General features: G+C 73.1%; 35 protein-coding genes and 3 pseudogenes. 13 read left to right on the plus strand and 25 right to left on the minus strand.

What is annotated here, in order from left to right; all coding sequences use genetic code 11:
* Positions 1-370: 370 nt before the first annotated feature.
* From QC282_RS27290 to QC282_RS27315, 6 genes and pseudogenes are all read right to left on the minus strand, one after another.
* Entirely contained in the window at positions 371-1,708 is a 1,338-nt protein-coding gene (locus tag QC282_RS27290; protein WP_279552233.1) for a 6-phospho-beta-glucosidase, read from the minus strand.
* A gap of 216 nt (positions 1,709-1,924) precedes the next feature.
* Positions 1,925-2,088 (minus strand): annotated as a pseudogene (locus tag QC282_RS27295) (maleylpyruvate isomerase); the annotation flags it as partial.
* Positions 2,089-2,182: 94 nt separating this feature from the next.
* Positions 2,183-3,127: a hypothetical protein gene (locus tag QC282_RS27300; protein ID WP_279552234.1), complete on the minus strand. Its 945-nt coding sequence runs from the start codon at positions 3,125-3,127 to the stop codon at positions 2,183-2,185.
* A complete protein-coding gene (locus QC282_RS27305; protein ID WP_279552235.1) occupies positions 3,124-21,195 on the minus strand; it encodes a non-ribosomal peptide synthase/polyketide synthase in 18,072 nt (6,023 codons plus the stop codon). Before QC282_RS27305 ends, QC282_RS27300 begins: the two co-directional genes overlap by 4 nt.
* A 70-nt stretch (positions 21,196-21,265) precedes the next feature.
* On the minus strand, positions 21,266-22,234 hold the full coding sequence (locus tag QC282_RS27310; RefSeq protein ID WP_279552236.1) for a beta-ketoacyl synthase N-terminal-like domain-containing protein: 969 nt from the start codon (positions 22,232-22,234) through the stop codon (positions 21,266-21,268).
* Positions 22,231-23,367: a beta-ketoacyl synthase gene (locus QC282_RS27315; protein WP_279552237.1), complete on the minus strand. Its 1,137-nt coding sequence runs from the start codon at positions 23,365-23,367 to the stop codon at positions 22,231-22,233. Before QC282_RS27315 ends, QC282_RS27310 begins: the two co-directional genes overlap by 4 nt.
* 255 nt (positions 23,368-23,622) lie before the next feature.
* Here QC282_RS27315 and QC282_RS27320 point away from each other — a divergent pair, with 255 nt between their 5' ends.
* The 3 genes from QC282_RS27320 (at position 23,623) to QC282_RS27330 (ending at position 25,796) form a co-directional block, all read left to right on the plus strand.
* Positions 23,623-24,177 (plus strand): hypothetical protein, encoded by a 555-nt coding sequence (locus QC282_RS27320; protein WP_279552238.1) that lies wholly within the window; start codon positions 23,623-23,625, stop codon positions 24,175-24,177.
* A 143-nt stretch (positions 24,178-24,320) separates the two neighbouring features.
* Positions 24,321-24,752 (plus strand): NfeD family protein, encoded by a 432-nt coding sequence (locus QC282_RS27325; RefSeq protein WP_279552239.1) that lies wholly within the window; start codon positions 24,321-24,323, stop codon positions 24,750-24,752.
* A 3-nt stretch (positions 24,753-24,755) separates the two neighbouring features.
* Positions 24,756-25,796: an SPFH/Band 7/PHB domain protein gene (locus QC282_RS27330; RefSeq protein ID WP_279552240.1), complete on the plus strand. Its 1,041-nt coding sequence runs from the start codon at positions 24,756-24,758 to the stop codon at positions 25,794-25,796.
* A 64-nt stretch (positions 25,797-25,860) separates the two neighbouring features.
* Here QC282_RS27330 and QC282_RS27335 read toward each other — a convergent pair whose 3' ends face one another.
* Both QC282_RS27335 and QC282_RS27340 read right to left on the minus strand, forming a co-directional pair.
* Positions 25,861-26,490 carry a rhomboid family intramembrane serine protease gene (locus QC282_RS27335; protein ID WP_279552241.1) on the minus strand — a complete coding sequence of 210 codons (630 nt, stop codon included), beginning with the start codon at positions 26,488-26,490 and terminating at the stop codon, positions 25,861-25,863.
* A gap of 32 nt (positions 26,491-26,522) precedes the next feature.
* Positions 26,523-27,351: pseudogene (locus tag QC282_RS27340) on the minus strand (helix-turn-helix transcriptional regulator).
* 54 nt (positions 27,352-27,405) lie between these two features.
* Here QC282_RS27340 and QC282_RS27345 point away from each other — a divergent pair.
* The gene (locus QC282_RS27345; RefSeq protein WP_279552242.1) at positions 27,406-28,551 is read left to right on the plus strand and encodes an MFS transporter; all 1,146 of its coding nucleotides are present in this window, start codon (positions 27,406-27,408) and stop codon (positions 28,549-28,551) included.
* Positions 28,552-28,773: 222 nt separating this feature from the next.
* Here QC282_RS27345 and QC282_RS27350 read toward each other — a convergent pair whose 3' ends face one another.
* The 6 genes from QC282_RS27350 to QC282_RS27375 all read right to left on the minus strand — a co-directional run bounded on the left by QC282_RS27350 (position 28,774) and on the right by QC282_RS27375 (position 36,222).
* On the minus strand, positions 28,774-30,762 hold the full coding sequence (locus tag QC282_RS27350; protein ID WP_279552243.1) for a DUF2264 domain-containing protein: 1,989 nt from the start codon (positions 30,760-30,762) through the stop codon (positions 28,774-28,776).
* The gene (locus QC282_RS27355; RefSeq protein ID WP_279552244.1) at positions 30,759-31,766 is read right to left on the minus strand and encodes a hydroxyacid dehydrogenase; all 1,008 of its coding nucleotides are present in this window, start codon (positions 31,764-31,766) and stop codon (positions 30,759-30,761) included. The genes QC282_RS27350 and QC282_RS27355 overlap by 4 nt, the downstream gene beginning before the upstream one ends.
* Positions 31,763-32,641: a carbohydrate ABC transporter permease gene (locus tag QC282_RS27360; RefSeq protein ID WP_279552245.1), complete on the minus strand. Its 879-nt coding sequence runs from the start codon at positions 32,639-32,641 to the stop codon at positions 31,763-31,765. The genes QC282_RS27355 and QC282_RS27360 overlap by 4 nt, the downstream gene beginning before the upstream one ends.
* Positions 32,638-33,579: a sugar ABC transporter permease gene (locus QC282_RS27365; RefSeq protein WP_279552246.1), complete on the minus strand. Its 942-nt coding sequence runs from the start codon at positions 33,577-33,579 to the stop codon at positions 32,638-32,640. The genes QC282_RS27360 and QC282_RS27365 overlap by 4 nt, the downstream gene beginning before the upstream one ends.
* Positions 33,576-34,949, minus strand: a complete 1,374-nt coding sequence (locus tag QC282_RS27370) for a sugar ABC transporter substrate-binding protein (protein WP_279552247.1) — start codon at positions 34,947-34,949, stop codon at positions 33,576-33,578. Before QC282_RS27370 ends, QC282_RS27365 begins: the two co-directional genes overlap by 4 nt.
* Before the next feature lie 154 nt (positions 34,950-35,103).
* Positions 35,104-36,222, minus strand: a complete 1,119-nt coding sequence (locus tag QC282_RS27375; RefSeq protein ID WP_279552248.1) for a substrate-binding domain-containing protein — start codon at positions 36,220-36,222, stop codon at positions 35,104-35,106.
* A gap of 287 nt (positions 36,223-36,509) precedes the next feature.
* On the opposite strand from QC282_RS27375, the gene QC282_RS27380 reads away from it, so the two are divergent.
* On the plus strand, positions 36,510-36,869 hold the full coding sequence (locus tag QC282_RS27380) for a VOC family protein (RefSeq protein ID WP_279552249.1): 360 nt from the start codon (positions 36,510-36,512) through the stop codon (positions 36,867-36,869).
* A gap of 213 nt (positions 36,870-37,082) precedes the next feature.
* Here QC282_RS27380 and QC282_RS27385 read toward each other — a convergent pair whose 3' ends face one another.
* Positions 37,083-37,424 (minus strand): plasmid stabilization protein, encoded by a 342-nt coding sequence (locus QC282_RS27385; RefSeq protein ID WP_279552250.1) that lies wholly within the window; start codon positions 37,422-37,424, stop codon positions 37,083-37,085.
* A 270-nt stretch (positions 37,425-37,694) separates the two neighbouring features.
* On the opposite strand from QC282_RS27385, the gene QC282_RS27390 reads away from it, so the two are divergent.
* Both QC282_RS27390 and QC282_RS27395 read left to right on the plus strand, forming a co-directional pair.
* On the plus strand, positions 37,695-38,117 hold the full coding sequence (locus QC282_RS27390) for an SRPBCC family protein (protein ID WP_279552251.1): 423 nt from the start codon (positions 37,695-37,697) through the stop codon (positions 38,115-38,117).
* 13 nt (positions 38,118-38,130) lie between these two features.
* A complete protein-coding gene (locus QC282_RS27395; protein WP_279552252.1) occupies positions 38,131-38,439 on the plus strand; it encodes a hypothetical protein in 309 nt (102 codons plus the stop codon).
* Between the two features lie 42 nt (positions 38,440-38,481).
* Here QC282_RS27395 and QC282_RS27400 read toward each other — a convergent pair whose 3' ends face one another.
* Together QC282_RS27400 and QC282_RS27405 are read right to left on the minus strand one after the other, a co-directional pair.
* Positions 38,482-40,614 carry a SpoIIE family protein phosphatase gene (locus QC282_RS27400; protein ID WP_279552253.1) on the minus strand — a complete coding sequence of 711 codons (2,133 nt, stop codon included), beginning with the start codon at positions 40,612-40,614 and terminating at the stop codon, positions 38,482-38,484.
* A gap of 233 nt (positions 40,615-40,847) precedes the next feature.
* Positions 40,848-41,042, minus strand: coding sequence for a hypothetical protein (locus QC282_RS27405; RefSeq protein ID WP_279552254.1), 195 nt, complete (start codon positions 41,040-41,042; stop codon positions 40,848-40,850).
* A gap of 575 nt (positions 41,043-41,617) precedes the next feature.
* Here QC282_RS27405 and QC282_RS27410 point away from each other — a divergent pair.
* Together QC282_RS27410 and QC282_RS27415 are read left to right on the plus strand one after the other, a co-directional pair.
* On the plus strand, positions 41,618-42,652 hold the full coding sequence (locus QC282_RS27410; RefSeq protein ID WP_279552255.1) for an NUDIX domain-containing protein: 1,035 nt from the start codon (positions 41,618-41,620) through the stop codon (positions 42,650-42,652).
* A 285-nt stretch (positions 42,653-42,937) separates the two neighbouring features.
* Entirely contained in the window at positions 42,938-43,624 is a 687-nt protein-coding gene (locus QC282_RS27415) for a hypothetical protein (protein ID WP_279552256.1), read from the plus strand.
* Positions 43,625-43,926: 302 nt separating this feature from the next.
* On the opposite strand, the gene QC282_RS27420 is transcribed toward QC282_RS27415, so the two are convergent.
* The 3 genes from QC282_RS27420 to QC282_RS27430 form a co-directional block, all read right to left on the minus strand.
* The gene (locus QC282_RS27420) at positions 43,927-45,003 is read right to left on the minus strand and encodes an NADH:flavin oxidoreductase/NADH oxidase (protein WP_279552257.1); all 1,077 of its coding nucleotides are present in this window, start codon (positions 45,001-45,003) and stop codon (positions 43,927-43,929) included.
* A 226-nt stretch (positions 45,004-45,229) separates the two neighbouring features.
* The gene (locus tag QC282_RS27425; protein ID WP_279552258.1) at positions 45,230-46,363 is read right to left on the minus strand and encodes an amidinotransferase; all 1,134 of its coding nucleotides are present in this window, start codon (positions 46,361-46,363) and stop codon (positions 45,230-45,232) included.
* Positions 46,364-46,478: 115 nt separating this feature from the next.
* Positions 46,479-47,285: an NAD(P)H-dependent oxidoreductase gene (locus QC282_RS27430; RefSeq protein ID WP_279552259.1), complete on the minus strand. Its 807-nt coding sequence runs from the start codon at positions 47,283-47,285 to the stop codon at positions 46,479-46,481.
* A gap of 99 nt (positions 47,286-47,384) precedes the next feature.
* On the opposite strand from QC282_RS27430, the gene QC282_RS27435 reads away from it, so the two are divergent.
* Complete coding sequence (locus QC282_RS27435) at positions 47,385-48,308, plus strand: helix-turn-helix transcriptional regulator (protein WP_279552260.1); 924 nt, start codon at positions 47,385-47,387, stop codon at positions 48,306-48,308.
* Between the two features lie 222 nt (positions 48,309-48,530).
* On the opposite strand, the gene QC282_RS27440 is transcribed toward QC282_RS27435, so the two are convergent.
* The 3 genes from QC282_RS27440 to QC282_RS27450 form a co-directional block, all read right to left on the minus strand.
* A complete protein-coding gene (locus QC282_RS27440) occupies positions 48,531-49,046 on the minus strand; it encodes a DinB family protein (protein ID WP_279552261.1) in 516 nt (171 codons plus the stop codon).
* Positions 49,047-49,377: 331 nt separating this feature from the next.
* Positions 49,378-50,022: a hypothetical protein gene (locus QC282_RS27445; RefSeq protein WP_279552262.1), complete on the minus strand. Its 645-nt coding sequence runs from the start codon at positions 50,020-50,022 to the stop codon at positions 49,378-49,380.
* Positions 50,023-50,382: 360 nt separating this feature from the next.
* The gene (locus QC282_RS27450) at positions 50,383-51,519 is read right to left on the minus strand and encodes an MFS transporter (RefSeq protein ID WP_279552263.1); all 1,137 of its coding nucleotides are present in this window, start codon (positions 51,517-51,519) and stop codon (positions 50,383-50,385) included.
* Between the two features lie 159 nt (positions 51,520-51,678).
* Here QC282_RS27450 and QC282_RS27455 point away from each other — a divergent pair, with 159 nt between their 5' ends.
* Together QC282_RS27455 and QC282_RS27460 are read left to right on the plus strand one after the other, a co-directional pair.
* Positions 51,679-52,284: a TetR/AcrR family transcriptional regulator gene (locus QC282_RS27455; RefSeq protein ID WP_279552264.1), complete on the plus strand. Its 606-nt coding sequence runs from the start codon at positions 51,679-51,681 to the stop codon at positions 52,282-52,284.
* A gap of 65 nt (positions 52,285-52,349) precedes the next feature.
* Positions 52,350-52,560: pseudogene (locus tag QC282_RS27460) on the plus strand (IS1182 family transposase); the annotation flags it as partial.
* A 141-nt stretch (positions 52,561-52,701) separates the two neighbouring features.
* Here QC282_RS27460 and QC282_RS27465 read toward each other — a convergent pair.
* Positions 52,702-53,364 carry a lysophospholipid acyltransferase family protein gene (locus QC282_RS27465; protein WP_279552265.1) on the minus strand — a complete coding sequence of 221 codons (663 nt, stop codon included), beginning with the start codon at positions 53,362-53,364 and terminating at the stop codon, positions 52,702-52,704.
* A gap of 208 nt (positions 53,365-53,572) precedes the next feature.
* Positions 53,573-54,109, minus strand: coding sequence for a DUF2269 domain-containing protein (locus QC282_RS27470; protein WP_279552266.1), 537 nt, complete (start codon positions 54,107-54,109; stop codon positions 53,573-53,575).
* Between the two features lie 342 nt (positions 54,110-54,451).
* Between QC282_RS27470 and QC282_RS27475 the strand changes: the two genes are divergently transcribed.
* Positions 54,452-55,141, plus strand: coding sequence for a glycoside hydrolase family 11 protein (locus tag QC282_RS27475; protein ID WP_279552267.1), 690 nt, complete (start codon positions 54,452-54,454; stop codon positions 55,139-55,141).
* Positions 55,142-55,168: the final 27 nt, after the last annotated feature.

Consider the following 55,168-nt stretch of genomic DNA (forward strand, 5'->3'; position numbering starts at 1 on the left):
GTGGGGTCTTCTGCTCGGACGACAGAAGACGGGTGTGCCGCGTGTCGATGTGTGCGGGCCGCCAGGGCGTCCGCCCCCAAGTTGTAGACCTTGTGACCCTCCCCCGCCACCCGTGACGCCCGGGCCCCGCCGGCCGCTGGAGGGAGTGACCCCATGGCCGGGGTCGGGGCGCCCGCTCTCCAGGAAAGGCGAGGCGCCGACGTTCAGGGGCAGGCCCGGTTCCCCCGTGCCGGGCCTGCCCCCGCGTCGTCTTCCCCACGCCTCCGCCACCGGTGCTGCCCGTCTCCGCCGAGCCCCCGTGGGGGCGCCTCGCCCGGCACGCTTGTGTCGCGGAGGCTCCCCGCACCCTCGGGGCCGGGCCCCGGCCCGGCTACCCGAGGTAGGCGAGGCCGGGGTGGACGGCCGTGTAGCCGTCCACCAGTCGCCGGGCCACCTGCACGGAGTCCACGAGCGGGTGCAGCGCGAACGCCTTCACCGCCGCCGCGCGGGAGCCCGACCCGGCGGCCGACAGCACCTCGCGCTCCACGGCCTTGACCGCGCACACCAGGCCGGTCGCGTGGCCGGGCAGCGGGTCCACGGCGACGGGATGCGCGCCGTTGGCGTCGACCAGGCACGGCACCTCGATGACGGCCTCGGCGTCGAGGACGGACAGGGTGCCGCGGTTGCGGACGTTGAGGATCAGCGTGGCGCGCTCGTCGCGGGCGACGGCCCGCATCAGGGCGAGGGCGACCTTCTCGTACCCGCCGGACAGGTCGTCCTCGTCGCGGTCGCCCGCGCCGGCGGTCTCCCGGTTCTCGGCCATGTAGGTGGCCTCGCGTTCGGCGCGGGTGCCGTCCCAGGTCTCCAGGGCGGGCGCCTCCGGGTCGGCCATCCGCGCGTAGAAGCGGGCCTGCTGGTCGTGCAGGAAGGCGCCGCGGGTCTGTTCCGCCCGCTGGTAGGCGCGGACGGTCTCGCGGTTGAAGTAGTAGTAGTGCAGGTACTCGTTGGGGATCGCGCCCAGCGACTGGAGCCAGTCGGCGCCGAACAGCTTCCCCTCCTCGAACGAGCCGAGCAGGCGCGCATCGGCGAGCAGGCGCGGCAGTTCGTCGCGGCCGTCGACGCGCAGGCCGCGGACCCAGCCGAGGTGGTTGAGGCCGACGTAGTCGATCCACGCCTCCGTCGGGTCCGCGCCGAGCACCCGGGCGATACGGCGGCCGAGGCCGACCGGCGAGTCGCAGATGCCGATGACGCGGTCGCCGAGGTGGCGGGACATGGCCTCGGTGACCAGGCCCGCCGGGTTGGTGAAGTTGATGACCCAGGCGTCCGGCGCGAGACGGGCCACGCGCCGGGCGATGTCCACGGCGACCGGGACCGTGCGCAGGCCGTAGGCGATGCCGCCGGCGCCGACCGTCTCCTGGCCGAGGACGCCCTCGGCGAGGGCGACGCGTTCGTCGTTGGCCCGGCCCTCCAGTCCGCCGACGCGGATCGCGGAGAAGACGAAGTCGGCGCCGCGCAGCGCCTCGTCGAGGTCCGTGGTGGCGGTCACCTCGGGCGCGTCGGGGACGTTCGCGGCCTGCTCGGCGAGCACCCGGGTCACCGCGGACAGCCGCCCCGCGTCCAGGTCGTGCAGCACGACGTGGGTGACCCGGCCCTCGGCCCGGTCGCCGAGGAGCGCCCCGTACACGAGCGGCACCCGGAATCCGCCGCCGCCCAGAATCGTCAGCCTCATGTCCGCGCCCTTCCCGCCACGACCAACTCGACGCCCGCCTCGTCCGGGAGGACCGCACGGCTGTGTGCACCGGCTCGCTGGACGAGCCGGCGGCGTCGTTGTGCCAGCACGGCACGAACACTACTCGTCGCCACCGACGACACCCGGAGCTACACCGACGCGGGCGGGGACCCGCCAGGCGGACCGCCCGGGCACACGCGTGCGTTCGTCCGGTCGGCCCAGCACGAGCGGGATGCTCACGGCCCACTCCTCCGGGGCCGCCCTCTCGGCGTCCCTCGGGGCGCGCCGTCCGGTCCCGACCAGCAGCGCGTCCTGTCCGAGAACGACGCGGGAACCGGCGCCCCGGCGATCCTCTCCCGTGGGGCCCGGGCAGCCGCGAGATCGTGTGCCGTGCCGCGTGTGCGGGGAACGGCCGATCTCGCCCTGCCCGGCGACCCGGCCGGGTGAGCGGCCACAGCCGCCCCGTGGGCCCGTTCACCTGCCGAGAACCGCGGTGCGTGAGCGAGTCACCGTGGCCATCATGCCGACGGTGAGAACACAGCGGTCGCCGTCCCAGGTCTGCCCGGAGACGAACACGTCGTCGGAGATCAGGCGGTCGATCCTCGCCTCGTGACGCAGCACGGCGCCGGGATACACCTGTCCGGCGAAGCGGCAGTCGCGCACCGACGCGGCCATGCGGACGCCGTCGGCGGTGGCGTCGGAGAGCCACAGCAGCGCCGCCGCCTGGCCGAAGGACTCCAGCATGAGCGAGTGGGGGTAGGTGTACCGCGAACCCGGCAGCCCGGAGTCCATGGACTGGTAGCAGGGTTCCGATCCGGTGACCGCCTTGCTGACGACGATCCGGTGGCCCGGTTCGATGGCGTCCACCCGGTCGACGAGCACGATGGGGTGCGCGACCGGGAGGATGTCCAGCATGCCGGCGTAGTCGGGAATTGCGGCGTGGTCGTCGGCCGACGGCGGGCGGCCCGTCACGTCGAGGCCGTGCGGGCGGCGCTCGGTGCCGACCACGGCCTTCACCACCGAGACCGTGGTGCCGTCCCGGCGGATGCCCCGGGCGCGGACCGTCCAGCGGTCCGGCCCTTCCGGCACGGCCTCGACGTCCATGCACAGTTCGTCGCCGTGCAGCACCGGGGCCAGCCAGCGCCCGCTGACGATCTTCAGCACGTTGACCGGCTCGGCCCGGCCCACCACCGTGTTCATCGACTGGCGCAGGGCCTCCAGGAAGAACGTGGCGGGCAGCAAGGTCAGCCCCGGGAAGTGCCCGTTCATGTACGGGTCCCGGGAGTCGACCTCCTTGTAGGCGCGGAACTTGACCGTCGGCGTCATGGCCGCCGTCTCGATCCGGTCCACCGCCCGCAGGGGCGCGGCGAACCGCGCGTTCCACGGTTTCCCGTCCGGGCCGGTTGCGTCGGCGTTCACTGGACTCCCCCTTCGTCGCGCCCGTTGTCGTCGTCCTCGGTTCCCGATCGGTGAGCCTCCAGGTCCGCCAGGGCGCGGGCCAGGGCCCGGCCGACGACGTCCAGTGACCGGGGGCGGGTCATCCCCGCGTGGTCCGTGGCGACCGGGTGCTCGATGATCTCGCCGGTCACGTAGGGCTGCCACGCGGCCGGGTCGAGGCGTTCGCCGTCGGTGGCGACGAACAGGTGCATGTCTCCGCGGTAGCGGCGCGGCGCGTGTGTCGCGGCCATGCGGCTGTTGTTGGTCATGACCCCGCTCAGCCGGCGGAGCTGTTCGGCGTCCAGGTCGCCGAACATGCCGCCGCGCTCGGCGAGCAGTGCGGCGACCAGGTCGGCGTCGAGCCGCCGGCCGGCCAGTTCGGTCAGGTCGTAGCCGCCGTGTTCGAGCATGGCGCGGAACAGTCCGTCGTGCATCTCCTCCTGGTCGAACACGGGTTCCGCGCCGGTGCGCGGCACGGTGTCCAGGACGGCGAGCAGTTCGACGGTTTCCCCGGCCTTCTGCAGCCGGGTGGCCATCTCGTGCACGACGATCCCGCCGAAGGAGTAGCCGACCAGGCGGTAGGGCCCGTTCGGCTGCACCTTGCGGATCTGCTCGACGTAGTCCGCGGCGACCTCGGCCACCGAGCCGGGCAGCAGAGAGCCGTCCATTCCCCGCGACTGCAGCCCGTACACCGGGACGTCGCCGTCGAGGTGGCGGAGCATCCCGGTGAAGGACCGGGCGAAGCCGCTCGCCGGGTGGGTGCAGAACACGGGCGTGCCGTTGCCGTTCTCCCGGAGGGCGACGAGCACGTCGAAGCCGTTTCCGCCGCCGTCGCCGCCGACCCTCCTGGCCAGTTCGGCCACGGTGGGCGCCTCGAACAGGGTGCGGATGCCCAGCCGGACGCCCAGCACCTCGCGTACCCGGCCGATCAGCCGGGTGGCGAGCAGCGAGTGTCCGCCCAGGTCGAAGAAGCCGTCCTCGACGGACACCTCGGACCTGCCGAGCACCTCGCCGAACAGTTCGCACAGGATCCGTTCGACGTCGTCGCGGGGTGCGGTGCCGGCCCGCCGCCGGTCCACGGGGGCGGGCAGCGCGGCCCGGTCCACCTTGCGGTTGGGGGTCAGCGGCAGTTCGTCCAGGACGACGACGGCCGACGGCACCTGGTAGTCCGGCAGGACCGCGGCGAGCGCGTCACGGAGTCCGGCCGTGTCCAGGGTCACGCCGCGCTCCGGCACCGCGTAGGCCACCAGCCGCTGGTCCCCCGGCCGGTCGGTGCGCACCACGGCCACCGCCTGGCGTACGCCCGGCCGGCGCGCCAGCACCGCTTCGATCTCGCCGAGTTCGATGCGGAACCCGCGGACCTTGACCTGCTCGTCCGCGCGGCCGACGAACACCAGGTTTCCCTCGGTGTTCCAGCGCACCCGGTCACCGGTGCGGTACATGCGCGCGCCGGGCGGTCCGAAGGGGTCGGCGACGAACCGGCCCGCGGTCAGCGCCGGTTGGTCCAGGTAGCCGCGTGCCAGGCCGGCGCCGGAGACGTACAGTTCGCCCGCGATGCCGACGTCCACGGGCCGCAGCCGCCGGTCCAGGACGTAGACCGCGGTGTTGGCCATCGGCCGACCGATCGGCACCGGCCCGTCGGGCAGCGGGGTTCCCGGTGCGATCCGGTGGTCGGCGCAGTTCACGGTGAGTTCGGTGGGCCCGTAGCAGTTGACCACGGTCGCGTCGGGGTGCGCGGCCCGCCACTGGTGCAGCGCCTCGCCGTGCAACGCCTCGCCGCCGAGCAGCAGTTCGGTGCGCGGGCTGAAACCGTCGGGCAGTTCGGCCAGCATCGGCAGGTGGCTCGGGGTGACCTTGGTCAGCGCGCACGGCCGGTCGCGCAAGGCCGCGACGGTGTCCGGGTCGTCGTCCAGTGCGGCGAGGTGCACGGTGCCGCCCACGGTGAGCGGGACGAACATGCCGGTGACGGTCAGGTCGAAGGAGGCCGTGGTGGTGACGAGCACCGTGTCGCGCATCCCCGTGTAGCGCGCGCCGGCGAAGGCGAGGTAGTCGGACAGCGAGCGGTGTTCGACGACCACGCCCTTGGGCCGGCCCGTGGAGCCGGAGGTGTAGATGACGTAGGCGGGGTCGTGCGGGTGTGGTGCGGGCAGGGTGACGGCGTCCGCCGCCGGGGCCTTGGCCGCGCCGGTGTCCGGGTCCACCAGGAGGGTCGGCAGGTCGTCGCCGGACAGGTCGCGGGCCGACTCGGGGGTGGTCAGCAGCAGCGCCGCCCGGGCGTTGTCCATCACGTACCGCAGCCGCTCGCGCGGGTGGTCGGGGTCGAGCGGCAGGTAGGCGCCGCGTGCCTTGAGCACCGCGAGGAGCGCCACGAGTTGCCCGGGCGACCTCGGCAGCACCACGGCCGCCACGCGCTCCGGGCCGATGCCGTGACCGACGAGGACGCGGGCCAGCCGGTCGGTCGCGAGGTCCAGCTCGGCGTAGGTCAGCGTGGCGCGGCCGTGGCGGACGGCGATGCCGTCCGGGGTGCGGCGGGCCTGGGCGGTGAGCAGCTCGGGCAGCGTGGCCGTGGCGGTGCCGGTCGCGGTGTCGTTCCAGTCCACGAGCAGGCGCTGCCGGGTGGCGGCGTCGAGCAACTCGACCGCGCCGACGGGTTGTCGTGGCGCCTCGGCGACCTGGGTGAGCAGTCGGCCGAACGCCTCGGCGAGCCGGTGCACGGTGTCCTTGTCGAACAGGTCCGTGCGGTAGCGGACGCCGCAGGTGAGGCCGCCGGGCTCGCCGTCCGGCCCGGTGCGCTCGGCCAGTTGGACGGCCAGGTCGAACTTGGCCCCGCCGCCGTCGGTCACCGCCACCTCGGTGACGTCCAGGCCGGACGCCGTGAACGTCGTGGGCGGGTCGTTCTGGAAGGACAGCATGACCTGGAACAGCGGGTGCCGGGACAGGGTGCGGGCCGGGTTGAGGACCTCCACCAGCCGCTCGAACGGCACGTCCTGGTGGGAGTACGCGTCCAGGTCGGTCTGCCGCACCCGCTCCAGCAGCTCCACGAACGACGGGTCACCCGAGGTGTCCGTCCGCAGCACGAGGGTGTTGACGAAGAAGCCGACCAGGTCGTCCAGCGCCTCGTCGACGCGGCCGGCGATCGGCGTGCCGATGGGGATGTCCGTGCCCGCGCCGACGCGGCTGAGCAGGGCGGCGAGGGCGGCGTGGGCGACCATGAACATGCTGGCGCTGCGCTGTGCGGCCAGCGTGGTCAGTCGCCGGTGGACGTCGGCCGGGATCTCCAGTCGCACGGTGTCGCCGCGGTGGTCGGCGACGGCGGGCCGGGGCCGGTCGGTGGGCAGTTCGAGCCCTTCCGGCATCCCCGCCAACGTGGTCTTCCAGTAGGTGAGTTGCGCGGCTGCCGCCGAGTCCGGGTCGGTCTCGTCGCCGAGCCACTGGCGCTGCCACAGGGCGTAGTCCGCGTACTGCACGGGCAGCGGCTCCCACTCGGGGGTCGCGCCCCGGCAGCGCGCGGTGTAGGCCTCGGACAGGTCGCGCACCAGGGGGGCGGTCGAGGCGCCGTCGCCGGCGATGTGGTGCAGCACCAGCATCAGCACGTGCTGGTCCGCGCCGAGCCGGAACAGCCGTGCGCGCAGGGGAGGTTCGGTCTCCAGGTGGAACGGCCGGGCGAACTCTGCGGCGAGTGCGCCGGGCAGCTCGGCCTCGGTGGTGGTCACCGGCTCGTCCCACACCTCCACGTCCGGGAGCGGCAGCACCACCTGGTGCGGCTCACCCCCGACCGCCGGGTAGACGGTGCGCAGCACCTCGTGCCTTGCGACCACGTCGTCGAGAGCGGCCCGGAGGGCTGCCGCGTCCAGCGGACCGGTGAACCGCAACGCGGCGGGAATCCGGTACGGGGACGCGTCCGGGTCCATGGCGTTGAGGAACCACAGCCGCCGCTGCCCGAACGACGCGGGAACCAGCTCCCCGCGGGGCATGGGGCGCAGCGCCGACCGACCGGTGCCGGCGCCGTCGAGCACCGCGGCGAACGCGGCCACGGTCGGCGCCTCGAACACCGCCCGGACCGACACCTCGACGTCCAGCACGGACCGCACCCTGCTGACCAGCCGGGTGGCCAGCAGGGAATGCCCGCCCAGCTCGAAGAAGTTGTCGTCGACGCCCACCCGTTCCGGCTCCAGCCCCAGCACCTCGGCGAACAGGGCGCACAGCGCCTCCTCCCGCGCGGTCCCGGGCCGGCGTCCGCCGGCCGACGACAGCACCGGCGCGGGCAACGCGCGCTGGTCCACCTTGCCGTTCACCGTCAGCGGCAGGGCGTCGAGCAGGACGAAGGCGCTGGGCACCATGTAGTCGGGCAGCACGGCCGACACTCCGGCCCGCAGGTCCTGCTCACCCGGTTCGGCGTTCGCCGCGGGGACGCAGTAGGCCACGAGCCGCTTCTCCCCCGGGGTGTCCTCGCGGACCACGACCAGGACCTGGCCCACGCCGGGCTGCGAGGCCAGCGCCACCTCGATCTCGCCGAGTTCGATGCGGAACCCGCGGATCTTGACCTGCTTGTCCGCCCGGCCCAGGAATTCCAGCACGCCGGCGGCGTTCCACCGCACCAGGTCACCGGTGCGGTACATCCGGGCGCCCGGCACCCCGTACGGGTCGGCCACGAACGCCTGCGCGGTCAGCCCCGGCCGGTCCACGTAGCCGCGGGCGATCCCCGCACCGGAGACGTACAGCTCCCCGGCCACGCCACGCGGGACCAGCCGCAGCCGGTCGTCGAGGACGTAGAGCCGCCGGTTGTCCATCGGCCGTCCGATGGGCACGTTGTCGGGTACGTCGTCCACGGTGCGCATGGTGTACGCCGTGGGCATGACGGTGGTCTCGGTGGGGCCGTATCCGTTGATCAGCAGCAGTGCCGGATTGGCCGCGAGTACCTGCCGGGCCGCGGCCGCCGGCATCGCCTCGCCGCCGACGTCCAGCAGCCGCACTCCCGCGAAGCACTCGGGACACGTCTCCGCGAGCAGCCGGAAGACAGCGGTCGGCATCGTCACCGCGGTCACACCGTTGTCCCGGATCGTGCGGGCGAGTTCGTCGACGTCCACCTCACCCGGCGGTGCGATCACCAGCTCCCGGCCGAACAGCAAGGACGCCCACAGCTCGTACACCGATGGGTCGAACGAGTGGGCCACGTGCTGGAGGATCCGCTCGTGGCTGCGCGTTTGCCACAGGCGGTCGAAGACGAACTCCGTCACACTCCGGTGCGACACCCCGATTCCCTTGGGCTCGCCCGTCGATCCGGACGTGAACATCACGTACGCCAGCTGGTCCGGGTGCACCGCCACCCCGGGGTCGCAGTCGTCGGCCGGCAACGGGTCCGCACCGACCACCACGGTCACCTCGTGCTCCACCGCACACCCATGGGTGTCGGTCAGCAGGGCGACCGCGCCGCTGGTGGCCAGCATCCCGGCCAGCCGGTCCGCCGGGCTGCGCGGATCGAGCGGCACATAGGCCGCCCCCGCCTTCAGCACAGCCAGCACCGAGACCACCAGCCCGACCGAACGGCGCTGCACGACCGCGACCCGGTCCTCGGACCGCACACCCAGCGCCAGCAAATGACGCGCGAGCCGGTTCGCCCGACGATCCAGCTCCCCGTACGTCACCTCACTCCCGCCCGACACCAGCGCCACCGCGTCCGGAGCCGCCGCCACCTGCTGCGCGAACCGTGCCGGAATCGACACGTCGGGCACCGCCCGCTCGCGCCCCCGGCCGGCCGCCAGCAGCGCCGCGTGCTCGGCGGCGTCGAGCAGCCCGGCCGCGCCGATCGGTTGCCCGGGGGCCTCGGCGAACCGGGCGAGCAGCCTGCCGAACGCGTCGACGAGCATGCGCACCGTGTCCTCGTCGAACAGGTCGGTCCGGTAGTGCGCCGTGCCCGCCATGCCGTCGGGTTCGTCGTCCGGGCCGAACCCCTCGACCAGTTCCAGCGACAGGTCGAACTGCTCCTCCCCGGCGGCGAACGTCACCTGTTCGACGGTGAGTCCGTCCATCCGGACCGTGCCCCAGGCGCTGTTCTGGAAGGACAGCATGACCTGGAACAGCGGGTGCCGGGACAGGGTGCGGGCGGGGTTGAGGACCTCCACCAGCCGCTCGAACGGCACGTCCTGGTGGGCGTAGGCGTCCAGGTCGGTCTGCCGCACCCGCTCCAGCAGCTCCACGAACGACGGGTCACCCGAGGTGTCCGTGCGCAGCACGAGGGTGTTGACGAAGAAGCCGACCAGGTCGTCCAGCGCCTCGTCGACGCGGCCGGCCATCGGTGTGCCGATGGGGATGTCCGTGCCCGCGCCGACGCGGCTGAGCAGGGCGGCGAGGGCGGCGTGCGCGACCATGAACATGCTGGCCCGCTGTTCCGAGGCGAGCGCGGCGAGCCGCCGGTGCACCTCGGCGGGCACCTCGAACGCCACCGACGCGCCGCGGTGGTCCGCCGTGCTCGGCCGGGGCCGGTCGGCCGGCAGCTCCAGCCCTTCGGGCAGTCCGGCCAACTGCCGCTTCCAGTAGGCCAGTTGGTCGGTGATCGCCGAGTCCGGGGCGTCCTCCTCCCCCAGCCAGGCGCGTTGCCACAACGCGTAGTCCGCGTACTGCACCGGCAACGGCTCCCACTCGGGAGCCACGCCCCGGCGCCGTGCGGTGTAGGCGTCGGACAGGTCACGCACCAGCGGGGCGATGGAGGAACCATCCCCGGCGATGTGGTGCAGCACGATCATCAGCACGTGTTCGTGCGCGCCGAGCCGGAACAGGCGTGCCCGCAGCGGGGGTTCGGTCTCCAGGTGGAAGGGCCTGGCGAACTCGGTGGCGAGGTCGGCGTCGAGCGCGTCCTCGATGGTGGTCACCGGCTCGTGCCACAGCTCCACGCGGGACGGGGGCAGCACCGACTGGTGCGGCTCGCCCCCGATCGCCGGGTAGACCGTCCGCAGCACCTCGTGACGCTCGACCACGTCGACCAGGGCCGCCCGCAGCGCCTCGGTGTCCAGCCTGCCGGACAGCCGCAGGACCGCCGGGATCCGGTACGGCGACCCGTCCGGGTCCATCGCGTTGAGGAACCACAGCCGCCGTTGCCCGAACGACGCCGGGACCAGCTCCCCGCGCGGCATCGGGCGCAACGCCGGGCGCCCGCCGCCGGCGCCGTCGAGCACCGCCGCGAGCTCCGCCACCGTGGGCGCCTCGAACACCGAACGGACGGACACCTCGACGCCCAGCACCGACCGCATCCGGCTCACCAGCCGGGTGGCCAGCAGCGAGTGCCCGCCCAGGTCGAAGAACCCGGCGTCGATGCCCACCTGGTCCGCCTCCAGCCCCAGCACCTCGGCGAACACCCCGCACAACGCCTTCTCACGCGCGTCGCGGGGAGCACGTCCGCCGGACGACGCGACGACCGGCGACGGCAACGCCGCCCGGTCCAGCTTCCCGTTCACGGTCAGGGGCAGGGCGTCCAGGGCGACGAACGCGCTCGGCACCATGTAGTCCGGCAGGGCGGCCGACATCGCCGTACGCAGGCCGTTCTCGTCCGGTTCCGGGTCGGCGGCAGGCACGTAGTAGGCGACGATCCGCTTGTCGCCCGGGGTGTCCTCGCGGACGACCACCGCGACCTGGCCCACGCCGGGCCGCGCGGCCAGCGCCGTCTCGATCTCACCGGGCTCGATGCGGAACCCGCGCACCTTGACCTGCTCGTCGGCGCGTCCGAGGAACTCCAGCGCGCCGTCGGCGTTCCAGCGCACCAGGTCACCGGTCCGGTACATCCGCGCGCCGGCGTGGAAGGGGTCCGCGACGAAGCGTTCGGCGGTCGGTCCGGGCCGCCCGAGGTAGCCGCGCGCGAGCCCGGTCCCCGACACGTACAGCTCGCCGGTCACGCCGCGAGGCGCCGGGCGGAGACGGCGATCGAGCACATACACACGCCGGTTGTCCATCGGCCGTCCGATCGGCACCGAGGCGGGCACCTCGTCGGCGGCGCTCAGCGTGTGCACGAGAGGCATCACCGTCGTCTCGGTGGGCCCGTAGCCGTTGTGCAGCGCGAGCGAGGGGTTGGCCGCCAGCACGGTGCGCGCGGCGGTGGCGGGCAGCGCCTCGCCGCCGACCATCAACTCCCGTACGCCGGCGAAGCATTCCGGGTGTTCCTCCGCGACGAGACGGAACACGGCAGCCGGCATGGCCAGGGCCGTCACTTTGCTGTCCGCGATGGTCCGGGACAGTTCCACGACGTCCAGTTCACCGGGCGGCGCGATCACCAGCCGGCGGCCGAACAGCAGTGACACCCACAGCTCGTAGACCGACGGGTCGAACGAGTGGGACATGTGCTGCAGCATGCGGTCGTGGTTCGGCCCGGCCCAGAGGCCGTCCGAGACGAAGTTGAGCACGTCCCGGTGCGACACGGCGACACCCTTGGGCTCGCCCGTCGATCCGGACGTGAACATCACGTACGCCAACTGGTCCGGGTGCACCGCCACCCCGGGGTCGCAGTCGTCGTCCGGCAACGGGTCCGCACCGACCACCACGGTCACCTCGTGCTCCACCGCACACCCATGGGTGTCGGTCAGCAGGGCGACCGCGCCGCTGGTGGCCAGCATCCCGGCCAGCCGGTCCGCCGGGCTGCGCGGATCGAGCGGCACATAGGCCGCCCCCGCCTTCAGCACAGCCAGCACCGAGACCACCAGCCCGACCGAACGGCGCTGCACGACCGCGACCCGGTCCTCGGACCGCACACCCAGCGCCAGCAAATGACGCGCGAGCCGGTTCGCCCGACGATCCAGCTCCCCGTACGTCACCTCACTCCCGCCGGACACCAGCGCCACCGCCTCCGGAGCCGCCGCCACCTGCTGCGCGAACCGTGCCGGAATCGACACGTCGGGCACCGCCCGCTCGCGCCCCCGGCCGGCCGCCAGCAGCGCCGCGCGCTCGGCGGCGGGCAGGAGGTCCGCCGTGGACAGCACGGTGCCGGGGTCACCGGCGAGCCGGTCGGCCAGGGTGCGCAGGTGCTCGGCCACGGACGTGACCTCGGCGGCGGACACGAGGTCGGCCCGGTAGTGCAGCCGCACCTCCAGTTCCTCGCCCGGCACGCCGACCACGGTGAGCGGGTAGTGCCCGGTCTCCTCGCTGCTCGCCCCGGTCAGCCGCAAACCGGTGCCGGGGAGCTCCATGGTCTCCGGGTCCAGCGGGTAGTTCTCGAACACCACCAGGGTGTCGAAGAGTTCACCGGTGCCCGCCGCGCGCTGGATGTCGGTCATGCCCAGGTGGTGGTGGCCGAGGAGGTCGGCCTGGTCGGCCTGGATCTGTCGCAGCAGGTCCCGGAACGAGCGCGCCCCGGCCGTACGCACCCGTACCGGCACGGTGTTGATCAGCAGGCCGACCATCGACTCCACACCGGGCAGCTCGGGCGGGCGGCCGGAGACCGTGGTGCCGAACACCACGTCGTCACGGCCGGTCCGGGAGGCGAGCAGCATCGCCCACAGCCCCTGGAGGACGGTGTTGGTGGTGACCCCGCACCTCTGGGCGAGGTCGGCGAGCCCGGACAGCCGTACCGTGCGGCACTCCGGCCGGCCGGCCTCGGACGGCGTGGCGCGGGCCGGGCCGGCGAACAGGGTGGGCTGGTCCACGCCCGCCAGGGCCCGGCGCCAGGCGTCGGTGGCGGCGGCGCGGTCCTGCCGGGCGAGCCAGGCCAGGTAGTCGCGGTACCGGGGGGCGGGCCGCAGGCCGGTGGTGTCGGCGCCGGCGGCGTAGCAGTCGAACAGTTCGCGCAGCAGCAGCGGCACCGACCAGCCGTCGAGCAGGATGTGGTGGTTGGTCATGACCAGCCGGTGGCGCCGGTCGCGGTGGACGAGCAGCGTGAACCGCACGAGCGGCGGCCGGTCGAGCGCAAAGCCCGCGCGCCGGTCGGCGGCCAGGACCCGGCGGCTCTCGGCCTGCGCGGCCGGGTCGTCCAGGCCGGACAGGTCGACGACGCGGAAGGGCACCTCGGCCGCGCCGGGCACGAACTGGACCGGGGCGCGCAGCCCGCGGTCGGTGAAGCCGGAGCGCAGATTGGGATGGCGGTCCAGCACCAGCTGTGCCGAGGTGCGCAGCCGCTCGATGTCGAGGGGGCCGGTCAGGTCGAGGAGGATCTGCGGGGTGTAGGGGTCGGCGCCGCGCTCGTGGTAGGCGGCGTGGAAGTAGAAGGACTCGGCGAGCGGGGGCAGCGGCAGCGCGTCGGCCAGGTCCGGCACGGCGGCCACCAGGGCGTCCACCTCGGCCTGGTCGAGGGCGACGAGCGGGAAGTCGCTCGGTGTGTGGCCGCTCTCCGTGCCCGCGGCGTCCCGGAGCACCTCCAGTGCCTGCCGCCACAGCTCGGTCAGCTCCGCGACGTCCGGCTCGGCGAACAGGCCGGCCGGCCAGCTCACCGTGGCGGACAGCTCGGGGCCGTCGGCGTTCTCGACGCTGATCGCGTTGATCTCCAGGGCGTGCCGGACCGGGGCGTCGGCCCCGGCGCCGCCGCCGAGCGCGGCCTGCTCCGGGGCGAGCGTCCAGTCGTCGGATCCGGTGGGGGCGGTGAGCCGGCCCAGGTAGTTGAACGCCAGTTGGGGCGTCGCCAGGCCGGTGAACTCCGGGGCGGTCTCCGGGTTGAGGTGGCGCAGGCGGCCGTAGCCGAGGCCGGCGGGCAGGGTCCTGAGGTGCTGCTTGACCCGGCGCACGGCGGCGGCCGCCTCGGCGGCGGCGTTCTGCGTGGCGCCGGTGGCGTACACGGCGTCGACGTCCACGCCGGACAGGTCCAGGCGGGCCGGGTACATGGTGGTGAACCAGCCGACGGTGCGGGAGACGTCCAGCGTGTCGATCTGGTCGCGGCCGTGGCCCTCCAGGTCGACCAGCAGCGCGCGGGAGTCGTCGCCGCGCCGGGACCGCCAGCGGGTGACCGCCAGGGCCAGACCGGTGAGCAGCATCTCGTGGGTGCGGGCGAGGAACGCGGCGGGAACCGTCGTCAGCAGCTCGCCGGTCAGCGGCACGGGCAGGGTCAGCCGGACGCGGCGGAGCGTGGCCGCGGTGTCGGTCGCGGGGTCGACGGGGCGGGCGCCGAGCGGGGTCTCCGGTTCGGCGAGCACGGCCAGCCAGGTGTCGAGGCCGGCCAGCACGGCCGGGTCGTGCGCGCCGTCGGCGACGGCCTGCGCCCAGCGCCGGTAGGGCACCGGGGAGGGCAGCCCGTCGGCGGGTCCCGCCGGGCCTGCGGCGAGGTCGGCGCCGAGGATGCGCCAGGACACCCCGTCCACCACGAGGTGGTGCAGGACGAGCAGCAGCCGGCCCTGCCGGTCGGGACCGGCGTCGAACCACACGGCGCGCACCGTCGCGCCGGACTCCGGGTCGAGTTCGCCGTGTGCCCTCTCGTGCTCGGCACGGAGGGCGGCGAGCAGACCGTCGGGGGTGTGGCCGGCGAGGTCGACGCGGCGCACGCAGGTGTCGGCGGTCAGCGAGCCGGGTGCGTCGATCACGGCCCGCCAGGTGCGGCGGCGGACCAGCCGCATGCGCAGCGCGTCGTGCCGGTCCAGCACCGCCTGGACGGTTGCGCGCAGGTGGTCCTCGGTCAGGCCCGCCGGGGTGGTGAGCAGCATGGACTGGGCGAAGTCGGCCACCGGGCCGCCGTGTTCGCGCAGCCAGTGCATGATCGGGGTGAGCCGCACGGGCCCCGTCGCGTCCGCCGCGGGCACGTCGGCGCTGCCGGCCGTGTCCTGTCCGACGGGCACGGCGGCGGCGAGGGCGGCGACGGTGCGGTGGTTGAACACGTCCTTGGGGGTGAGCACCAGTCCGGCCGCGCGGGCACGGGTGACCAGCTGGATGGACATGATGCTGTCGCCGCCGAGGTCGAAGAAGCTGTCGTGCACGCCCACTTCGGGCACTCCGAGCACCGTGGCGAACAGCTCGCACAGGGCGGTCTCGGTGGCGTCGCGGGGCGCGGTGCGGGTGCCTGAGGCGACGAACTCGGGTGCGGGCAGCGCCTTGCGGTCGACCTTCATGCCGTTGGCGGTCATGGGCAGCTCGTCGAGCACCATGATCGCGGCGGGCACCATGTACTCGGGCAGGACGGTGGCCGCGTGTGCGCGCAGCGCGTCGCCGTCCGCGCCGCCGGGCCCGGCGGGCACGACGTAGCCCACCAGGCGCCGGGTGCCCGGTGTGTCCTCGCGTACGACGACCACGCACTGCCGCACCGCGGGGTGGGCGCAGAGCGCCGTCTCCACTTCGCCGGGTTCGATGCGGAAGCCGCGGATCTTGATCTGGTCGTCGGCCCGGCCGAGGAACTCCAGCTCGCCCGCGGCGTTCCAGCGCACCCGGTCGCCGGTGCGGTACATCCGCGTGCCCGGTGCCCCGAACGGGTCGGCCACGAAGCGCTGGGCGGTGAGGTCGGGGTGGCCGAGGTAGCCCCGGGCGAGTCCGTCGCCCGCGAGGTACAGCTCGCCGGGTACGCCCGGCGGCACCGGGTTGAGCGCGGCGTCGAGCACGAACGACCTGGTGTTCCACAGCGGACCGCCGATCGGCGGGGCTCCGCCCGGCCGCAGCGGGTGACTGAAGGTGGCGCCGACCGTGTACTCGGTGGGGCCGTAGCCGTTGAGCATCCGGCGGCCGGGGGCGAACCGGGTGACCAGTTCGGCCGGGCAGACGTCGCCGCCGACGGCGAGGGTGCGCAGATCGGGCAGTTCCACGTCGGGCAGGGTGGCCACCGCGGCGGGCGGGATCAGCGCGTGCGTGACCCGGTTCGCGGTGAGCACGTCGGCGAGGGTGGAGCCGATCAGCGGTCCGTCCGAGGACACCACGAGCGCGGCGCCGGACCCGAACGCCAGGCACAGTTCCAGCACCGACACGTCGAAGCTGGGCGAGGAGGACTGCAGCACCCGGCTGTCCGGGGTGGTCCGGAACCGGTCCAGCAGGAACGCGGTGAAGGCGGCGAGGCCCCGGTGGGTGACGGCGACGCCCTTCGGGACGCCGGTGGAGCCGGAGGTGTAGATGACGTAGGCGGTGTTGTCCGGCGACAGCGGGGCGCGCCGGTCGGCGTCGGTGACGTCGCCGACGCCGGTGTCGATGCCGGTGGTGGCGGCGGCTTCGGCGTACACGTCGTCCACGAGGAGTACCGGGCAGGCCGGTTCGGGCAGCGCGGCGGCCGTCGCCGCGGACGCCACCACGAGCAGTGGCCGGGCGTCGCCCAGGATGTGCGCGATCCGGTCGGCCGGGAAGGCGGGGTCGAGGGGTACGAAGGCGGCGCCCGCCTTGCTGATCGCCAGTTCGGCGACCATGAGGTCCACCGACCGGGGCAGCAGCACGGCGACGAGTTGCTCCGGTGCGGCGCCGCGTGCGATGAGCAGCCGGGCCATGCGGTTGGCCCGCGCGTTGAGCTCGGCGTAGCCGAGGCGTTCCTGGTCGGCCAGGAGCGCGGGGGCGTCCGGGGTCGCGGCGGCGGTGTCCTCGAAGATCCGCGCGAGCGTCCGTACGGGGATGTCGCGCGCGGTGTCGTTCCATTCGACCAGGACCCGGTGGCGCTCGGCCGGGTCCAGCACGTCGATCGCGCCGACCGGGCGGTCGGGGTCGGCGACGGCGGCCCCGAGCACGCGGACCAGCCGGTCGGCGATCCGGGCCGCGGTGTCCGCGTCGTACAGGTCGGTGCTGTATTCGAGGTGGCCGGTCAGTCCGGCGGGGGTGCCGTCCGCGGCGCGCCGCTCGCGGATCTCCAGCACGAGGTCGACCTTGGTGTACTCCCGTTCGGCCGGCAGCGGTCGGACGTGCGCGCCCGGCAGCTCCGGTCGGGGGTCGTCGTCCTGGAGTACCAGCATCACCTGGAACAGCGGGTTGTGGGCGGTCGACCGCTGCGGCCGCAGTCGCTCCACGAGCCGTTCGAACGGCAGGTCCTGGTGGGCGTAGGCGGCGAGGTCGGTCTCCCGTACGCGGCCGAGCAGTTCGGCGAAGGTGGGGTCGCCCGAGGTGTCGGTGCGCAGCACCACGGTGTTGACGAAGTAGCCGACGAGGTCGTCGAGTGCCTGGTCGCTCCGGCCGGCGACGACGCTGCCGATCGGCAGGTCGGTTCCGCCGCCGAGCTTGGTCAGGACGGTGGCGAGTGCGGCCTGCACGGCCATGAACAGGGTGGCGCCCCGGCTGCGGGCCAGTTCGGCGAGCCGTTGGTGGACGTCCGCCCCGACCTCGATGCCCGCCGTCGCGCCGCGGTGGGTCGGCCGGGCGGGCCGGGGGCGGTCGGTGGGCAGCGCGATCTCCTCGGGCAGCCCGTCCAGCGCGCCGCGCCAGTACGCGAACTGCCGGGCGGCGAGGCTGTCGGGGTCCTCCTCGTCGCCGAGGACGGCGCGCTGCCAGTGGCAGTAGTCGCGGTAACTCACCGGCAGCGGCGCCCACGTGGGACATCGGCCGCCGAGCCGGGCGGTGTAGGCGTGCGAGAGGTCCCGGGTGAGCGGGCCCAGAGACTGGCCGTCTGCGGCGATGTGGTGCAGCAGCAGGAGCAGTACGTGCTCGTCGCCCACGGCGAACAGGGAGGCCCGCAACGGCAGTTCGGCTGCGAGGTCGAAGGCGTGCCGTCCGGCGGCCCGGAGCGCGGCGGGCAGTTCGTCCTCCGCCGTGCGCAGGACGGTCAGCCCGGGGCGTGCGGTGTCCGCGGGGAGCACCACCTGGTGCGGTGTCCCGGTGTCGTCGTCGCGGAAGAGGGTGCGCAGCGGTTCGTGCCGGGACACCACGTCGTGCAGCGCGGCCCGCAGCGCGTCGTGGTCCAGGTCGCCGGTGATCCTCAGGACGAGACCCATGTTGTACGTGGGTGAGGGGCCTTCCAGACGGTGCAGCACCCACTGCTGGCGTTGCCCGGCCGACAGCGGTGCGGGGCCGTCGTCGCCCGCCGGGCGGAGCGCGGGGCGGTCGCTCGCCGAGCCGGTGCGCTCCAGCAGGCGCAGCGGTGTGGGCGCCTCGAACACGTCCCGCACGGTGAGTCCGGCGCCGAGCACCGCCCGGACCCGGCCGACGAGACGGCTCGCCAGCAGCGAGTGTCCGCCGAGCGCGAAGAAGTCGTCGTCCACCGTGACCGTGTCCACGCCGAGCACCTCGGCGAACAGGCCGCACAGCAGTTCCTCGGCGACGGTCCGGGCGGCCCGGCCCGCACCGGCGGCGCCGTAGTGCGGGGCGGGCAGCGCGCGCCGGTCGAGCTTGCCGTTGGCGGTGGTGGGGAGCCGGTCGAGCGTGACGAACGCGGCGGGCACCATGTAGGCGGGCAGCGCCTCGGCGACGCGGTCACGGAGCGCTTCCGGGTCCGGGGTGGCGCCGGGGGCCGGCACCAGGTAGGCGACCAGGCGGTGGTCGCCGGGCGCGGCCGGGTTGTCGTCGCGGGCCACGACCACGACGTGGTCGATGCCGGGCGAGGCGGCCAGGACGGCCTCGATCTCGCCGGGTTCGATGCGGAAGCCGCGGATCTTCACCTGGTGGTCGACCCGGCCCAGGAACTCCAGCTCGCCGTCGGCGGTGTGGCGCGCGAGGTCGCCGGTGCGGTACATGCGGGCGCCGGGCGGACCCCACGGGTCGGCCACGAACCGCTCGGCGCTCAGGCCCGGCCGCCCGAGGTAGCCGTCGGCCAGCTGGACGCCCGCGAGGTAGAGCTCTCCCGCGACGCCGGCCGGGGCGGGCCGCAGCGCGGCGTCCAGCACGAGGACCCGGGTGTTCCACACCGGGCGTCCGATCGGGACACCGGTGTGCGGCTCGTCGGGGCCGCAGCGGTGGGCGGTGACGTCGACGGCCGCCTCGGTCGGCCCGTACAGGTTGTGCAGCTCGGCGCCCAGTACGGCGAAGAACCGTTGCGCCGTACGTCCGTTCAGTGCCTCTCCGCTGCAGATCACCCGGCGCACGGCGGCGCAGTCGGCCGGGTCCGCCGCGGCGAGGAAGGCCTCCAGCATCGACGGCACGAAGTGCACGGTGCTGATCCGTTCCGCGCCGATCAGCCTGCTCAGCGCGGCGGGGTCGGTGTGCGTGCCGGGCTCGGCGACGACCAGGGTGGCGCCGGCCAGCAGCGGCAGGAAGAACTCCCACACCGACACGTCGAAACTGGCCGGGGTCTTCTGCAGGATCCGGTCGGTGTGGCCGACCCCGTACTCCTCCCGCATCCACAGCAGGCGGTTCACGATGGCCCGGTGGGACACGGCGACGCCCTTGGGCCGCCCGGTCGAGCCGGAGGTGTAGATCACGTAGGCGGTGTCCGGCCCGCGCAGTGCGGCGCCCCGGTCGGCGTCGGTCGGGTCGTGGGCCGGTGTGCCGGCGAGCCCTTCCACGGCGTCGACCGGCAGGCGCGGGGTGTCCGGGGTCGGCGGGAGCGTGGCGGCGAGTTCGGCGGTGGTCAGCAGCAGCGCCGGGCGGGCGTCGGCGACCATGAAGGCGATCCGGTCGGCCGGGAGGTCCGGGTCGACCGGCACGTAGGCGGCGCCGGCCTTGTGCGTCGCGTACAGCGCGGTGACCAGGTCGAACGATCGCGGGACGGCGACGGCGACCCGGTCTCCGCGGCGGATGCCCCGGGCCAGCAGCAGGTGCGCCAGCCGGTTCGCGCGCTCGTTGAACTCGGCGTAGCTCAGCGCCTTGCCGCCGAACACCACGGCGGGCGCGTGCGGGGTGGCGCGCGCCTGCCGTTCGAACAGCGCGGGAAGGGTGGTCGCCGGTACGTCGTGCGCGGTGTCGTTCAGTTCGTGCAGCAGGTGCCGCCGCTCGGCGGGGGTCGTGGTGTCGATCGTGGTGAGCGGGCGGTCGGGCGCCGCCGCGACGAGGGCGTCGACGATCGCGTCCAGCCGTGCGCGCAGGGCGGCGAAGTCCCGTTCGGTGAACACCTCGGCGTGCACGTCGTAGACGAGGTCGAGGCCGCCGTCGTCGGGGCGGCGGTCCAGGCCGAGTGACAGGTCGTCGGTGGGCACGGTGGACGCGTTGCGGCTGACGCCGGGCAGACCGGCGAAGTCCAGCACGGTCCTGCCGAGCGCAAGGTTGATCTGCGGGCCGTACAGCCGGCGGGTGCCGCCGAGCAGGCCGAGGTCGTGGCGCAGGTCCTCCTGGCGGTAGCGCTGGCGCCGGACCGTGGCGCGCAGCTCGGCGGACACGGTGCGGACGAGGTCGCCGACCGTCGCCGCCGGGCGCAGGTCGATGCGCAGCGGCAGCACGTTGGAGATCATGCCGGGGACCTTGTCGCAGGCCCCGCCGCGGGCGGCGACGGGCAGGCCCAGCACGACCTCCCGGTCGCCGCGCTGCCGGTCCAGGTAGAGGGCGAGGGCGGCGACGACCAGCACGGGCCAGGCCACGCCGAGTTCGCCCGCGGCGGCGCGGACCGCGTCCACCCGTTGCGGCGACCAGGACACGACGGCGCGGCGCTGCTCGCGCGGCACGTGCGGGGTGTCGGCGCCGAGCGTCACCGGTTCCGGTGCGCCGGCCAGGCGCGTCGTCCAGAACTCCCGGTCCTGCTGGTGGCGCTCCGAGGCACGGTACTCGGCCTCGGAGTCGGACAGGGTGCGCAGCGGCGCGAAGCCGGCCGGGGGGACGGGCCGCCCGTGGGCGAGCGCCGTGTAGACCTCGGCGCAGCGCTGCTGCACGAGGAACTCGCCGACGCCGTCCATCAGCAGGTGGTGGTACTGCTGGAACCACACGTACGCGGTGTCGGCCAGCTTCAGCAGCGCGAAGTCGTAAGCCGAGGGCCGGGTGATGTCCAGGGGCATGTCGAGTCGTCGGCGCTGCCACTCCTCGGCGGCGGCAGCCGGGTCCGCCGCGGCGGACAGGTCGACGAACGTGAACGGCGGTTCCCCGGCGGCCTCACCGACGACGAGCACCGGTTCGCCGCCGTCGCCCGTGTCGGTCACCCGGCCGCGCAGCACCTCCATGTCGGCCACGGTCCGGGCGAGCGCGCGACGGAACAGCCCGACGTCCAGCGCCCCCGAGACGGCCGTCCGTTCGGCGACCCGGTAGCGGGGGTTCGTCGGGTCGATGAGCTGCGCGAACCACAGGCCTCGTTGCCCGGCGGTCAGCGGCACGTCGAAGGCCGAGGTGGCGTCCGGCATCAATTCTCCAGGATCGGTGGACACCGCCGGTGGTCGTGTCCACCGGCGGTTTCGGGTGTCGGTCGGCTCGTCAGCGACCGGATGGCGGCGTGAGCACCAGGCCCGCGGTCGCGTCGCGCTCGTCGTCGCCCGCGGTCGCGTAGACCGCGCCGGTCGCACCGGTGACGAAGGCGCCGACGGCGGCGACGCACTGCAGCACGCCCAGCGCGCCGGAGCACGGCCCCCAGGCCGTGGTGAGGTCGTGGCGCGGCACTCCGGGCAGCACGCCGTCGGGCACGCCGCCGCCCGGCACGTGCCAGGCCGCCGGTTCCGTGGCGGTCACGGCGGAGAGTTCGGTGACGCAGGCCGCCAGGCCCGCGCCGCGCGCGTGGCCGCCGACGCGGGCGAGCACCCGGGCGCCGCGCGCGGTCGCCGCGGTCTCGTTCTCCACGACGAGCGCGACGGCTCCGTCCAGCGGCGCGGTGCCATCCAGCAGCGTGCGGGCCGGTTCGGTGTCGGGTTCGACGCCGAGCACCAACGCCCTGGTGAGGCGGCCGGTTTCGAGCATGGTGGCGGCCCAGCGCACGGCGTCCAGGCCGGACGTCGAGCCGTTGCAGATCATGAGGTTCGGGCCGCGCAGGCCGTGCTTGATGGCGACCGACGACGCGACGACGTTGCAGGACACCTTCGGCAGGTCCATGGGGCTCAGCGCGTCGGTCGTCCCGGTACGCAGTGTGTCGACCACGCGCACCACGGTGTCCAGGTTTCCGGTGTTGGAGCTGACCACGACACCCACGGTGTCCGCCTCCACGGTGAGCGCGCCGTCCACGAGCAGACCGGAGTCCCGCAGCGCGGCCTCGGCGGCGCAGTAGGCGAGTTGGGTCGCCCGGTCCTTGTAGCGCAGTCCTCTGTATCTGCCTCCGCGGCCGAGGAGCCGGGCGGTGTCGACCGGCTCCGCGTGCTCCTGCCGGCCGGCGGGGACCGCCTCGGGGCGGTCGGCGCCGGGCAGGGTCACCCCGGTTCCGGTGACGACGACTCCGGGGTAGGCATGGCTTCTCATCGGGTTAATGCCTCCAGTACGGCCACGGTGTTCATGCCGCCGAAGCCCAGCGCGTTGACCTGTGCGACAGCGACCGGTCTGCGGGCGGCGGTGCCGGTGACCAGGCGGAACTCGGCCGCCTCGGCCACCGGTTCGGTCAGGCCGACGACGGGCGGGACCAGGCCGTGCGTCATCGACTGGACGGCGCTGACCAGGCTCATCACTCCGGAGGCGCCGCCGGTGTGGCCGGTCATGGACTTGATCGCGGTCATCAGCGGCGCTCCGGCGTCGGCGCCGAACACCGTCTGTGTCGCGGTGGCCTCCACCTCGTCGTTGAGCAGGGTGCCGGTGCCGTGCAGCATGACCAGGTCGACGTCCGCGGGTGCGACGCCCGCCGAGCGGTGCGCGGCGCGCATGGCCTCGGCGAACCCGTCGGGGTTGGGCGCGGTGTCGTGGCGGGCGTCGCAGGCCACCTCGACGGCGCGTACCCGGCAGAGCGGTTCGGCGGCGTCCCGGCTGAGCACCACGGCCGCGGCGCCCTCGCCCATCATCACGCCGGCCCGGTTGCGGTCGAAGGGCTGCAGCCGGTCGGGGGCGACGGGATGCACGCGCTCCATGACACCGGACATGCTCTCGTTGAGCACGTCCACGCCGGCCACGACGACGGAGTCCGCCTGGTCGGTGGCCAGCATGTCGGCGGCCAGCGCCAGCGCGTACACGGACGCCGCGCAGGCGTTGGCGACGGTGTGGGTGTCGGTGGCACCGAAACGGTTTCGCATCGCGGTGCCGAAGTGCAGGTCGTCGGCGGACAGGGCGCCGAGGCTGCCCTTGTCGCGCCAGTGCAGTTCGGCCGAGCGCAGTTCGCGCAGTCCGCTGCCGACGAGGATCGGCACGTCGCGCAGGTCCGTGCCGAGTCCGGCCCGGGTCGCGGCCTGCTCGATCACGTCGGTGAGGAAGGCGGTCGCCCTGCCCGGCACGTCGCGGCCGTCGGGGTGGTCGTGGATCTGGTAGGCGTACCGCGCTCGGTAGGGCGCCCGGTCGATCCCGTGCAGCTCCCCCAGCCCGCTGCGGCCGGCGCACAGGTTGGCGAACATCTCGTCCGGATCCCCACCGACTGCGGACACCGCGCCCAGTCCGGATACCACCCAGTTCATGCCACCCCTTGCCCAGTCCCGTTGTGTGCCGAGGTCAGCCATCCTCAAGCGCCTCCGCGAAGGGAAACAACGCCACCTGCACCAAGTTGCACCTGCTGCGCCCTACGCCCGAATCGCCCCGGCTGCCGCTACAACCGGGCTGGTACGCCCACCCGTTGGCACACCGGGCGTCCTCGCGGCCTCCGCCGCGCGGTGGAGGAAGCCGGGACCCTGGGATGAGGTGGCGGTGGTGTCGGCGGTGCCAGCATGGGCCGCATGTTCATGAAGAAGGCCCTGCCGGACGTGCCGCGCCGGACCGTCCTCGCGGCCCATGCCGTACCCCTGGTCACGCTGCCGTCGGCCCTGTGGCGGCTCGCCCTGGCGGCCGGCCTCCCGGTGTCCGAGATCTCCCTGCGTCACACCTGGGAGGTGCTGTACGTCGTCTGTCTCGCCGTGGTCTGCGAAGGGCTCGCGCTGCTGACGCTGGGCCTGGTACGGCCGTGGGGCGAGGTCGTGCCGCGCTGGATCCCGCTGCTGGGGGGCCGCCGGGTCCGGCCGCTCGCGGCGACCGTGCCGGCCGTGCTGGGCGGTGTCGTGCTGGCCGGCCTGCTCTCCTGGGCGTTCTACTCCCACACCGCGAACATCGGGCAGGACGGCACCGGCACACCGGCGCAGTACGCGCTCATGCTGGTCTGCTACATCCCCCTGCTGGCCTGGCCGCCCCTGCTGATCGCGGTGGCCCTCGCCTACTACCGGCGCCGCACGGCCGCACCGGCCCCTGCCGGTGACGCTCCCGGCGAGACGGCGGCCGCCCCGGAAGTCCGGGCGTAGCGCCCGGCCCCGGTTCTGCCCGGACGCCCGGGGCGGCACGCGCGGCTCTTACGGCGCGAACAGGAGTACGGTGGATGTACTGAGGGCGTGTCGCACGCCGGCTCCCGGTCGGCTCGGGCGCGCCCCGGCCGGGAGTGCCCGTGATGGATCCATGGCTGATCTGGTTGATCGTGGCGGCGGTTCTGGTCCTGGCAGAGATCTTCACCCTCACCGCCGCGCTGGGAATGCTGGGTGTGGCCGCGCTGGTCACCGCCGTGTCGGCCGTGCTCGGTATGCCGGTGGCCGGCCAGTTCCTGGTGTTCACCGTCGTCGCCACCGTCACCCTGCTGTTCCTGCGCCCGGTCGCCCTGCGGCACGTGCTCCAGCCCCAGCGTGCGCGGTTCGGGGTGGACGCGCTGGTCGGCAGCACCGCCTACGCCGTGACGGAGGTGACGGGCCGGGACGGGCGGATCCGCGTCAACGGCGAGGAATGGACGGCCCGCGCCTACGACGAGACCCTGGTCATCCCGCAGGGAGCCAGCGTCGACGTCATAGAGATCAGCGGCACGACCGCATTCGTCTACCCCCGGGACTGACCCATGGACATTTCGGCACTGCTCATCGCCGGCCTGATCGTCGCGCTCATCGCGGTCTTCACCGTGGTGCGTGCGGTACGCATCGTGCCCCAGGCACGCGCTCGCAATGTCGAACGGCTCGGCCGCTATCACCGCACCCTGAACCCCGGTCTCAGCCTCGTCATCCCCTACATCGACCGCGTCCACCCGATGATCGACCTGCGGGAACAGGTCGTCTCCTTCAAACCGCAGCCGGTCATCACCGAGGACAACCTGGTCGTCGAGATAGACACCGTCCTGTACTTCCAGGTCACCGATCCCCGGGCGGCCTTCTACGAGATCGCGAACTTCCTGCAGGCCGTCGAGCAGCTCACCGTCACGACCCTGCGCAACGTCGTGGGATCCATGGATCTGGAGAAGACGCTCACCTCGCGCGACACCATCAACAGCCAGCTCCGGGGTGTGCTGGACGAGGCCACCGGCAAGTGGGGGCTGCGGGTCAACCGTGTGGAGATCAAGGCCATCGATCCCCCTCAGTCCATCAAGGACGCGATGCAGAAGCAGATGCGGGCCGAGCGGGACAAGCGGGCGGCGATCCTCGGAGCGGAAGGACAGCGTCAGTCGCAGATCCTGACCGCCGAGGGCGACAAGCAGGCCGCGGTGCTGCGCGCGGAGGGCAACCGGACCGCCGAGATCCTCAAGGCCGAGGGCCAGTCCCGGGCCATCGACGAGGTGTTCCAGGCCGTGCACCGCAACGACCCCGACCCGAAACTCCTCGCCTATCAGTACCTGCAGATGCTGCCGCAGCTCGCGCAGGGCCAGGGCAGCAGCTTCTGGGTGATCCCGAGCGAGGTCACCTCGGCGTTGCAGGGTGTGTCCCGTGCCTTCGGCGAGGTGCTGCCCCAGTCGCCGGCGACCCGCGACAAGCCCGACGACGACCGGTCCGCTCAGGCGGCCGACGACGCGGCCCGGGCCAAGGAGGCCGCGGCGGAGGCCCTGGCCGACGCCGCGAAGGCCGACCGTCTCACGACCGGCGGCACGCCGGTGCCCCGCCCGCCCGGATGACCCGTCCGCGCCCGGGCCCGAAGTCCCGGCGCGCCGAAGGACCGGGAGCATCCGGTTCCTGGGCTCAGGGCCGCCGTCCCGGACGCCGGAACACCAGCGCCGCGGCGACTCCGCCCAGCAGTCCGAACAGGTGCCCCTGCCAGCTGACTCCGGGCGTCGTGGGCAGCACGCCCCACAGGATGGAGCCGTAGACGGCGCCGACCAGGACGCCCAGGAGTACGTCACCGGCACGGCGGTCCACGAAGCCGCGCAGCACCAGGTAGCCGAAGAGGCCGAAGACGACGCCGGACGCGCCCGCGGTCGTGGAGTGGGCGGGTGCCGTGAGCCAGACGCCGAGACCGCTCACGAGGACGATCACCGCGACCACGGCGAGGAAGCGGCGTATGCCGGACAGCGCGGCCAGGAACCCCATGACCAGCAGCGGCACGCTGTTCGCCGCGAGATGGTCGAAGCCGAAGTGCAGGAAGGCGGCGGGCACGACGTCCCGCAGCTCACCGGCCTCGCGCGGGGTGATGCCGAAGGTGTCAAGGGCGTGACCGCTGAGCACGTCGATGCCTTCGAGCAGCCACAGGACGCCGACCCAGCCGGCGGTCAGGAGGGCGGCGTCCCGCGCACGGCGCGACGCGGACGCGGGGCGTGCCACGCCGCGGCGTGCGTCTCCCGGTCCCGCGCCGAAGTCCGCTCCGTACGTCATGGCGGCCCCCTTCCCTTTCCCTGCCACCCTGCTCAACGCGCGGGGGACGCGATCCGGTTCCGCGCCGGCCCCTCCCGGGCGGGCTCCGGGCGCCGCCGGGCGGGGGCGCGCGCCTCGTCCCGGGGACGGGTGGCGCCCGGTGTGTGGCCGAACGTGCGGCGGAAGACGTCGATGAACGCGCTGGCCGACGACCCAGCCGCACACGTGCGCGACCGTGGTCACCGGCGTGTCCTCGGCCAGCAGGACCAGCGCGTGGTGGAGCCGCAGCTGGGTGCGCCACTGCGGGAAGGTCATGCCGAGGTCGCCGCGGAACAGCCGGGACAGGGTGCGGTCGCTCGCCCCGACCTCGCGGCCCAGTTCGGCGAGGGTACGGCCGTCGGCCGGGTCGGCGCGCAGGATGTCGCAGAGGGCGCGCAGCGGGGGCGCGGTCGGTGCGGGCAGGTGCAGGGGCTGCTGGGGAGAGGCCCGCAGCTGGTCGAGCAGGACCGCGCGCAGCCGGGCGCGTTCGGGGCTGTCGTCGTCCGGGGTGCGGGTGTAGGCGACGATCAGTTCGCGCAGCAGCGGGCCGACGGCGAGCACGGTCGGTGTCGCCAGGTCGAGCGGGTTCTCGGCCGCGGGCAGCCCCACCAGGTGCATGTCGAGTTCGCCGTGCGCCCGGTGGGCGTGCACGGTACCGGCCGGGACCCAGATCGCGCGGGTGCCCGGGGCGACCCAGACGCCGGCGTCGGTGGTGACGGTCAGCGCGCCGCGGCCGGCGTAGACGATCTGGTGGTCGTCGTGCCGGTGGGCGTCCACCGCCGCGCCGGCGGGGAGCCACTGGGTGCGGGTCGGGGCGACGGACTCGTGGCGGATCTGCGTCATTGTCCGGCAGATTATCGGAAGTGCGACACCGCGGCGGGACCGGAGCATGACGGGGTGCGAAGGAATTCCTCGATCACTGTGCTGTCCGCCGGGCACGCCTGCGTCGACGTGTACCAGGGGGCGGTGGCGTCCCTGGTGCCGTTCTTCGTCGCCGAGCGCGCCTACAGTTACGCCGCCGTCTCCGGTCTGGTGCTCGCGGCCTCCCTGCTGTCGTCGGTGGTGCAGCCGGTGTTCGGGGTCCTCACCGACCGGTGGGCCATGCCCTGGCTGCTGCCCGTGAGCACACTGCTGGCCGGTCTGGGCATCGCGCTGAGCGGCGCGAGCGGCTCCTACCCGGTGACCCTGGTGTGCGTGGCGGTGTCCGGCATCGGCGTGGCCGCGTACCATCCCGAGGCCGCCCGGGTCGCCCGGCTCGCCGCCCGGGGCAGTCACGGCGCGATGGGCTGGTTCGCGCTGGGCGGCAACGTCGGCTTCGCCGTGGCACCCCTGCTGGTCGCTGCGGTCGTCGCCGCCGGTGGTCTGCGCTGGACGCCCCTTCTCGTGCTCCCGGCGCTGACCGGTGCCGCGCTGTGTCTGCCCGCGCTGCGCGCGCTGCGCCGGCGGCATCCGGCCGGGGCGCGGACGGCCGCGACGGCCGGGCGTGACGACACCGCGTCCTTCGTGAGGCTGTCCCTGGCCGTGGTCTGCCGGTCGGTGGTTCACACCGGCCTGAGTACGTTCCTGGCGCTGTACACCACCGAGCGCATGAACGGCAGCACGGCGGCGGGGACCGCGGCGCTGTTCGTGCTGTACGCCGGGGGCGCGGTGGGCTCCGTGCTCGGTGGCGCGCTCGCCGGCCGCTGGGGCCGGGTCACCGTCGCGCGCTGGTCGTACCTGATCGCGGCCGGATCGGTCGCGGGCCTGGTGTTGGTGCCGGGTCCGGCGCTGTACCTGTTCGCGGCACTGACCTCGGCGGGTCTGTACGTGCCGTTCTCGCTGCAGGTCACGCTCGGGCAGGACTACCTGCCCTCACGCACCGGTACGGCCTCGGGCATCACCCTCGGACCGACCGTCAGTGTCGGCGGTCTGGCGAGTCCGGTCATCGGCGCCGTCGCCGACGCGACGTCCCTGCGGACGGCCCTGGCAGCGCTGGTTCTCATGCCGGTGCTGAGCTGGCTGCTGTTCCGCACGCTCCGCGAACCCGCCACGCCACCGAAGTGAAGGCCCCACCGGCCGGCCGTGGGCGGGGAACCGGCCCCGCCCCCTCACCGTCGGGTCAACCGTTGTCGCCGCGGCCCCCGCGGATGGTGCGGGCGCGGCAGTACGTGCCGCCGTACTGGCCGGTCACCACCACGCGCCTTCGAGTGGATCGCCCCGGAGTGGTAACGGATCGGCAGGGCTCGCCCACAACCCCGACGTGATCGCAGGGGACGTGGCGGGAGGTCACCCGGGGCGCGGAATCGGCACGTCCGTCGTGAGGCCGTCCCGCCACCGGATGCGCGCCACATGGCCGCCGTCGCCGTCGGGGTCGACGGTCAGTGCGGGGAGGTCAGGCGTGCCGCCGCCCCGGCCGAGGGTCACGACGGCGCCCAGCACGGCGTGGGCCGAGGGGATGCGGGCGGTGAGCCAGGGAACGGCGGTCCACGCGCCCAGTGGACTCGTGCCCTGCTCCACGAACACTCCGGAGGTCTGATATCCCGTCAGGTCATGTACCACGGAGGTCAGTTCGTCCGTCGCGGCGACCGCGTACACCTCGCCCGCGGGCCGTGCCTCGTCCTCGGTCCCGGTGGCGGGTCTGGTCGCCGCGGCCAGCGGCCAGCCGCCCAGGCGGAGCCGGACTCCCGGTCCCGGTGGGCCGGCCACGCGGGCCAGCCGGACTTCGAGACCGCCCCGCACCACCGAGGCGACGGTCACCTCGGGGCCCGTGGTGACGACACCGGTGCGGCCCGAGCCGTGGTCCGCGGTGGTGTCGTCGGCGGCGTCCACCCAGTGCACCGGGCCCGAGGACACCGCGGCCAGGACACCGTGGGGCAGTTCCTCGGCGCGGTGGGTGCGGAACCCGGTGCGGTGGGAGGCCCGTCCGTGTGCGTCCAGCAGGGCGACCGTGTTGTCCACCGGATCGTGCACCGTCGGCCCGGTCAGCGGGGGCAGGGTCGCCGTGGAGTAGCCGAGCCGTGCGTACAGCGGCGCGTCCGTGCGCGGCTGGCCGGGGTGGGCGTGGTCGGTGCCGTGGTTGAGGACGGTGACGATGCCGTCTCCGCGGCGGGCCGACACCAGCCAGCCCGGTGCCGCGACGACCCGTGCCTCGTCGTTCCGCTCGACGGGCAGGGGTTCTTCGCGCGCCGTCCACACCGGGTGGTCGGCGGGCAGCATCAGGCCGAGCATGCCCTTGGCCGCCCAGTACGGGGAGCCCGGGCCGGAGTACGCCTGCCGCATGCCGGGCCACGGCTGGTGCCAGCCGAGCGTCAGCAGTCCCTCGCGGTCGGGCACGCCGTGCCGGGTGAAGTGGTCCACCATGCCGCTCGCCGCGCGCCGGGTGAGCCCCGGAGGCAGTGGGGAGGTGCCGCTGATCGCGCCGGTCCAGAAGGGCGCCGCGGCGGCGAACCGGTAGATCAGGCTGCGCCCCTGCAACAGCGGCGACCCGTCGGCGCCGACCAGGCGCACCGCGTCGTCCAGGTACCGGGCGAGGTCGGCGCCCCAGGTGGCGCGCAGGTCCGCCGCGCAGAGCGACCCGGTGACGTCGAACAGCTCGGTCCACAGCAGCGGGTAGGTGTGCAGGGCCCAGCCCGTGTAGTGGTCGTAGGCCCGTTCCTGTCCGTCGGAGAGCCAGCCGTCGGCGCGCCGCAGGGAGGCGTGCACGGCCAGGTCCTGCTCGATGTCGGCGGGGGACCAGGGCCCGCCGGACTCGCGGAGGAAGGACTCCACGACGATGCGGAACCAGACCCAGTTGATGGGCGGGTAGCTCTGGCCGACGACCCCGGACAGCCACTCCACGGTGCTCTCGCGGACCCGGTCGTCGAGGCGGTCCCACAGCCAGGGCCTGGTCAGCTGGAGGATCAGGGCGATCGACGCGGCCTCCACCTTGGCCTGGTCGAGTTCGTCCGGCCGGGGCCAGGCCTCGGGGTGGTGCGGGTCGGTGCCCGCCGCGAGGCCCTCGGCGTACCGTTCCAGGAGGCCGGTGGGGTCGGCGCCGCGTTCGCCGGCGACACGGAAACCGGCGAGCAGGAAGGAGCGGGCGTAGCCCTCCAGCCCGTCGGAGTCGGGCCCGTAAAAACTGTTCGGGCCCGGCGGCAGGATGCGGGCGCCGCCCGGGGAGCGGTGGGCGTCGAGTGCGGCGAGCAGCCGGTCGGCGAGGGCGGTCCAGTGCCGCCGTTCCCAGCCGGTGTACGGCGACAGGCCGCTCGGCGTGCCGGTGCCCGGCGGGGAGCTCATGCCTGCACCGCCAGGTCGCGCCGGGTGATCGGGGCGAGCGCGGGTTGGCCCGCCGCGTAGCGTTCCAGTTCGGTCAGGGCCATGGCGCTCATCCGGCGGGCCTCGGAGCCGAGCGATCCCGCGATGTGCGGGGTGAGCATCACGTTCGGCAGGGAGTAGAGCGGTGAGTCGGCGGGCAGGGGTTCGGGTTCCGTGACGTCGAGGACGGCGTGCAGACCGGCGCTGCACGCCGCTTCCAGCGCGGCGGTGTCGACGAGGCTGCCGCGTGCCGTGTTGATGAGGACGGCGTCCCGGGGCAGGGCGGCGAGTTCGGCGGCGCCGATCATGTGCCGGGTCTCGGGCAGCGCGGGGGCGTGCAGGCTGAGGACGTCGGCTTGGGGCAGCGCGTCGGCGAGCGTGGCGGGTTCGCCGCCCGCGGCGGCCACGGCGGCGGGGTCGGCCACCGGGTCGACGACGAGGACGCGTGCGAGGTCCAGGTCGCGCAGCAGCCGGACCAGGCGGCTGCCGATGCGGGAGAATCCCACGATCACCACGGTGCGGCCGACTCCGCTGAGTTCGCCGCGGCCCTCGACGTAGCTCCAGTCGTCGCGGTGGCGCCGGGCGTCGTTGGCGAGGAACGGCGCCTTCTTGAACGCCCACAGGATCGCCGCGAGGGTGAAGTGCACCACCGGTTCGGCGTTGGCGTCGGCCGCGGTGGTGACGAGGATCCCGCGGTCGAAGACGGCGTCGGTGACGTGCGAGCGCACGGAACCCGCCGCGTGCAGGACAGCCCGGAGCCGGGGGGCCGCCCGCAGGACGTCCTCGCCGAGGCGGGGACAGCCCCACGAGGTGATCAGCACCTCCGTCTCGGCGAGCCGGCGCAGCGCGTCCGGTGAGCCGAGGTCGTCCACCACGACCGGGTCACCGAGCGTCGCGGCGGCGCGGAGCCGGGCCATCTCCTCGGGGCCGAACTGCATGCCGCGTGCCCGGTCGTCCATGACGAGCAGGGTCTCGGGTCGCCTCACTTGGTGCTCCCAGCGGCCAGGCCGGTGCGCCACTGCCGCTGGAGCAGGACGAAGGCGGCGACGAGGGGGATCACGGCGAGCAGCGAGCCGGTGATCACGAGCGGGTTGTACTGCGGGAACTGGGTGACACGGGTGCTCCATTGGAAGATGCCGAGGTTCATCGGGAAGAGTCGGGGGTCGGTGAGCATCACCAGGGGCAGGAAGAAGTTGTTCCAGATGGCGACGAACTGGAACAGCACGATGGTGATGAGGCCGTTGCGCATCATCGGCAGGCCGATGGTGAAGAAGGTGCGCAGTTCGCCGGCGCCGTCCACCCGGGCCGCCTCCAGGACCTCGTCCGGGACGGAGGCGTCCGCGAAGGCGCGGGCCAGGTACACGCCGAACGGGTTGGTGAGCACCGGCAGGAACACCGCCCAGAAGGTGTCCACGAGGCGGAGCTGCGAGGCCAGCAGGTACAGGGGCAGCGCGAGCGCGGTGGTGGGGACGAGGACGCCGGCGAGGGTGACGGCGAACAGGGTGCGCCGGCCGGGGAACTCCAGCTTGGCGACGGCGTATCCGCAGGCGGCGCAGACCAGCGAGCCGAGGACGGCGCCGACCACCGCGTACAGCACGGAGTTGCGGACCCAGTACAGGAAGATGCCGTCCTGCTCGGCGAACAGGGCCGTCAGGTTGTCGCCGAGGCTGAAGGCGCCGAGGTCGAAGGCGCCGGTGGTGGAGAAGTCGTTGACGTTCTTCGTCGCGGACGTCACCAGCCAGATCAGCGGCAGGACGCTGTAGAGCGCGCCGATCAGCAGGACGAGGTGCACGGCGGTGCGTGAGGTCCACATCGACGCGGTGAGCGGCGGGCGGTTGCGGGCCGGGGCGGTGTGGCTCATCGTGCCGACCTCCTGGTGGACAGGCGCATCACGAGCGCGGAGAGCAGGGCCGAGACGAGAGCGAGGACGATGGAGGCCGCAGCGGCACGCCCGTACTCGTTGTTGACGAAGGCGGAGTCGTACACGTACAGGCTGGGTGTCCAGTTGGTGGTGACCGAGCCGGTGAAGTTGTGCAGCACCAGGGGCTCGGTGAACAGCTGGAGCGAGCCGATGACCGTGAAGATCAACGCGACGAAGAGGGTGGGCCGGATCACGGGCACCTTGATGCGCAGCGCGGTGCGCAGTTGGCCCGCGCCGTCCACGCGGGCGGCCTCGAGGATGTCCCGGGGCACCGAGCGCAGCGCCGTCAGGAAAATGATCATGTTGTAGCCGCACCACTGCCAGGTCGCCATGTTGGCGATGGAGGCCAGGACGCCGTTGCTGCCCAGCGGGTCGAAGGGGAGCAGGTCGGCGACGGGGCCGATGGTGGGGCTGTAGAGGTAGGCCCAGACGAGTCCGGCGATCACGCCGGGCACCGCGTAGGGCAGGAACACCGTCAGGGTCCACAGGCCGCTGAGCTTCGTCACGGCGGAGTCCAGCAGCAGGGCGAGGACGAGTGCGCCGCCGAGCATCATCGGGATGTGGACGAGGGCGAACAGCGCGACGTGTCCGACGCCGTCGAGGAAGGCGCCGTCGGTCAGGACGTCACCGTAGTTGTCCAGCCAGACGAAGACCTGCTCCGGGCCGCCGAAGCCGAGTCCGGTCAACCGGTCGGTGAACAGGCTCAGGTAGAGGGCGTAGCCGACCGGGACGAGGACGGTGGTGGCCAGCAGGAGCGCGAACGGGGCCGCCAGCAGCAGTCCGCCCCGTCTGCTCGCGCGCCGGTCGCGGTGGCCGGCCGGCGATCCGGTGGCGCGGCCCGTCTCGGTGGTGGTGCGGGAAGGGCTCAGCACGCTCATGCCCGGCTCCTGTCACTGGCGTTGACGACCGACAGCCCTCGGGCCCGCATCGTGGACACCGCCTGGGTCTGTACGTGGCGCAGGGCGCGCGGCAGGGTGGTGCCGCCGCTGCTCACCGGGCCGAACGAGTTGGCGACGGTGGAGAACAGGCCGAGGGCGTTGGGCCCCCACGTCCATTCCGGCACCCGGGCGGCGGCCCGGTCCAGCACGTCGTACACGGGCTCGCCGAGGAAGTAGCCGCCCTTGTACACCTCGCGCGCCACCTTCCGGCTGGGTTCGTAGCCGGGGAAGGGCGAGGTGAAGGTGGCACCGATGCGCACGACCTCGGGGTCGGTGCTCAGCCAGCGCAGGAAGGTCAGCGCCGCGTCGGCGACCTCGCTCTCCTCGGAGACGGCGAAGGCGGTGCCGCCCTGCATGCCGTTGGCCGGTGTGCCGTCCCAGGTGGGCATGGTGGTGACGGCCCAGCGCTGCTTGTCGTCGGGGATGGACTTGTTGAGGGAGCCCACGCTCCACGAGGCGCCGAGCAGGCCCCACAGGCGTCCGGTGTGCATCGCCGAGATCCACTCCTGGCTGCCGGTGGGATCGGCCTTGACCAGGTCGGCGGAGATCAGTTCCTGCCAGAACCCGGCCGTGCGGCGGGTGCCCTCGCCGTTGACGTTCACCTCCCAGCTGTCGCCGTCGACCCGCCACCACGGGTCCCCGCCCTGCCAGGACATGCCGGCGAAGAACGAGCCGTCGTTCAGCGGGAAGGTGGTGATGCGGGCGTTCGCCTGCGCCTTGCGCACGGCCCGGGCGGCGAGCCTGAACTCGTCCCAGGTGCGGGGCACGTCGATGCCGTGCCGGTCGAACAGGTCCTTGCGGTAGTAGAAGACCATCGGGGCGATGTCCATGGGCACCGCCCAGGTGCGTCCGTCGGGCCGCACACCGCGCCAGGCCGCGTCCGAGTAGCCGTCCGCGAGGTCCGCCATGTCGGCGGTGAGGTCCCGCAGCCCGCCGCTGGTGAGGATCTGCGGCAGCCCTTGGTACTCGACGTGCAGGATGTCGGGGGCGTTGTGCGCGCGCAGGGCGTTGGTCTGCTGGGCGTAGCCGCCGGACAGTCCGCCGGCGATCACGCTGAGCTCGACCTGGATGTCCCGGTGGGTCCTGTTGAACGCGGCGACGTACTTGTCCATGCCGGTGAGCCAGGACCACACGGTGACCCGGGTGGCTCCGGACGAGGACGCGGAACAGCCGGTCAGGGCGCCCGCGGTGAGGGCGGCGGCGCCCAGCCCCGCCGAGGTGCGCAGCACGGTACGGCGTGACCAGGACGGTGGGCGTGGCCCGCGCGCGGAGTCCGGCTCCGCGTCGGCGTGGTTTCTGGGAAGCACCATTGCTCTCTCCTGTGCGGGTGACCCGGTCACTTCAGCGCCTGCCGCTGTTCGGGGTCAACAAGGAGGAATCACATCGATCAGAAGCGATCAGAAGCGATAGTTCGCAGGTCGCCGGTCCTCCCCCACCCGCGTTCCGGCGGGACGACCGGCTCGTTCAGGGCGCCTCGGGTATCGGCAGGGCGCCGCAGGACTCCCGCACCACGACGTTCGGCCACAGCTCGACGCGGTGCACCGGCCACTCCCCGCCGACATCCGCGATCTTGGCCAGGGCCAGCTCGGCGGCGAGTCTGCCGAGCCGGTGCTTCTGCGGGCGCACCGCGGTCAGCGGCGGGTCGGAGGCCGCCCCGATCTCGTCGTCGTAGGTGACGATCGCCAGATCGTCGGGAACGCCGATGCCCAGCTCACGGCCCTGTTCGATCAGGCCGATGGCCTCGCGGTCCGAATGGACCAGCATCGCCCGGACTCCGAGGTCGCGCGTGCTCCTGAGCACGCCGGAGTAGGTTTCCGCCCACCCCGCGGATCCGTACGAGGGCACCTCCAGGTCCAGGCCCTCGTGGGACGGCAGGTCCAGGGTGCGCACGGCGTCCCGCCAGCCCGAGCGGAGCGCCTTGCTGGTGGGGCTCTGACGGGTCGTGATCAGCGCGACGCGCTGGTGCCCGAGGGTGACGAGGTGGCGCACGGCGAGTCCGGCGCCGAGCGCGTGGGCGGTCATGGCCCCGTCCAGGGCCAGGGTGGCGAGCTCCTCGGGGGGCCTGCGCTCGACGAGCACCACGGGCACGGTCAGGGACCCGAGCCAGCGCAGCAGTTCCAGGGCGCCGTCCCCGCTGGTGGTGGGGGCGACGAGCAGTGCCTGCACGCCGCGCTCCAGCAGGGAGTTGATCTGCCGCCGGTCCTCGGCGGGGTCGTCCCAGCGGGAGGCGCGCATGACGAGCCGGCCCTCGGCGGCGGCGACGGCGGTCTGGGCGCCCTGGATGACGGGCGGCCAGTAGTACTCCACCGAGGGCACCACCATGCCCACCAGGGCGCGCGTCGCCATCGGGCCGTACGCGCCGGGCATTCCCTCCCTGGCCTGCGGCGCCGCCTGCGCGCGGTTCGGCAGGGCGATGCCGCCGTGCACGCGCTGCACCAGCCCGCGGTCGGCCAGCAGGGTCACGTCCCTGCGCACGGTCACCGCCGTGACGCCCAGTTGCCGCACGAGGTCCGAGAGGCGCACCATCCCGTGCTTCCGGACCGCGGCGAGGATCCTCTCCTGCCGCTCGGCCGCCAAGGACATCGTCCGCTCTCCCTCCACGCCGGGCCTCGCGGGGCACAGCAGCCCCTCCGTGGCACGGCAGTGACCGTCACGGTATCGGTTCCGATCGAAACATCGGTAGTGATCGAAAAAGATCAGCGCGTACGGAATCCCACCGTGTCCGCCAGGGGAAAGGGCTCCAAGACCCTCCGAGTGATCACTTCCGAACGCTTCTGGTCGATTCCCCGCCGTGTCGGTGCCGCTGCTTCGGTTCCGCCGCGCAGGTCGTCCGTTCGCCCGTCCCGCTTTCGATCACTACGGTGTGGCGGATGAAGCTGACGGCGATCACGCTCGACTGCGCCGACCCGGAGGCGCTGGCCGCGTTCTACCAGCAGGCCACCGGACTCGCCCCGCACCCGAGGTCCAACGGCGACTTCGCCGGGCTCATGGGCGAGCACGGGCTCCTCATCGGGTTCCAGCGGGTCGACGGTTACCGGGCTCCGGACTGGCCCGGGCAGGCGGTGCCGCAGCAACTCCACCTGGACTTCGCGGTGGACGACCTGGACGAGGCCGAGGCCCTGCTGCTGGGTCTGGGCGCGACCAAGCCGGAGCACCAGCCGGGCGGGGCCAGGTGGCGGGTCTTCCTGGACCCGGCTGGACATCCGTTCTGCCTGACCGGGACCGGTTGAACGGCTCGGAACCTTGCGTCTGACGCTCCGTCAGAGCGCGCGGGCCGAGCGAGATCCTGGCGGCGGCCGACAGGTGGTCGCGGGCAGGGCGCGGATGCTGCCGACCGTCGCGGAACGGGCCATGACCTGGTCGATGCGGGCCACCGGCAAGGCGGCGGGGAAGCTGAACGCGAACCCTCGCTGATTGCGGGATTGCAGGGCGGAGGGCCGCCGTCAGTGGCCCAGGGCCCTGGCCAGCTGCTGCTTGTTCATCGAGGAGCGGCCCTCGATGCCCTTTCGCTTGGCTTCCTCGTACAGTTCGTCGCGAGTGGCACCGGACCGGGATCCGCCTGCGCCGCCCGAGGACTTCGAGCCGCCGCCACCGCTCCGGCTCGACGAGGAGCTCTTGCGCGATCCGCCGCCGGAGGACTTGGTCTCGCCGGACTGGGACCGCTGCTTGTTGACCGTGCGCGCGGCCATTTCCTTGGCCCGCCCGGTCGAGGCGCCGCGCTCCTGCGCGCTTTCCTTGATGTGCTCGTACTGGCGTTCCCGCTTGGAACTCGATCCTGAGGGCATCACACACCCACCTTCCGGCGCTTCCTGGCAGCCGCGCTGCGTGCGTACGGTGCGTTTTCGGGGTTTCCCCCGCGGCGACGGCAAAACCACGGCCGCCGCGACTCCCCCGGCGGCCCCGAGGGCTGGGCCCTCACCGGCACGGACACCGCCGCGAGAAATGAGCACCGCCTGAGCCGGCCCGTGCGGCGAGAGGCCGCGGTGTGGCGGTCGGGGACGGGTGGGTACTTGGGCAGGGCACCCTGGCACCCCCGACGCGAGGACGGTACCGCGATGACCGAGTACGAACGTTCACGCACGATGCCCGCGCAGCCCGAGCACGTCTTCGACCAGGCCGCCGACGTCGGCCGGCTGGACAGCTGGCTGCCGGACGCCCTGCACGTGGGCCCCGCCGACGCCGGGGAACTTCCCGCCGTCACCGTGCACGAGGACCGCACCGACGAGGACACGTCCGCCCTGTTCCGCGCCCGGCCCGACCAGATGCGCCTCGAATGGGGCACCCGCGACCAGGGCAGCTACGCCGGCTGGCTCCAGGTCGCCGGCATCGGCAGCGGCGCCAGTGAGGTGACGGTCCACCTGTCGTTCTTCGACGAGGGCCACGACCCGGGCGAGCAGGCCGTGCGCGACGCGCTGGACGGCAGCCTCCGGCGCCTGGAGGAACAGGTGCGGCTGCGCGTCGACAACGCGGCCGGCTGACGGCTCGCGGGTCATGGCACGCGCCAAGCAGTACGCCGTCGCCGCCTCCGGGCAGTGGACCGACGAGGAGGAGGGCCGCCGCCGGCTGCCCGCCGGGGAGGTCCACGCGTGGGAGCCGGGCATGAACCAGACGGTGTGCGGTCTGTCCCTCAGCCGCTCCCAGCTGATCCGCTTCTCGCACGTCACCTGGCTGGACACGTTCCCGCAGTCCGGTGGCGCGGCGGACCGGGTGCGGCGGCAGTGCCCGCGCTGCGCCTCCGTCGCCGGGCGCCGCGGCGGTGACGCGCGTCCGCGGTGGCAGCGCACCGATCCCCGGCCGTGAGCCCCGCACGGCCGGACGTACGCCCGCACGGGGCGACGGCCCTCACTCGGGGCGCGCGGGGCCCGGCGCGTCGTACTTGAGCACCAGCAGGGCGATGTCGTCGGTGCGCTGCCCGCGGGCGTTGCCCTCTCGCAGCAGATCGTCGATGAGCAGGTCCAGGTCCCGGTCGTCGGCGCGGGCCAGGTGGCGGGCGAGCAGGGCGATGGAGTCGTCGATGTCGACGCCCGGTCTTTCGATGAGGCCGTCGGTGTAGAAGGCGAGCAGCAGTCCCGGGGCCAGCGGGATCTCGGTGAGCGGATACTCGGCGTCGGGGTCGATCCCGAGGAGGGGGCCGGGCGGGACGGCGACGGGCCGGGTGTCGCCGTCGGGCAGGCGCATCAGCGGCGGCGGGTGACCGGCGGTGGCCAGGGTGGCGCGGCCGCGGGCGAGGTCGAGGTGGACGTAGAGACAGCTGGTGAACAGCTCGGAGCCGAGGTCGTGGATCAGCCGGTTGATCCTGGAGAGGACCTGGCCGGGGGCGGTGCCGGCGGTCGCGTGGGCGTGGACCCCGGTGCGGACCTGCCCCATCAGCGCGGCGGCGGCGACGCTGTGGCCCTGGACGTCGCCGATGACGGCGGCGACGGCGCTGTCGCCGAGCCGGATCAGGTCGTAGAAGTCGCCGCCGATGTCCATGCCCCGGGTGGCGGGCAGGTAGCGGGCGGCGACCCGCAGGCCCGGGATCTCGGGGAGGGTGTGCGGGAGCAGCGCCTTCTGCAGGCCGTGGGCGATCTCGTGCTTGGTGTCGTAGAGGCGGGCGCGGTCGAGCGCCTGGGCGATGAGCCCGCCGAGGGAGGTCAGGACGGCCCGTTCGTCGGCGGAGAACTCGCGCGGGCTGTCGTAGGACAGGATGCAGCAGCCGACGGGCCGGCCGGAGGTGATCAGCGGGAGGAACGCCCAGGCCTGCTTGCTGCTGATCATCGGCGCCTCGGGGTAGGCGGCCCGCATCTCCTCCGCGTTGACGAAGAACGCGGGGACGCCACTGCTGAGGGCGTGTCCGGCCGGGGTCAGGGTGGTGTCGACGGGAAGGCCGTCGAGCCGCTCGATGATGTGGGCGGGATAGCCGCGGGACCCGGTGATCCGCAGCCGGCCGGCGTCGACGGCGGACAGGACCAGACCCTGGGCGCCGAAGGCGGGCATGATCTGCTCCGCGACCAGGTCGATGACGTCCTGGACGCCGACGACCTCGGTCAGCGCGGCCGCCAGATGGGTGAGCTGGTAGAGCTGCCCCGTGCGGGTCGGCCTGTGGGTGCGCCGGGACTGCGGCGGCGCCGGCACGGGCGGGGGCTGCTCACCGGTGCGCACGATACGGACGCTGATGCCGCTGGAGTCCGGGTAGAGGTGGAAGTCCAGCCACTGGTCCGGCGGGCGGCACGCGCTGAAGGAGACGGGCTCACGGCTGAGCACCGCGGCACGGTAGCGGTCCTCGACGAGGGGGTCGTCCAGCCAGCGCAGGGACTGCCACGGCAGGGTGCCAAGCAGCCGGTCGGCGTCGCAGCCCAGCAACTCGCAGGCACCGGACGTGAGATAGGTGAAGCGTCCTTCCAGGTCCAGCGCGCAGCTGCCGCCGGGCAGGCGCTCGGCGAAGTCGGCGGCGGCCATGGCGGGGCGTACGGTCGAGCGGCCCGTGCCGGCGGACATCACTCGGGGCCGGTCACGGACCGGGCTCCCGCCCCGCTCGGCGGCCTCCTCCAGTGTCCGGGCCAGGCGCCGGCAGCTCGCCGCGATGTTGTTCCGCTCCCGCCCGGTCATGTACGGCGGACGGGTCGCCGGCCACATCAGCAGCAGGGCGCCCCACCGGCGCATGCCGGTGACGGGCGCGGCGACCAGTGACAGGGGGAACGGGAGCGCGACCGCGGTACGCGGGTAGGAGCGGGCCATCTCCTCCTGGCTGCCCACCCACACCATCCGGTCCTCGCGGGCCGCGTCGGCCACCGGGGCGGGCGCGGACATCGGCACCCTCACCCACGGTGCGGCGAGCTCGGCGGGCGCCCCGCACAGCACGTCCAGCATCAGCACCTGCTCGTCCGGTGCGAGCAGATAGAGGGCGCCGATGGACGCACCGGTCCGGCGCACCGTCTCCGCGAACGCGGCGTCCAGTTCGTCGGTGCCGGTGGCCGGATCACCCGTGCTGGTCACCAGGCACCCCCAGCGTCGAACGGGCGAGCCCCGGGCGGCGCCGGGCAGCCGTCCGGCCCCCTTGGCACGCGGTTTTCCGCATGCCGGACGTACCCGGCCTCATTCATGTGACGACGCTACGCCCTCGGACAGCGGTCGGCACGTCATCCCAGCGGGCGGCCGGGCCGGGGGAAACGGGGGTGGGCCCCCGGATCGGGTGATCCGGGGGCCCACGGGCAGTGACGTGTCAGACGTCAGTGCGCGGCGTGCAGGCTCGTACCGAGCGCCAGGCCGTTCTCCGTACCCACACCGATGGCGTCGGCGCAGACGTCCACGACCGGCGTCTCGACGAAGAGGCCGCCGGAGCCGCTGACGCCGAGACCCCCGGAGATCTGGTCCAGGCTGGCGTCGGACATCTCGGCGGTTTCGACCTGGTGACCAAGGTTCATAACGCGCGGTTCCCTTCCGGTAAGCACTTCCGAAACGCAGGGTTCGCCCGGTTCCCAAATCGGGAACTATTCCGACGAGCCCTGCCAGGTGCAGGATCAAAGCACGCACTGAAAGCGACGGCCAACTGACCGAGAGTCAATCCGACTTCACCGCGCGGGGCAGCTTCACCTGCGTGGTTGCGCGGTGACCGAGTGCGCCAACTCCTTCACACGGTCTGCAGTTCGACGGCACCTGAAGGCCGGGGCCGGCAATTCCCGAAAGCCGCATTCCCGTGCCAAATCCACCCGCGTCCACATCAGTCATGACGACTGTTCAGTTTTCGCGAGCGGGCCGCCGGGCCGTGTGCAGGTTTCCCGGATTTTCGGCACTGGGTTTCCGGGCCGCGACGTAAAACGCCCTGTCCGCGCAGACCGCGGGGGCGGCTTCCGCCGTCGGCGGCGAAGCCCACCGGTACCGGACCGGCGGCCGTCCGGAGCCGGGAGCCGTCCGCGCGGCCCTCGGTGACTCGCCGCTGCGAGGACTGGCCGGACGCCACGGCGGGCAGAGCACACTCGACCGGCACCGAGGAGGCCATGTGACCCACAGCCCGCCCGAGAGCTGGGACGCGCACTGCACGAGCGGCAGGACGTTCCGGCGTCTGGGTGACGCCGAACGCGAACTGCTCGCCGAACACGCCCCGGCGCCCGACGGCGGACGTGCCCTCGACATCGGCTGCGGACTCGGTGAACTCGCCCGTCACCTCGCCGCCGGTGGCTACCGGGTCGACGCCGTCGACTGCGCACCCGACGCCGTCGCCCAGGCGGCGGCACACCCCGAGAACGACGGGGCGGTGACCTACCGGGTGCTCGACATCGAGCGGGACGGCCTCGGCGACCTGGGTCCCGCCTACGACCTGATCACCTTCCGTCTCAGCTGGGCCTTCCTCCACGACCGCACCCGCGTCATGCGCCGGCTGCGCGAACGCCTGCGCCCCGGCGGCACCCTGTGTGTGATCACCCCCGTCGCCGGGACGACGCCGCCGGGCCGGCGGAGGACCGCCCTGGACGAGGACGAGATCGCGCTGCTGCGCGCCGGCTGGGGCACAGCCGACCGCCACGACGCCGAGGGACTCGCCTTCGTCGTCCTGCGCGACCCGGTCCCCGCCGAGGTCACGTACGCCGGCAAGCGACAGCCCGCACCGCACGCCCTGACCGGCGCGGGTGTCGTCGTCACCGACCCCGCCGGACGCGTCCTGCTCGGCTGGTCCCGGCGCGGCGTGTGGGAACTGCCGGGCGGCAAGAACGACGCCGGTGAGGGCTTCGTCGACACGGCCGTACGAGAGCTGGAGGAGGAGACCGGGCTGAAGGCCTCCAAGGCGCGGCTGCTGGCCCTGCTGCTGGACTCCACCCACGGGGTCCCCCGGATGACGGCCGCCGTCCGCGTCATCGCCTACACCGGTGAACCGGCGGTACGGGAGCCGCGGTTGATCCACCGCTGGGAGTGGCACGAGCCCGCCGACCTGTCCGCTCTCGCCCAGCCCCTGTTCACGCCGAGCGCGCATGTCATCGACACCGTGTGGCCCGGCCTGCTCACCGGCCTGCCGCACGTGCACCGCTATCCCGTCGCCTGACGACCCGTCGGGGGTGGCGAGTTCACCGGGTACGCATGACAGTCGCACAGCACTCGCTCAACGGGTCGAACACCACACCGTGACGTCACAACCAGGGTGACATGAGCGACGAGATGACGCTGACGGGGAACAATTCGCGCCACACATCCGTACTATCGCCATCCAAAGGTGTCGGCAGCACACACTGCCCCGCCACCCACGAGACGTGAACCTCCGTGCGCGTCCCCGCGTTTCACCACTTGCGCGTGGCCGCGCCGAGGCACCACCGCGAGGAAGGTCAGCATCATGTCCGAGAACACCACGGCCGCCGGCGACCTGGCATCGCAGTACGCCGCCCAAGTCACCGGCGACCTGGACCGCAACGTCAAGGAGCAGGAACGTATCAGCGCGGAAATCGCCGCTCTGCAGGAGCAGTTGGCGACTCTGCAGCAGGACCACTCCGTGCTGGTGAACATGCAGCAGGCCCTCGGTGTGACCCCTGCCCCGGTGCAGTCCGCGCCCGCCACGGTGCCCGCGCCCAGGACGAAGGCCGCCCCCGACCGTGCCAGGAAGAGCACGCGCGCGAAGAACACGAAGACCACGAAGACCACGAAGAAGGAGACGACTGCCGCGCCGGCCCCGGCGAAGTCGCAGCCGAAGTCACAGCCGAAGTCCGGGAAGCCCGCGGCGGGCAAGACCCCGGCCACCGCCGCGAAGACCGCCGGGCCCACCCTGGTCGAACTCGTCCGCGCGCACCTCGCCGAGCAGGGCGAACCGCGTTCGGCCGCCGAGGTCGCCACCGCGCTGGGCAAGACGCACGCCGACCGGTCGTTCAAGACGACGGTCGTGCGCAACACGCTGGAGAACCTGGTGGCCAAGGGCCAGGCCCAGCGCAGCAAGCAGGGCAACTCCGTCTTCTACACCGCCCCCGAAGCGGCGGAGCGGAAGGCCGGGGCCCCGTCCGAGGAGGCACAGCCCGAGCGGTCCGAGTAACGGTCTGGCGCACACCGGTCGGGCCCGGGCCGGGGTTCACCTCACTCGCCCGCCGCCACACCCCCGGCGGCGACACCCGGCGTGACGAACCCTCATGCGGCGGGGTGTGACACCCGAGGGCTCGGCCCGCAGGCTCAGCTGTCCGGGCGGCCGGTGGGGGTGACGGGCCGCGTCACGCGGCCGGTCACGTCGAGTGCGGCTGCGGTCCCCGGGAGGGTGAGGGGGCCGGCTCCTCCCGCACACACACCCCCGGCGACGCCGGGCCGGCACCTCCTCGGCGCGGTGGTCGACGGCCGGGCAGGTCAGGGGCGCCAGCCGTACTGCGGGGGGATGCGCACGTCGCCGCCGAGTTCGCGGGCCGCCCGTCGTGCCCAGGTGGGCTCGCGCAGCAACTGGCGGCCGACCAGGACCGCGTCGGCCTCGCCGGCGGCGAGGATCTTCTCCGCCTGCGCGGGGTCCGTGATCTCGCCGACCGCCGCCACCGGCATCTCCGTCTCGCGCCTGACGCGGGCGGCGAAGGGCACCTGGTAGCCGGGGCCGACGGGGATGGTCACGCCGGCCGCGTTGCCGCCGGTGGAGACGTCCATGAGGTCCACGCCGTGCTCGGTCAGGACGCGGGCGAGGGCGACGGTCTCGTCGTCGGTCCAGCCGTCGTTCCCCAGCCAGTCGGTGGCCGAGACGCGGAAGAAGACCGGAAGGTCGTCCGGCCAGACTTCCCGTACGGCGTCGACGACCTCGACGGCGAACCGGATGCGGTTGTCAAAGCTGCCGCCGTAGGCGTCGGTGCGGCGGTTGCTGTGCGGGGAAAGGAAGTTGCCGATCAGGTAGCCGTGGGCGCCGTGGATCTCGACGACCTGGAATCCGGCGGCGAGGGCGAGCCGGGCCGAGGCCCGCCACTGGTCGAGGATCTCGTGGATCTCCTCGACGCTCAGCTCGTGCGGGACCTTCAGGCCCGGATACGGCTCCGCGCTGGGACCGAGCGGCTGCCAGCCGTGCTCCTCCGGTCCGACCGGGCCGTCGCCCTTCCACGGCTGGCTGGTGGAGGCCTTGCGGCCGGCGTGGGCGAGCTGGATGCCGGCCACGGTGCCCTGGCTCTTGAGGAACTGGGTGATCCGGCGCAGGCCACCGGCCTGCGTCTCGTTCCACAGGCCCAGGTCGTGGGGCGAGATCCGGCCCTCGGGCGATATGCCGGTGGCCTCCAGGACGATGAGCCCGGTGCCGCCTGCCGCGCGGGCGCCGTAGTGCTGGAGGTGCCAGTCCGTGGCGACGCCCTGGGACAGGCCGTCGGGGGCCGCGGAGTACTGGCACATCGGCGGCATCCACACGCGGTTCGGGATGGTCACGGATCGCAGGGTGTACGGCTCGAACAGGGAACTCACACGAAACTCCGGGCGGTCGAGGTAGCGGCGGCCCGAGCCGCCGCCTGACGTTGCACGAGGAGATATTAACACCACGCACATACCCGCACCAGCAATAGCCTGCGCCTGCAACTATAGGGGTGTGGTGGGACGACCGGGCGCCCGGCATGCCGGGCGCCGCCGGACTGCCCTGCCGAGCGCCGTCACCGGGCTGCCGGGGGCGCGGGCCGGTCGCGGTGGCCGGGGGTCAGTCGCAGTAGCTTTCGAGCGTGCCGCGGCGCCGGACGTCGAGCGTCGCGCAGTGGAACGAGCCGCCGAACGGCGCGTAGTGCAGCAGGTCGCACGGGATGGGCTCGAAGCCCCACTTCTCAAGGGCGCGCAGCATGCCGGTGTGATGCCGCTCCGCGATGACCCGCTTCTCGTCGACCATCAGCACGTTCATGCTGAGCCACCTGCCGCACATCGAGGTGACTTTCAGCAGGCGGTCGTCGATCGGATCGGGCTCGGGGGCGACCAGGATGTCCCACGACCGCAGGGCCTCGGGCAGCCGGTCGACGTCGATGTACTCCGGGTTGACCAGGGCCTTGCCCGGCGCGAGCAGAACGAACGTCGTGTCGATGTGCATGGGGGTGCGGCAGCGGCTCTCGATCTCGTGGATGCGGTAGCCGGGCCCGAGGTGGCGGCGCAGCCAGTCGATGCCCATCCGGTTGGTGACATTGCTCCGCGTGACGAACAGGTCGCGTCCGGCGCGTACGAAATCCGCCGCGTCGAAGACCGGCTCGAATTCCGTGAGGATGTAGCGCATGGGCTCGCCGGCCCCGGGGACGCGGAAATCCCGTTCGAACAGTTCGTCGGTGAGCTGCGGTTTCGGGGCCGCCGTCCAGCGCGCGCCCCGCCGGAAGTAGTCCTTGAGGATCTCGCGATAGGAGTGGGTCTCGAAATACCGGCACGGCCACGCCATCGGCGTCTCGATGATCTCGTCGCCGACGACGAGCATGCTGTCGCGCGGACAGGTGTTGCAGAAACCGCGCGACGACCAGTCGGGGGTGCTGAAACGCTGCTTGTGGTCGACCGCGTCGGGGCGCCTGACCGTGACGCCGAGGGACTGGAGCAGCGCGACGAACTGGTCGAGTTCCCGCTGAGCCCGTTCGACCATGACGCGCGGGTACTTGAGGCCGGCGGCGAGGCCCTGCAACCTCGCCGCCCAGTCGGGGATGTTGCAGGTCACGACCGGGTGGCTGGAAGGGATGGTCGCGCCGTCGAGACGACCGACGACGATCTCTTCCAGCGGGTCCCATTCGTTGTGTGAACGGACCGGCGAACCGAGCGGTTCAGCGGCACGAGAAGTCGTCGGAATGCCGGGCCTCTCCACTGCCGTCATGCTCAACCACTTTCGACGCGGAATCCTGTCACTCGACCTGTTCACAGTGTTGCCTGAAGTGATGTGTACCGCCTGCCGAGGCCGTCCGCAATGAGAGGGCCGCGACCCGTCGCATTCACGCCTGCCGCGGCCCCCGCGGGTGGACGTGCAGGTTCAGACCGGTCGTGCCCGGCGTTTCCCTGCCCGGCAGCAGCCTCATGCCGTGGTCGTAGTCACCGCCGTCGAGTGTGCGGTACGGGACCGGGTCGTCGGTGAAAAGGCCGTCGAGCCGGTGGCCGTAGTCCCGGACGGCCGCGGCGAATTCCGGCTGCGTCGTGCTGACCGTGCCGTACAGCGCGAACGGGGCGAGGGGTGTCATGCCGGTGAACCAGAACAGACCGTGTTGCAGGGGGTGGAGGACCTCGGCGAGGTCCCCGTGGATTCCCCGGTCGGAGAACGCCGACTGCCGGGCGCCGACCGTGGTGGACAGCAGCGCGCGCCGCCCTCCCAGCGCGCCCCCGGTGTAGGGCGGGGGCACGGAGGGGCCGTACGCGAATCCGTTGGTGAACACTCTGTCGATCCAGCCCTTGAGGATCGCCGGCACGGAGAACCACCACATCGGGAACTGCAGGATCACGGCGTCCGACCAGCGCACCTTCTCCTGCTCGGCCACGACGTCGGCGGTGAGCCGGCCCGTCAGTGTGGCCCGCTCCTGGCCGGCCAGGACGTCGAGGCGCTCGTCCGCGGTGTGGTCGGGGAAGTCGTCGGCGTCCACCGTCGCCTTCCACTTCATGGCGTAGAGGTCGGACACCCGCACCTCGTGCCCGGCCGCCCGCAGGTGCTCCACCGCGAAGTCGGTCAACGCTGCGTTGAGCGAACGGCGTTCGGGGTGGGCGCCGACGACAAGGATCTTCTTCCGCTGCTGCGGCACGACTTCGGTCATGGCACAACGCTCTCCCGGACCCGCGTGGCCGAGCCAGCACCCTCCTCGACCGGCGGAACGGCGGTCCTGGTACCGCGAGGGCCACCCATACTTGAGGCCATGAACGGTGTTGACCAGAGCGAGCACACGGACGGGCCGGCCCACCGCACCCGGGCCGGCGGCGGCATCGACGGCGCCGGCCCTGCCCCCCGCGTCGACGGCGTCGGCGACACCCGGCGCGCCCTCGGCAGCTTTCTGCGTGCCCGCAGGGGGCGGGTCGCTCCGGAGCACGTCGGTCTCGCCGGCGGCGGGCGGCGGCGCGTGCGGGGGCTGCGCCGCGAGGAGTTGGCTCAGCTCGCCGGGATCAGCGTGGACTACTACGTACGTCTTGAGCAGGGGCGGGCCACGCAGCCGTCGCGCGAGGTGCTCGACGCGCTCGCCGGGGCGCTCGGGCTGGACGCGGCGGAGCGGGCGCACCTCGCCACGCTGGCCGGTGCCCGCCGCGAGCCCGCGCCCAAGGCCCGGGTCGGCCCCGTGCTCCGGCGCGTCCTGGACGCGATGTCCGGCCTCCCGGCCTTCGCCACGAACCACCGGCTGGACGTGGTCGCCTGGAACGGCGCGGGCGCGGAACTGATGGGCGGCCTGGGCGACCCGGGCCGCCGCGACCGGAACAACGCCCGGTTCCTCTTCCTGGATCCGGCGTCCCGGTTCCTCCACCCGGAGTGGGAGGACAGGGCGGCCGAGGCGGTGGGCCAGTTGCGGGTCTCCGCGGGGCGCTACCCCGACGACCGGGAACTGGCGGCCCTCATCGCCGAACTGTCCGAGCACAGTGCCGACTTCCGGCGGATCTGGGCCACCGGTGAGGTCGTGATGTGTGCGGCGGGGCGCAAGCGGCTGCGGCATCCGGAGGCCGGGATGCTCACCCTGGACTTCGAGACCCTGCACGTTCCTGCGGCGCCCGGGGAGACGGGTCTGGTGGTGCACGTGTTCAGCGCCGAGGAGGGCAGCGAGGACGCGGCGGCCCTCGGCCGACTGACCCGATGAGGGCGCAGCCGCGGAAGCGGGGGCGGGCGAACCGGGCACGACGACGGAAAACGAAGGCCCGGTCGACCCGGCCAGTCCGTGCACAACCGCCGGCGGGCGAGGGAAGAACCCTCAACCACCACTCCCCTGCGCAAGCGCCGGTCACACGGTCCGCGGACTTGAGCGGCACCGTCGCCGTTGCCTCGATCCCGCTCCGACTCCGGGCCCCACGTGCCGGATCGGTCAGTAGTAGCCCTTCGTGCCGTCGAGCAGCTCCCGCACGATGTCCGCGTGCCCGGCATGCCGTCCGGTCTCCTCGATGAGGTGGACGAGCATCCACCGGAGATTGGCCTTGCCCGAGTGGTGGCCGGAATGGCGACCGACGTCGTCCAGGGAGGCCGCGGCCACGATCTCGTTGCTTCGCGCGCACTGGGCCTCATAGCTCGCGAGCAGCTGCTCCAGCGTGACGCCGTCGGTGCGCCAGTTGGCGTCCTCGTCCCTGTCGACGAAGGACGGGTTCCGCGTCTCGTCTCCGCCGAGGAACAGCACCTCCAGCCAGGCGTGCTCCACCCATCGCATGTGGCTGACGAGCCCGGCCATCGTCATCGCCGGCGAGGTCGGGATGACGGAGCGGTGCGCGTCCGCCTCGCTCAGCCCTTCGCATTTCCACCGCAGGATCTGCCGCTGGAGATCCAGCCAGCCAATGAGGGCGGTGCGCTCGTCGGCCTGGAAAGGGGGACGTTCAAGTGAAGGGGGCATGTCTGCGGACGCTAGCGTGCCCGGTCGTCGCCTGTCGCCAGGTTTTCGGCTGCGGCCGTGAGGTGCTGACCTACCGGCACGACGCGCGCGCCGGTGCGTTCGGCGAGGCGGGCCGGGCCGCGTGGGCGGCGCGCGGGTCGTTGCGGTGCACGCGTATGTGCCCTTGGCGGGCGAGGACGCTGCCGAGGGGACGCGCCACAGACGTCGGCCGCGCCCGGACCGCGGCCGACCGGCGGCCGCCATCACGACCGGCCGGACGCCGAGCCCGCCGAGGGCCACGTCCGCGGCGGTTCCGGGGCGGCCGGTCGCTGCCTGCGACCGGTGGGTCCGGTCAGTGCCGGGACTTCACCGCGATGGCCTGTCGCAGGAAGAGGGCGTGGCGGTCCAGCGCATCGAGTGCCGCGTCGGGGTCGGGCTCGGCTTCGAGTTCCTCGTCGTCCTCGTAGGGCGTCAGGCGCACGGCGGCCTCGACCGTGTTCCGGTCCCAGGCGCCCGCGCGGACCGCGGTCAGGAGGGCGGCCAGCGCGTCCCGGTCGCTCTCGCCCTCGGCGACTTCGCCCAGGGCGATGTCGGCCTCCACCAGGAGGTGCTGGTCGTCGACGACGTGGGCGACGACGCGACCGGGGACGCCGACGGCGGGCGCCCAGGAGGTTTTGTCCCAGTGGGCCGCTCCGCTGAAGGTCAGGTCCGGTTCCCGGTCGAAAGGCGCGGGGAGCTCCGCCGGCCCCAGCGCGGCGCGGATGTCCTCGTGGGTCAACTGAAGGGACTCGTGGTCCCGCGCCACCAGCAGGGGCGCGGACCCGGACAGGTCGAGGACGAACGAGCTGCCGCCGCCGTCGTCGTAGGCGGCCCGGTCCGGCTCCGGCGCGTACCGGGGAGGCAGATCCGTCACCGCGGAGAACGCTGCGTGGAAGGCCAGCCCCGCGGCGATGCGGCCGGGCGAGGGAATCGATGACCAGTCCTTGTGCGCACTCATGCCGCAGATCGTCGCACCCGCCACTGACAGGGCCTGCGCCGACCCGGATCCGCCCCTGGCCGGCCGGCTCGACGAGGTCTTCGCCGGGCGGCCTCCTCCGGCAATCTCCGTCTGCGCGGTCCGAGTCCGTCACCGTGCGCCGTCCGTCACCGGCCGCCGCGTCCCACCTGCGCGGACGGCCCGGTTCGACGCCCCTCTGTGGCAACGGCTGGGAGCGTGTCTCAGTAACCGGCAATCAGGCCACGCCTGGAGCCCGACACAATGCGACGCTGACTGGCGTGCCGCCGCCGGTACACCGGCGGCGCGCCAGTAGGCGCCGTTGTGGCTACGCGTCCCCGGTGGGCTCTGAGAAGGGCTCGGTCATCGCAAGGCGTCGTTGGTGCGGGCAGTCCGGATCGCCAGGGCGGCGAGCAGGGCGCAGGCGCCGCCGAGCCACAGCACGCCCTGGAGGGTGAGCGAGTCGACGATGACGCCGCCGACCAGCGCACCGAGGCCGATGGACAGGTTGAACACCGCCACCCACAGCGAGGAAGCCGCTTCCACCGCCTGCGGGGCGGCCTTGATCATCCACGTCTGGAGGCCCACGGACACACCGCCGTAGGACAGACCCCAGACGATCAGCAGGATGACGCCGCCGACCGCGGTCTGGCCCAGCAGCAGGAACAGCGGCATCGCGACCGCGAGGGCCACGGAGATGACCAGCACGCTCCGGTGCACCCGGCGGGAGAGCGCCGAGCCGGCGACGAAGTTGCCGATCATGCCGGCCGCACCGAACCCGAACAGCAGCGGACCGACGTAGCGCTCGTCGATCCCCGACAGCTTCTGCAATGCCGGGCTCACGAACGTGTAGGCGGCGAAGTGCCCGAACACGATCAGCACCGTCGCGATGATGCCGACGCGCACACCCGGATTGCGGAACTGCTCCATCAGCAGCTTCGGCCGGATGACCTGCGAAGCGACCAGCCGCGGCAGCACCACCAGCAGGGCGATGAGGGTGACGAGCGCCAGGGCGCTCAGCGAGGAGAAGGCAATGCGCCAGCCGGTGAGGTCACCGACCAGGGTGCCGAGCGGGACACCGAACACGTTCGCGGCTCCGACGCCGCCGAAGATGACCGCGGTGGCTCGCGGCACGTCCGCGGGGGCGACGAGCCGGACGGCCAGGCCGCTGGCGACGGCCCAGAAGCCGCCGATCGCGATACCGACCAGCACCCGGGAGCCCACCAGGACGGCGAAGTTCGATGCCAGGGCCGAGGCCAGGTTGGAGACGGTCATCAGGGCCATCAGTCCGAGCAGCAGGATGCGCCGGTCCATGGCCCCGACGAGCATCGGAACCAGCGGCGCCGCGAACGCGGCGACGATGCTGGGCACCGTCACCATCAGCCCCGCCGTCCCCTCGGAGACCGACAGCGCGGACCCGACGGAGGTCAGCAGACCGATCGGCAGTTGCTCGGCGGTCACCAGCAGGAAGGTGCCCAGAGCCACCGCGGAGACCGCCATCCAGCGACTTCTCTCGGGGGCCTGTGGTTCCTGCGCCGGGGTGGGGGTCTGTTCTGCGGTCGTCAACGGAGCCTCCTTCAACAATTCGGGAGCGCTCGCTCCCGAATTGGGGACACTAGTATGGGAGCGATCGCTCCACAAGTTGGGTAAGGTGAACACATGGCACGCCCCCGACAGTTCGACGAGAAGAACGCGGTCACGTCGGCGACCGAGCTGTTCTGGCGACGCGGTTACCACGCCACCTCGGTGCGCGACCTGGGTGACGAGCTGAAGCTCACGCCCAGCAGCCTGTACCGGACGTTCACGGACAAGCACACGCTGTTCCTGCGCGCCCTCGACCACTACCGGGCCACCAAGTCCGCTGAGGCCCGGCAGCGGCTGGACGCGGCGGACCATCCCGTTCGGGAGGTGCTGCGGGAATGGATGCTGTGGCTGGTCACCTGCCCGGCCGACGGCACGCCCGGCCGCGGGTGCTTCGTGGTCAACACCGCCGCCGAACTCGGCACCACCGACGAAGAGGTCCGTCAGCGGACCGAGGCCGCCTTCGAGGTCACCCGGCAGGCCCTGCGGTCCGTGCTGGCCGAGGGCCGTGACCGTGACGAACTGTCCGCCGGCCTCGACATCGACGACGCCGTGGAGCTGCTGTTCACCACGGTGCTCGGCCTGCGGTTGCGGGAACGCGCCGGCCACGACGTCGAGCGTCTGACCACCGCGATCGATCTCGCGATCCGCGCCTTGGGGCCCACGCCCGCGGAACCTGCCTGACGGCACCGGGATGTGCCCGGAGCGTGTCGCGGTAACCGCAACCCGCGTGTGTCTGGTGATCACTCGAGCAGGCCCTCGTCGACGCCGGCTTCTGCTCCGAGACGAACCTCGAAGCCGCAACGGAACGCCAACTGAACTGCCCCACTGACACGTTCATCTCCTCCTGCGCGGCGAGGACGGCGCCCGCGGCGAGTGGCGCCTGCCGGCCGCCTGCCACAACCTCGCAAGATCTTCCGCCACACCGGAGCCGCCGGACTGGCCGTGGCGCTCGCCTGACCGCCCACAACCGGCGCCCCCGGCGCCGATTTCCAAACCCGAGAACCACACTCCGGCACCGACAGCTCCGCGCCGAGCGGCGGACGACTCATCCCGCCGATCACGACCGCCCGGCTGCTCGCCGATTACTGAGACAGGCTTCTAGGCGGCCCACGCGGCCGGCTCCCCCAGCCCCGCCGCCGCCGTGCGCCACGCTGCCGTCACCGCGCCGTGTGCCTGTGCCGTGCGGGCGGCGCGGTCGCCGGTCGGTGTCAGCGGGGCGCTCACGTGGACGTGCAGGCGCGGGCGGCGCAGCGGCGCGGTGGCGACGCCCGCCAGTTGCTTGGCCGTGCTGCCCGACGTGATCCGGCGGGCGCCCGCCTGGCCGACCGGCACGACGGGCGCGCCGGTGCGTTCGGCGAGACGGGCCAGGCCGCTGCGGAACGGGTGGGGCGCGGCTTCGGCGGCGTCCTTGCGTTCGGGGATGCCGCCCTCGGCGTAGATGAGGACGAGGCGTCCGGCGTCCAGTGCGTCGGCGGCGAGGTCGAGCGCGTGGGCGGCGCGCGGGTCGTTGCGGTGCACGGGTATGTGTCCTTCGCGGGCGAGGGCGCTGCCGAGGAGGGGGACGCGCCACAGACCGGCGGCCGCCATGACGACCGGCCGGACGCCGAGGCGGTGCAGTGCGGCGAGGACGACGGCGGGGTCGGCGAGCGAGGTGTGGTTCGCGGCGACGATGCTGCCCGGCGCGAGGTCGGCGTCGGCGTCCGTGGTCACGGTGAGGCGGCCGGCGATGGGCACCAGGACGTCGGCGAGGCGGCTGAGCATGTGCATCTCCCGGGTCTGGACGAGTGATGCGCATCGTGGCGCGCGGGCGGGACGGCCGGCCTGAGCGTTCCTACTCAACTTCGCCCGTCCCGCTACCCAGGAGGCTCGGGCGGGTCCGGCCCATGAGTGACGCGGTGCTCGACGGTCCGTACGTTCGCCGGGGGCGTGCCGCGCTCGTGCGCGAGCGTTCGGAGAGGGCCCCGGCGGGTCAGGCGGTCTGCCGGACACGCCCGTCGGCCGCCGGACCCCGGGCCGCCGCACGCTGCCTGCGGCCCCGGCCCGTCAGGCCCCAGGGTTTGAGGACCGAGACCGCCGTCATGAAGACGTACGCGGTCAGCGAGACGATCGGGCCGAACAGGACGTCGCCGGGGTCCGGCAGCCCTTCTCCCCCGGCGGCGGCGGTGACCGCCGCGTTCACTCCGGGGCGCAGCGCGAAGGCGGTGGCGGTGGTCGTGGCGAGGGTCAGCCAGAACTTCGTCCAGACCCACCGGTGCCTGGCCAGGCCCCAGGACGTGCCGAGCGACAGCACCAGGCCGGAGACCAGGGTGAGGAGCGCAACGGGCAGCAGGAGCCGGTCGGCGAAGAGCTTCATGGCCCGGACGGAGGCCTCCACGGTCACCGGGTCCCTGGTGGTGGTCGCGGTGACGGCGAGGGCGAGCAGCCCGAGCGTGAGCCCGAGCCAGCCGGCGGAGGCGGACACATGGACGACGAGGGTGGCCCGGCGTGCGGGTCGGTTCAGCTTCACGTCACCCACGGTGCCGGGCGGGCGCGGCGCGGGCGTCTGACGGCGGGAGTAACCCCGGCTACTCGCGGCGGCGTACCCGGCAGGCGACACCCGTCTCGCATGATCGGACACGTTCTCGAAAGTTTCGATCCTTTATGGCCGGGATCTCGAATCATCGAACCAGGCATTTCGACCGAGCGTCTCGAATCACTCGATGTTGCAGGGAATTGACCTGGGCCAACGGCGGCCGAGTCGGCAGCCCTCCCGGGAGAATTTTTCGCAACCTCTGCCGAAACTGTTGACAGTCCATCAGGCCGATCCAACACTGGCGGCACCGACGTACCCCCCACACGAGGAGGACGCATGCACGAGAACGATTCCTCTGCCCGCCGGCTCAGCCGCAGAGGATTCATCGGCGGCACCGGCGCGCTGGCGCTGGCCACCACGTCCGGGCTGATCCTGCCGGGCACCGCGCACGCGGACACGACCATCACCCGGAACCAGACCGGCACGGACAACGGTTTCTACTACTCGTTCTGGACGGACGGCGGCGGCTCCGTCTCCATGACCCTGAGCTCCGGCGGCAACTACCGCACGTCCTGGACCAATTGCGGCAACTTCGTCTGCGGCAAGGGCTGGAGCAACGGCAGCCGCAGGACCGTGCGCTACTCGGGCAGCTTCAACCCGTCGGGCAACGGCTACCTGACGCTCTACGGCTGGACGTCGAACCCGCTCGTCGAGTACTACATCGTCGACAACTGGGGCACCTACCGGCCCACGGGAACGTACAAGGGCACCGTCACCAGCGACGGCGGCACGTACGACATCTACCAGACGACGCGTTACAACGCCCCGTCCGTCGAAGGCACCAAGACCTTCAACCAGTACTGGAGCGTCCGGCAGTCGAAGCGGACCGGCGGGAGCATCACCACCGGCAACCACTTCGACGCGTGGTCCCGCGCCGGGATGCCGATGGGCAGCTTCAGCTACTACATGATCCTCGCGACCGAGGGCTATCAGAGCAGCGGCAACTCGAACATCACCGTGAGCTGAACGTGCTGTGGCGCGACGGTCGGGGAC

Source organism: Streptomyces sp. DH24 (assembly GCF_029813775.1).
Lineage (GTDB): Bacteria > Actinomycetota > Actinomycetes > Streptomycetales > Streptomycetaceae > Streptomyces.

Bases quoted from the DNA above. Each gene is read 5' to 3' on its own strand.
- QC282_RS27360 (WP_279552245.1), bottom strand. From the start codon at position 32,641: ATGAGCCACACCGCCCCGGCCCGCAACCGCCCGCCGCTCACCGCGTCG.
- QC282_RS27450 (WP_279552263.1), bottom strand. From the start codon at position 51,519: ATGGCGGTCTCCGCGGTGGCTCTGGGCACCTTCCTGCTGGTGACCGCC.
- QC282_RS27415 (WP_279552256.1), top strand. From the start codon at position 42,938: ATGTCCGAGAACACCACGGCCGCCGGCGACCTGGCATCGCAGTACGCC.
- QC282_RS27435 (WP_279552260.1), top strand. From the start codon at position 47,385: ATGAACGGTGTTGACCAGAGCGAGCACACGGACGGGCCGGCCCACCGC.
- QC282_RS27390 (WP_279552251.1), top strand. From the start codon at position 37,695: ATGACCGAGTACGAACGTTCACGCACGATGCCCGCGCAGCCCGAGCAC.
- QC282_RS27430 (WP_279552259.1), bottom strand. From the start codon at position 47,285: ATGACCGAAGTCGTGCCGCAGCAGCGGAAGAAGATCCTTGTCGTCGGC.
- QC282_RS27305 (WP_279552235.1), bottom strand. From the start codon at position 21,195: ATGCCGGACGCCACCTCGGCCTTCGACGTGCCGCTGACCGCCGGGCAA.
- QC282_RS27465 (WP_279552265.1), bottom strand. From the start codon at position 53,364: ATGCTCAGCCGCCTCGCCGACGTCCTGGTGCCCATCGCCGGCCGCCTC.
- QC282_RS27385 (WP_279552250.1), bottom strand. From the start codon at position 37,424: ATGCCCTCAGGATCGAGTTCCAAGCGGGAACGCCAGTACGAGCACATC.
- QC282_RS27325 (WP_279552239.1), top strand. From the start codon at position 24,321: ATGGATCCATGGCTGATCTGGTTGATCGTGGCGGCGGTTCTGGTCCTG.
- QC282_RS27290 (WP_279552233.1), bottom strand. From the start codon at position 1,708: ATGAGGCTGACGATTCTGGGCGGCGGCGGATTCCGGGTGCCGCTCGTG.
- QC282_RS27380 (WP_279552249.1), top strand. From the start codon at position 36,510: ATGAAGCTGACGGCGATCACGCTCGACTGCGCCGACCCGGAGGCGCTG.
- QC282_RS27445 (WP_279552262.1), bottom strand. From the start codon at position 50,022: ATGAGTGCGCACAAGGACTGGTCATCGATTCCCTCGCCCGGCCGCATC.
- QC282_RS27350 (WP_279552243.1), bottom strand. From the start codon at position 30,762: ATGAGCTCCCCGCCGGGCACCGGCACGCCGAGCGGCCTGTCGCCGTAC.
- QC282_RS27425 (WP_279552258.1), bottom strand. From the start codon at position 46,363: ATGACGGCAGTGGAGAGGCCCGGCATTCCGACGACTTCTCGTGCCGCT.
- QC282_RS27475 (WP_279552267.1), top strand. From the start codon at position 54,452: ATGCACGAGAACGATTCCTCTGCCCGCCGGCTCAGCCGCAGAGGATTC.
- QC282_RS27395 (WP_279552252.1), top strand. From the start codon at position 38,131: ATGGCACGCGCCAAGCAGTACGCCGTCGCCGCCTCCGGGCAGTGGACC.
- QC282_RS27330 (WP_279552240.1), top strand. From the start codon at position 24,756: ATGGACATTTCGGCACTGCTCATCGCCGGCCTGATCGTCGCGCTCATC.
- QC282_RS27375 (WP_279552248.1), bottom strand. From the start codon at position 36,222: ATGTCCTTGGCGGCCGAGCGGCAGGAGAGGATCCTCGCCGCGGTCCGG.
- QC282_RS27365 (WP_279552246.1), bottom strand. From the start codon at position 33,579: ATGAGCGTGCTGAGCCCTTCCCGCACCACCACCGAGACGGGCCGCGCC.
- QC282_RS27335 (WP_279552241.1), bottom strand. From the start codon at position 26,490: ATGACGTACGGAGCGGACTTCGGCGCGGGACCGGGAGACGCACGCCGC.
- QC282_RS27315 (WP_279552237.1), bottom strand. From the start codon at position 23,367: ATGAACTGGGTGGTATCCGGACTGGGCGCGGTGTCCGCAGTCGGTGGG.
- QC282_RS27310 (WP_279552236.1), bottom strand. From the start codon at position 22,234: ATGAGAAGCCATGCCTACCCCGGAGTCGTCGTCACCGGAACCGGGGTG.
- QC282_RS27320 (WP_279552238.1), top strand. From the start codon at position 23,623: ATGTTCATGAAGAAGGCCCTGCCGGACGTGCCGCGCCGGACCGTCCTC.
- QC282_RS27455 (WP_279552264.1), top strand. From the start codon at position 51,679: ATGGCACGCCCCCGACAGTTCGACGAGAAGAACGCGGTCACGTCGGCG.
- QC282_RS27440 (WP_279552261.1), bottom strand. From the start codon at position 49,046: ATGCCCCCTTCACTTGAACGTCCCCCTTTCCAGGCCGACGAGCGCACC.
- QC282_RS27370 (WP_279552247.1), bottom strand. From the start codon at position 34,949: ATGGTGCTTCCCAGAAACCACGCCGACGCGGAGCCGGACTCCGCGCGC.
- QC282_RS27405 (WP_279552254.1), bottom strand. From the start codon at position 41,042: ATGAACCTTGGTCACCAGGTCGAAACCGCCGAGATGTCCGACGCCAGC.